The sequence below is a fragment of the Candidatus Zixiibacteriota bacterium genome (genome assembly GCA_036397555.1).
Taxonomy (GTDB): Bacteria; Zixibacteria; MSB-5A5; order WJJR01; family WJJR01; genus DATKYL01.
In genome coordinates this window covers 1-57,671 of sequence record DASWIS010000025.1, presented here as the reverse complement: position 1 = coordinate 57,671, position 57,671 = coordinate 1, and the positions used below count along the sequence as shown (strand labels likewise).

Genomic DNA, 57,671 nt, shown 5'->3' with positions numbered 1-57,671 from the left:
CCTGTTGCTGACCAGTGTGGGCGCGGTCTCCTGCGGCGGCAGCAAGCCGCCCCCCCTCGGCTCGGCCGATGAAACCTATGCCCGCGCGCAAGAGCACTATGCCAGGCGCAAGTGGGAGAAGGCGCGCGTTGCCTACGAACAGTTCGTGTTCAATTTCCCCGGTGCGGCGCGAGTCGATTCCGCGCAATTCATGCTGGGAATGTGCTACTTCAATTTGGAAGACTTCATCTCCGCGCGCGATGAATTCGAGCGGCTGCGGCGGCGCTACCCGTCCAGCACGCTGGTCGAAGACGCCGATCTGTTGCAGTGCCGTTCCCTGATGAGCGTCGCGCCGGAGAATCCATCATTGGATCAGCAACGAACCGAGGATGCCATCCGGCAGTTGAGATTGTTTAAGGATCTGCATCCGTTGTCAGCGCACGTGCGTACCGCCGATTCGCTGTTGGCGGTGGCCGACGGACGACTGTCCCAGCGTGATTTCAAGGCCGGACGCCTGTACCATCGCATGGGCCGCTTTGGAGCCGCGCGCGTGTACATGCAGGAGGTCATCGACAAGTACCCCGGTTCGCCGCTCATTCCCGAAGCGGTCTACTACATCGCCGAGGGGTATCGTAAACAGGATTCCCTGAGTCGTTCCATCGAGTATTTCGAAAAACTGATCTATTTGTACCCCGAACACGAACGCACGAAGTCCGCCCGCCGGCGTGTCGCCGATCTGGCGCGGCGTCGTGATCAGCGACAGGCGCTGGACGGTGACGGGCACTGATCGGCGCGAAGGCGGCTCTCTGATGCCGACGGCAGAACGCATTGGAATCCTCGGCGGTTCATTTGATCCCGTTCATCACGGACACCTGATCGCCGCGCAATGCGCGTGCGAGCAGTTGCCGTGCGATCGCTTGCTGCTGGTCCCGAACAACCACTCGCCCTTGAAGCAGACGCCGCCGCATGCGTCCTTCGATCACCGCTTGGCCATGCTGCGGCTGGCGGTGGAACATTCGCCTGCCCTGAAGGTCTCCGACATTGAAGGGCAGCGTACGGGACCGTCGTTTACTGTAGACACTCTCGACGCCCTGCATGAGCGGATGCCGCGGGCTGAACTGCTCTTGGTACTCGGCGATGATGCGCTTGCTGATTTCCCGTCGTGGAAGGACTCGGCGCGCGTGCGCAAACTGGCACGGATTGCCGGCATGACGCGAATGGGAGAAGGCGACGCTTTAGCGCGGCATGCCGATTTGACCGTCGCGATGCCGCGTGTGGATATTTCCTCGACGATCATTCGCGAACGCATCGCATCGGGGCTGTCAATAGACTTCCTCACGCCGCCCGTCGTGGCCGCCTACATTCGATTGCACTGCCTCTACCGGTCGTCACAAGATTAGTCCGGGTTTGCTTGAATTGCCCGTGGGTGCGTGTTATACTCGCCGCCAGGCAGACTCATGCGTGGTCGCAGCGTTATCATCATCCAGGTACGCAACCCCGTCGGCAAAGAGGAGCCGTTGCCGGTCTTGCGCGTCTTCGATGACGTCAAGATGCTCAAGCTGAAACGCGCATTTTTCACCGACACGCTGGCGCAAGTGGCGGCGGTCGAATTCGCTGACGTCAAGGTGGCCATCGCACCCAGGGAGCGCGCGATCTGGGCCCGGGACGCGGCGGCGCTGTTGCGTGAGCATTATCCGCAACGGCGCGGTGTGGAGACTTTGGCGTCGCGTATGGAAGTTCTGCCGCAGTCGGTCGCGCCGATCGGCGAACGCACGACCGAGAATCTCCGGCATTGCCTGAGTGCCGGTTACCAGTACATCATCACCATGGGTGGATACCTCCCGACGATGCCGCCCGAACTCATCGTCGGCGCGCTGGAGCACTTGCGCGATCATCCCTTGATCCTGGGCCCGACCATCGAGGGGGGCTGCTACTTATTCGGAATGCGCTCCGATTGCCCCGAGGCGGCGGGACTGGTGACCATCGGCAGCGATCAGGCATACCGTGATTCCACTGGGGCGCTTGAGAGGGCCGGACTCACGTGGCAAGAAATCGACCTCAACTATGATGTCAGCCACCAGGAAGATTTGGAATTCATCGTGCGCGAAATCAATTTCTGTCGGATTAACGGCGACGAAGACACCGGACGCTGCACAGAAGACGTACTCGCAGAGTACATCAAGGAGAGCCCCGCCGAGCCATAATCCGGGATCGGATCGACGCGATCATCAGGCCGGTGCACGTGGTGTCGCCGGCCCGTTGTGTTTGAAGCGCATAGCAAGGAGAGGCGATGCCTACATATTGGGAAAACTTGAATTGGGCGGAATTCCAGGAGGCGGTTCCCGCCGCTTACCGGACAGCCATGATGGCCATCGGTACGCTTGAAGGGCACGGTGTCGGTCCATTGGGCACCGACAACATCATCCCCATCGACCTTGTCGATCAGATCGCCGACGATCTGCACGCGCTGGTGTGTCCCCCCATTCATTACGGCCAAGTCAAAGGACTGGCGGCGTATCCCGGCGCCGTGCCGGTCGATGAGGAGATTTTCGCGGATTACTGCGCGTCCGTTTTCAGCGGTATCGCATCGTGGGGCTTCGATTCGCTGATCGTCATCAACGGCCATGGAGGCAACACGCAAACGCTGAAGGCAGCGTCATGGGAAGCCCACCGCCGCACCGGAATGAAGATCCTCGTCGTCGATTGGTGGCTCTTGGCCGCGCCCGTCTGTGAGGAAGTGTATGGACAGGCCGGCGGGCACGCGGGCACTGATGAGAATGGCTATGTCCTCGCGATCCGCCCCGATACCATTCACGCCGATGCGTACTCCGAACGGATGATCTATCAGTTCGCGCCGGGAGTCACGGTGTACCCGTATCCCGGGCCGATCCTGACGACGAAGGCGGGCGAGGGCGCGCCCGATTTTGATGTCGAGAAGGCAAAGCGCTATCGGCAGGGCGCCATCGCAACGGTCCGCGATTTCTGCCGATCGACGCTGGATGGCTGGGACGCGATGGGATTATAGCCGATAAACTCGAAACGTATCTTGCGTATCTCAGATCCGATATCCGAACGTCAGGAATAAGCGCCGCGTCTTGTAATCGGCGAAATAGAATCCGGGACTGGCATCGCGCAGTTCATACCCGCCGTGCACATAGGCGATGTCCAGCGTCATCACCCGGTCGATGAGGAATCCCAGCCCGGCCGTGATGTACTGCCGGTCCGATGCGACATACCGCGACTCCAGGGGCAACGGGTCGAAAAAGTATCCCGCCCGTACCGACATTCCCTGTTGCGGCAAAATCAACTCGCCGCCCAGGTGAATGCTCACGACCTCGGTCAGATAGTCGTCGATGAACAGAAGGGCCGCGGTTTCGTCCGGTTCCAATATCGGGTCGTCGTAGTCGATATCCAATTGCGACCAGTCGGTGTAGCGGATGTCGCCGACTAAGTTGATCTGATCGAATTGGGCGCCCAGTCCGAAGCCGAATACGAATGGCTTGGTCAGATTGTAGTCCGCGAAGGAGGGACCGTACTCCCATATGTAGTCGGAGAATGCCGTGTCGTGCACCAGAAACGCCGTTTCCTCCGCCGCAATGAAGGTCGGGGTCTCGATGACAATCCCGGCAGTCACGTTCGGCGACGCGGCATAGCTGAGTCCGCCGGTCGCGCTGATACCCACGTAGTCGACATCGATCGACTGATCCAGCGAGATGACGTTCGGCGAACGGTCATCGGTTTCCATGTAGCGATATTCATCTTTCCCGGTCAACAGATGCAGGGAAAGGCCGGCCGACACGCGCGGTGATATGTCGACGGCGCCTGCCGCGGTCCACTTCCACATCCCGCCGGTCTCATGCTCGCGCGCACTGATTCCTTCGACCGCAGCGGACAGAGTATTTGAGGCAAGGTATTGCACACCGAATGCGCGATCGAAACTGTTGACTCGGTTCAGACCGAATCCAAACACCAGTGACCCGCGATATGTGGGCACCGGGGCTGTCAAGGTGATCGAGTTGATACGCGTTTTTGTGATGTCCTGTCCATCGGGAAGCGATGAGGCGCCGTCGAAAAAGCTTGTCTCGTTGTCGAGCTTTTGGTGCGACAGCCCGGCGCGCAGCTCGATGCGTTTGATGCGCGCCAGATTCGCGGGATTGTAGATCATCGCCGAACCATCGTGTCCCAACGCGATCCCCGTGTTGCCCATCGCCAGGGCCCGCGCGTCCACACCAAAGAAATCAGAGGACAGCGTCTCTTGACAGAGCGCGACGGTGTCGCACACTTGTGCCCTCGAGGCCGACGGAACCGATACCGCCCAGAGACCCAGGACAACGGCCATGCGTGCCGGATGCGTCACCAGTCGCCGGAACACGCCCGACGTTGAAGCTTTCTGTGTTGCAAATGGAGTCTGTTTTCGGCAAGCAATCGCTGTCATTCTCATGGCTACCTGGGTGTGCCGCCGCCACGACGCGGCGCCTTCTGTTGATCGGTCTGTTTGACTGTCCCATTTGAATCCGAACCGTCCGGCGACTCCGCCGGCACAACGACGCGCGTCTTGACCCGTCCATCGCGAATCACTGTTCCGGCCGTCCCGGTTTCCGTTCCACCCTTGGGAGGAGGCGTGCCGGCTCCAGATGAGCTCCCTCGCGCGCCCAGTCCGCCGGTATTGGTTGCCGGTGCGCCGTGGATGTACGGCGGCAGCATTCCGCCCCGTCGAGGCGCCATCGGACCCTGCTCACCATCCACCGATTCGTCAGGCGAATCGCCGTACCAGTAGTGATCCCACCACCACGGATACGCGTAGTAGTGCCCCCAGCGCGGATACTCGAAATAGTGCTCCGGGTACTCGCCATAGAAGTACCCGTACGGGTACTCGTTGTAATCGGCGTGGCAATCGACGCAATTCTGGCGGTAGTACTCCTGCGGATGCGGAGAGCGCTCCGGTCCCTCCTGCGCCGTGATCGGGTGTTTGAGGACCGTGTAACACCCGAACAAGCCGAACACCGCAACCAGTGTCAGCGGCGCGGCGCACAGCCGCAACCACCGACGACCGCTCATTATGGGTTGGGGACGCATCATTTGTGTTCGTCGACAATACTCGCTCTGCCCAAAAAGCGGGCCGCCTACTCATCAAACCCCCATGGACAGAAGGGGTTCCCTCCCAACCGCCCCCATGCCTGCAAAGAATGTGCCCGTCGGAAAGAACCGAGATCGCCGACGGGCACAAAAGTACGGAATACACGCACTCGATCAAAAGGCTTCCACGTAGATAATGCGCAGTTCCCGGCCGATTGTTTTGGTGTCTTTGCGATTGGAGAGGAGATCCTTCAGATGCCCCTCCATGAAAATGCGATTGAGCACAGTCCAGCGCACTCCCGCATTGAGGTAGCCGTACCCTTCGCCGAGCGATAACGGTTCCTTGTCGTCGTTGAGGGCCATGTCGTACTCGGCCACGAAGCCGAAATTGTTCTCAAATCGCATGTCGGCGCCGAAGAAAAAGTTCACATCCTTGTCCTTGTCGTCGTACTCGCGGGAATAATTGACACCCCCGTGGATCGAGGAGATGAATCCGCGGCTGATGTATCCCTTCGACACAACCGCGAAGAATCCCTTCGATTTGTTCTCATAACGGTCCAGCGAATCGACCCACGCCCCAAACCCCTGCTCCTCGAATCCGACGGCAATGGCGGGCATCATATCGGTTTCGCCAAGCAACTGTAGTTTGGTCAGAAAGTTCATGCGGGGATTCCAATTCGGATCGTTCGCGGAGATGATTTGCGTCCCGCCATATCCCAGACCGATCATCCATTGATTGGTCAGCCCGACCTGCAGCACCCCCAGCATGCCGCCCCCGGGAAATGCCCGCAGCTCGGTATCGAAGGTTCCCTTCAATAGCGTTCCCGCCGTCGGCGCATCAACCATTCGGCGCGGCGGCTGATATGGCGCGCTGCCCGCTTCGTATGATCCGGGTCCCCGACGCTGCGCCTGCGCGTCGGTCGCCAGGCACACCAGGAGGGTACCTACGAAGACACCTATCCCTTGCCCCAAGAATCTCTTTGTAATCATTGGCCTACCCCTCTCGGATTTAGACTCCCCGCCAACTAAAACATCCGGGCGGCTTCAGAGTCTGTCAACAGCGAAATCGATGGCCCTAAAACGCCGATGGGATGCGCCGAATCTCCGCTGAAACCAAGCGGCTGTATCGTGCTTGCAGTGTTCCCAGTAGCCGGAGGGCAGAACGTGTTGGCCGACAACGGATATCACCGATTTGTCCCACCAAGGAGAGACTCCGTAGTGTCGAGGTCAGGAAGACCCCGTCAGAGGCGAGGAACCGTCGCCAAGTGATCGGTGCCTCGCGTGGATTGAGTCCCAATTCTCTTGCCAGGGTGAGGACCAAGCCGCGCGTGACACCCGGCAGAGCCCCCTCGCCCAGCGAAGGTGTCACGATGCGGTCTTTTTCGATGATGAAAACCGAAGATGTAGCGGCATCGGCGAGGCGATCCTGTGTGTTGAGGAGGATGGCGGTGTCGTAGCCCTCCCGCCAGGCGCACGAGAGCGCAAACATGTTTGGGAAGTACGCCATTGTCTTGACGCCGACTCCCGGTGACGTCGGCTCCACGCGCCACGGCGCGACCCAGACACGCAATGGACGGCGGTGGATACGCGGCCTCGGACGAATGCAGACAATTCGACTTGACGCGATTGTTCCCGGTGCACCCAGCGTCCAGTATAGGTTGATGGCCCCCTCTGAGAGTTGTGAGCGACGAATTGTTCGCTCGACGTCTTGTCGCCAGGAGTCCGGGGCGACGCCCCCCGGGAGGCGCAATGCGGCCGCCGTGGATTCCATCCGTTCCAGGTGTCGATCCAGAAACAGCGCCCGCCTGCGATGAAGACGGATAGTCTCGAAGACGCCCCACCCATACAGGAAGCCCCAGTCGTCGACGGGAATGAGTGCCGATCGGGAAGAAACGATTCGGCCGTTGATGCAGGCCGCCGCACAATCGCTATGGGGTCGTCGCCGCGGCGTTCGCCAGGTTGGCTCTGCGCGCAGTCGCCTCGTCGTCATCGTTGAGCAAAGCATCCATCATCGGGGCGATCTTGACAAGTGATTCGTCGTATTCATCGTCGGGGTCCGAATCAGCGACGATCCCACCGCCGCCGAAAATCCGTACCGTGCGGCCGATTTTCACCGCCGTGCGTATCGCCAGTGCGAATTCGGCATTGCCTCCGGCATCGACCCATCCCAGGGCGCCACAATAGACCCCGCGTGGCACTGGCTCCAATCGATCGAGAATCTCCATCGCACGCCGTTTGGGAGCGCCGGTCACCGATCCTCCGGGGAAGAGCGCACGCATCGCGTGGGTCCAGTTCAGGGACGGTCGCATGGTTCCTCTCACGACCGATTCCAAATGCCACACTGCCGCCGTCGCCCGCGGCCGGCATAGCGCAATCGTGTCGACGGAACCCACTTCGGCGATCTGTCCGACATCGTTGCGCTCCAGATCGGTGATCATCAGCAGCTCGGCGCGGTTTTTGTCGCTGGCGAGCAATCGACGCAGCCGGCAACGGTCTTCCTGTTCGTCCGCGCCACGAGCGATTGTCCCCTTGATCGGGCGCGTCTCGATCCGGCCGCTCCGCAGGCGAAAGAACAACTCGGGTGAGACGGAGTGCACAGAGAGTGCGGGGTATTCCTTCGCTCCCATTCGCGTCGGCCGCAGCACCACTCTCGGATAGCTCACGTGGATTCCGTACGGGCTGGGGGAGCGATCCGCAAACCGTTCCGCAATCTGAACCGCGGTCAGATCGGTCGTGACGTCGAATGCCTGCGTGTAATTCGCCTGGTAGATATCACCTTCGGCGATGTGATCGCTGATCCTGCGAATGGCGGCTTTGTACTGGGCGCGTGTCTGCCGGGGCGCGATCCGCCGATGCGAGAACACAGAATCCCAGTCGAACAAATCGTACCGTTGGCCAAGCCGCTTTCCCGCACGGACCGGGACCGTAACCGGTTCTGAATGCTCGAACGCGAAAAACTGCATCAGGGGGTATCCCAGCGCCGACGGTTTCTCCGATTTAAGTCCTATCCAGGCGTAACCCATTTCGTAGGCGACATATCCGATGAGGATCGCCTCCGGGGCTCTGGTCTTGATCTGCTCATGCCACGAGGCGAGCGCGGTCAGCGAGTCGCCCTGGCCCGAGATATTCGCCGAGCCGGCGAGATCGTCGATTTGCCAGTGCGCACAGTCAGCCGCAAATCTGCCAAGCACGCCCTCGCCGCGAAACGACTCATGAAGCAGCCCGGGGCGCGGCAGAAAATTGCAACACTCCGCAGTTGCTTCCATGCACTCGGGCTTGATCACGGCCTCGAAGGTGGTATTCATTGGCGACCAACTCAATGCCCAACTCGTCCCCTTATTGTGCGTGTCCTTTTCCCGGCTGCACCGAACTCGAGCCGGCAACGGGTACTCCGTTGCAGTATTTGTCGTTCAAGCAGCGCGCTAATCAAACGGAGCCATACTCGTAACATATTGTACCACTGTTAGTTACATTTTATTCGAGACGTGCGAACCTTTGGTAGTGGTCACTCCGTAGCAGATTTCAGGAACGGCACGGGGCTTGCCCGTGTATATCTTGGGAGCACGAGGATCAGACCGGTACTCCTAAAGGAGACAAAATGGAGACAGCCAAGGCGATAGACCACGGTTTGATGCGTCGCATCCAAAAGGATGACTTCGACGCGTTCGAAACACTCGTCGACCGTTACAAAACGCGGCTGGTCAATGTCATTTACCGCATGCTCGGTGACCAAAACGAAGCCGAAGATCTCGTACAGGAGACCTTCTTGCGTGTCTGGACACATCGACAGGACTACGACTTCTCATACTGCCTCTCGACGTGGGTCTACACCATCGCGTTGAATCTGGCGAAGAATGAATTGCGCAAGCGCCGTAAGGTGAAATTCTTCAACATCGGTGAACTGGCCGAAAAAGGGATTGATCTGCCCGATCCCAAAATGGGGCCGTCGGCGCTCGGCCACTTGCTGCAGGGCGCAATCACGAAGCTGCCGACAAAATACAAGACGGCATTCCTGCTGCGGGATGTCGAGCAATTGCCGTACGAAGATGTGGCCCAGATTCTGGGCGTGCCATTGGGTACAGTCAAATCACGCGTCAACCGGGCGCGGGCCGTGCTGAAAAACGATCTCAAACCGAAACTGGAGCAAAGCCGTGCGTTGTCGGAAGGCTCGCTGGTACCTGTGCGCTCGATGTGACGAGACGCTCTCGGAGCGTCAGCGCAAGCGTCTCAACGCGCATTTGGAGCTGTGCTCCGAGTGCCGCCGTGAGTCGTTCTATTTCGCCGAATTGACCGCGACCGCCTCGCGCATGGAACCCGTGTCGGTGCGTCCCGATTTTAACCTCCGATTGCGGTCGGCCATCCAGCGTGCGGAACCGGTCCCGTCTCCAGTTGTGCGTCGCGGATGGTTCGCGGCTGTGCCGCGACTGCAGTGGCGTCCGGCGTATGCCTTCGCGATGGCCGCCGCACTGGTCCTGATCGCGTTTGGATCGTTCCAGTACTCGAGCTATCGCGACCGTCAGGCAGTGGCGGCGGAGAATGCCCGGATCGGGCAGGATGGCGAGTTGGCCCGCGACGCCGCGTTGGGACTCGGCGACAACCAATCGGTCGTGCCGCCGCAGTGGTCGCCGGTCGATGGCCTCTCGCCGGAAATGCGCCGTTTGCAGGAACAGTACCTCGCCGATCACAAACTGCCGCGGAACTACATCCTCGGCGGCGACGAGATCGCCGACACAGCAATGGCGGCACCGGGTACCGAATACGTGATGCCGGTCGTCCGTTCCGATCAAATGATGCAACAGGTCAGTTATTGAAAGCTTCCCACTGATCGCTCTGAAACGGCCCCTGTGGGGCCGTTTTGCTGTCGTGAACTTTCTGTCACAATGCCAAGATCGTGGGGACCCTTGGGAGTCGTCGGGGTACAAGTACTGGAATGGGATCTCAGAACGCCGATGAATAGAAATCACGTTGATTGGAGGCGAATGACGATTTGCGAACGGTGACCCTACAATTGAAGAGCGCTTGGTCGATCAACGACGTATTGATGCCGGTCTTGGTGTGTTTGCTCACGGCGCTCACGCTCCCTGCCGCTGCCCAGGGCCAGAGTGTCCTGGCCACATTGGAGCGGGAACTCCGCGCGATCGCCGAGAGTGTCACGCCGTCGGTCGTCACCGTACGCGGAATACCCCGCGCGCCGGCCTCGGATGTTTCATCGGATCGTTCGATGTCGGTCGGGTCAGGGATTATCACCGACAGCGAAGGGACGATCATCACCACGGCCCGCGTGGTTGCCGATGCCGATGACTTCTGGGTCGAGTTGTGGGATGGACGGCTCCTGCGAGCGGCGCTGGTCGGGACCGACCGGCAGGTGGCCGTGCTCCAGATCAACGCGAACGGATTGCAGCCCGCCAGTCTGGGGGATGCCGCGTCATTGGGTGTGGGATCGATCGTCTCCGCCATCGGCAATTCGTATGGCTTTTCCGGCGCCATGACCTGGGGAATTGTCAACGGATTCCGCCCCGATGGCACGATTCAATTGACGATGGGCATCTCGGCCGGCAACTCGGGAGGTGCGTTAGTCGACAGCGAAGGGCGCGTGGTCGGAATTGTCAAAGCCAAGATATCCGAACCGTACTATGTCGACCCGTTGCGCCTTCCCGGTGGCGAGAATCAGGTGTCGCTGACCATCCCCGGCCGACGGCTTGAATTGCCGACCTCTTCAGTTTCGCTGGCGATTCCCATCGGCGATGCCGTGCGTTCGTTGGCACGCATCGTCAATTCGGGTGAGAACGCCCCGGCCTATGTCGGTGTGTATGTCGAGGACCTCACCGGCTGGCACGTTGCGCACTTCAAAACCCAACACGGCGTCCTGGTGACCGGCGTCGTCGATCAGACGCCTGCGTCGCGTTACGGCATGAAGTTGGGTGATGTGATCACCGCCATCGACCGCCAGGACGTGCCGACGGTACAAAGATTCCGGCAACTGGTGGCCCAGGCCATTCCCGGCCAGCGCCTGCTTTTTGACGTGCTCCGTGGCGGACTGCCGTTGAAGATCGTTGTGCAGACCGGTCGCGCGGATATTCCCAATGTTTATCAGCCGACGGCATCACTCACAGCGGCCCCGGCGGGCTCCGCATCAGGCCGACCGCGCTCCACGTCGGACCTACCGTCAAACCAGCCGATGGCGTCGCAGCACGGTCTGGCTGTACCTCCCATTCCCTCCTCGGGACTGCAGGATTCCCTTGTCATGCGCGATCCGAGAGGACGGATGGAGCAGATGCACGAAACTCTCGATTCCATTCGGCGCGAAATCGACAAGGTTCCGGATTCACCCACGACTCCGTAACGCGTCCCCCGCCCACGCCGCGTCAGAGCTTCGCTTGCTCCGGAGGCGGGCGCATCCTATCCTCTTGCAACGGCTCACAACGTTGTGCATGGAATCGTATGCCTAATCGATGAGCAAATTCTTCAAAATCCTGCTGATCATCGTCTTGGTCTTTGTCGGGCTGGTCATTACCGGTGTCATAGTTCTGACACAGACTTCGTTGCTGAAAAACAGGGCCAGCGCGCTGCTGAACGAGCGGCTGGGTTCCTCCACTCGGCTTCAGATCAGGATCGGCGATCTGTCGGGATCCTATCTCGATGGGATCGCCGCCGACTCGGTTGTGCTCACGACCGACGGCGACGGCGCCCTCGATACCGTCGCGGTGGTCGGCCGGGTCGAGGCGAGGTACAGTGCCTCGAACATTCTGGGCGGGCAGTTTCGCATTCGCCGCCTGGCCATCACGAATCCGCGCATCTTTGTGCCGCGCGATTCGGTCATTGCTTACCTGCAATCGCTATTCACCGACACCGGCTCGGCTGCAGCGGGGCGTCCGCCATCGGCATTCGAGATCGACACGCTCGTCATCACCAACGGCGCGATCCTTCACGCCGACGACTCCAGCATCGTCGCCGAGGCGATCAACCTGTTGCTGGAGATTCGTCAGAGTGGCACGGGCGCTCATGCCGTTGTGCATTCCGGCACCGCGCAGGTCGAGCGGCTCGGCACGGTGACGGCACGCGCCGACCTGCATTACGTCGATCGCCAAGTGTCGTTCGATTCGGTTGCCATCCGCACCAATCGCTCCAACATCTGGCTGTCAGGGACATCACAGCATTTCACGATCAAAACCACTCCAATCGATCTGGCGGAGGTCGAGTTGTTTCGGCCGATCGGCGTTGGCGGACTACTGCGATTCGATGGCGCAATCGCGTCCGATTCCACACGAGATGTCTGGACCCTTGTCGGTACGGTTTCGGGTCGTCTGGACCGCTACGAATTGGAAGATGTCCGGGTTCGGCTGAGTGTCGACAGCACCGGCGTTGTAGTCGATTCGGTTGCGGGACACATCTCGGGGGCTCGCTGGCGTGGATCGGGCCTCTTGGACTGGCGCTTGGTGCCGATGGCGTGGTCGTACGAGGGCGCAGTCTCGAACTTCGATCTGCAGCGGTACGTTCCCAACGCAGTGCGCACCAACATATCAGGCAACGTGTCTGTCGCCGGCCACGGATCAACGGAACAGGACTTCGTGGCGCGGTGTGATGTGCGACTCGGCGCCGGCGCGATCGCCATGATCGATATGGACGCTGCCATCGGATTGTTGACCGCCTGCGCGGAGTCGTTGGTTGTCGACGGCGGCTTTATCGTCGAACTGAATGCGACACGTCTCTCCGTGTCGGGGCGTGTGGATTACAACGATTCTCTGGACGTGGTGGCGGATTTCGAGTGCAGCGATCTGACCGCGTGGCGCGAATATCTTCCGGTCGAATCGTTATCCGGAGCAGGCGGCGGCTTCGTTTATTTCTCGGGACCGACCGATGATCCGGATTTGTCCGGTGTCATCGAGTCCGACTCGCTGCGGCTATTTGATCTTGTCACCTCCAGCTTTCACGGGCGGTTCCATGTGCCGCGATTTCTGTCCGATCCGTCCGGAAGCCTGGAAGCGCACCTCGGGAGCTCCGACGTCTGGGGGATCGCGACCGACTCGATCACTCTTTCGGCCGCGGTTGCGGGGCACCAGATCACGCTTGACTGGATTGACTGGAGTACGCCAGGGCACCACCTGGAAGGAGCCGGCGTGCTCGACATCGCAGGCGATTCCATTCCGTTGTCGCTGTACCCGCTGTCCATCGACTGGGATGGCCGCCGATACTCAGCCGGGGACAGTCTGCGTTTTGTTTTTACTCCCGTCGGTATCGACGTCAGGTCGCTGCAATTCGAAGGGCCGCTGGGAATTCTGACCGCGAACGGCCGCTACGACTACGATGCCGGGATGTCTTTCGTGTTCTCGGTCGACCATTTCCGTCTCGATGCCGTCCGCCGCTGGTTTCTTCCCCATCGGCCGATGGACGGCCTTATGGTGATCAGTGGGCGCATCGCCGGAACGGTGCAGAGCCCGACGTTTGCGATCGACGGCACAATCTCCGACGTCGAGTATGACCAACGCCCCTACGGCGACGTCACACTGGCGGTCTCCTACGCAGACCGTCGTCTCGATGTCGCCAATCTGCATCTGCAGAATGACGATTTCACAGTCGACATCGCCGGTTCGTTTCCGATTGATCTGAGCCCTACGCCGGTCGGCAGCCGCATACTCGATGAGCCGATGCGCGGGCGCCTGATCGCCTCGGGCGAGGTTCTCGACCGACTGGCAGTCTTACAGGATCAGACGCTCGAGTCGATCCAGGGGCCGTTTGCCATATCCGCCATCGTCGAGGGGACCCCCCATGCGCCCCGCCTGTCGGGGGATGCGCATCTGCGTGGCGGGCACATCAAGCTCCTGGACTTTGTCGATCCGTTGGATAATGCGCAGGTCGATCTGATATTGAGGCAGGATACGATCATCATCGAACGCGCCGAGATGGTGGTTGGTGAAGGAAAAGACAAGGGGCGGGTGGACGCTTCCGGTTCGGTGCGAATTGTAACGTACGACGACCTCGATTATAACGTTCGCGTGAAAGGCCATAAAGTCCCGGCCCGGTTCGAATTTGTCGACTGGGTGGCCCAGGCCGACTTTGATCTGACTGTGCGCGGCTCCGCGCCCCCGTTTATGTCCGGGACGATCCGCCCGCAACGGTTTGTCGACCGCGAACCATTCGACGACGACGACGCACCGCGCGCCGAGGACACGACTCTCTGGGATTGGGATTTGACCGTCGATGTTCCGGGCAACTATTGGATCCACAACGATCAAATCGAAGCCGAGATGTCGGCCCAGATGCGGATTCTCCGACAACGAGGGCTGATCAACTTCGTGGGCGAAGCGGAAGTTGTGCGCGGCAAGGTCAATTTCTTTGATCGCGTCGGACGAATCGAGAGGGGCGTGTTGACCTTTGATGATCCCAACACACCGGACCCGGCCCTGGACATCGATGTCGTCTTCCGCATCCAGCAGCCCCGAGTCGAAGCCGCCGGTCCCGGCGCGACCAGCGAAGTCGTCGATCTGCGCATGCATGTCGGCGGACGCGCATCGGAGCCGTTGATTCAACCCGAGCCGCCGTATACTGAGGAGGACGTCCTCCTGCTGTTGGCCGCCAATGCCACCTCCGCGACATCCGGCGATCCGTTCGCGGATCGCCTCCGATTCGCCGCGACCGGATTGGTGTTTTCCGAAGTCCAACGAGCCGCCGCGCGTCGTCTGGGACTGGAAACTTTCGAGATCGAATCGGGTGGCAGCGCCTCGGATACACGGATCACCATCGGGCGATACCTGTCGCCACAATTCTATTTGTACGGAGCCAGTCCGGTGGCCTCCGGCTCTGGTCAGGAGGTCGGATTCGAGTACCGCTTCAGTCGTCGCCTGTACCTGGAAGGCAACCGCGACCGCGACAACAACTACCGTCTCAATCTGCACATCAATTGGGACTACTAAGCTATCGTCGCCGTCTGCGATCCACACGAGCGCTCTGCGGCGTTGTGCTCATCGTCTCGGCGATGGCGCCGGTTGCACCGGCACAGGACGACCTGAGCATGTGGCGTCGCCGACGGCCCCAAGTGGGGCGCATCGATATCGCCGGCAATGAATCGGTGTCGTCCGGGACGATCCGTCGGGCTATGCAGATTTCGACCGCCGGTTTCTGGGCCAAGCTGGGGCTGCGTGAACGCCCGCGTCTGTTGGTCGGGGCCGAGACCCGCGATGAAGCTGCCGTCCGGTTTGCTTACCGTCGGCACGGTTTCTGGGATGCCCAGGCCGCAATCAGCGCCGTCCCGGATCCACATAGTGAGAAGGCGGTTGTCACAGTCTTTGTCGAAGAAGGGCAGCTCTATCGATGGGGAAATGTGTCGTTGTCCGGCGACCACGAAGATATCCAACAACGCGCTGCCCGCGTGTTGCGCCAGTTGGGCCGCGGTCAGCCCGCCGATTCACTGGAATTGGCGCTCGCAGTGACGCGGATTCAGACGATTGCCGCCAACTACGGTCATCCCCGAAGTCGCTTGCGTCTGACAGTCACGCCGCGCGGCGATTCGCTGGACGTGGTGATGGATCTGAATGCCGGTCGCGAAGTGCGGCTCGGGGAGCTGGAAGTCGAAGGTGCGACACGAACACGCGAGTCGTACATCCGCAAGGAGGTCAACTGGCGGCCGGGCGCGTTGTATTCCCAGCAACGGCTCAACTGGCGCAAGCAGGATGTTTACAATACGGGGCTTTTTAGCTTCGTGCGGTTGGAACCGGCCGGGCCCGACTCTCTCCAGGCGCCGGATACGAACGCCGTCGCGCCGGTGACGGCGGACACATCCGACTTCCGCCTGCGTGTCGTCGAGCGCAAGCCGTCGTTCATCGGGTTTCGCACCGGCGCGGGACAAGATCCCCAGCGTGATCTGACTTGGGACTACGCATTCGAATGGGGATCGCGCAACTGGTTCGGCACCGGACGCAAGTGGCTGCTCACCGCTCAATCGGGATTCGTCGTCATTACCGACTGGCGGGTCATCCATCATCGATTCGCCGCCTCCTACACGGAGCCCTGGATATTCAATGTTCGCCTGCCCACCACGGTCACGCTGGCATTCGAGCCCGGCGTCAAATCGGCCGTTCAGGATTACAGCGTCGAACGCATCTCCGGCGAATTGAATGTGACCCGCCGGATCAAGCGCATTAGCCGTATCTGGTCGTCGCTTGTTTACGAACGTGTCAACATCTACGGCATTCCCGAGGAACGAGAAGACCAATTTATCGAAGAGGAAGGGATTAGTCTCAAACGGCGCTGGATTTTTGCCTATGAACGCGATAGCCGTCCCAGCGTCTTCCTGCCGACGGCCGGATCACGCAGCCGCATCGATCTCGAGTATGTCGGCGGTATCCTCGGAGGAGCCAACGACTTCTATAAAGTCGATGTCTCGTGGGCGCGGTATCAGCGCGTCAGTCCGACCTCGATTCTCGCAACCCGGTTTCGATTGGCTTGGGCGAAAACTCTTGCGGGTGGGACTTTCGTGCCGACCATCGACCGATACTATCTGGGAGGCGCGAACTCGATCCGCGGGTATTCGGAAAACTCGATTGGTCCGGTCGATTCGACCGGCGCCCCCAACGGCGGACTGGTTGTCGTGCTGGCCAACATGGAGCTGCGCACGCCCGTAATCTGGAAGTTCTGGTTCACATTCTTCGGAGACGCAGGGAACAACTGGGGACGGTTCCGTGACGTGCGCTTAGACGAGTTTCTCGTCTCCGTCGGGCTGGGTTGGCAGTACATGGCCCCGGTCGGGCCGATCCGGCTGGACTATGCACGGCGCGTTGTGCATCCGACATACCCGGCATCGGATCGGCTCCACCTTTCGATCCTCTTTGCGTTCTGAGTTTGTATCTTGGTTTCGGAGCCCGAGAGCCACCTGCGGTGGAGACGTGACCCCTGATGAATAAACCAGAGACCAAAAGGCCGCTCATTTGCCTGACAGTTCGGGGGAAGCCGTTTGACGCCGAACGGCACGAGCCAACGACGGCTCCGTTTGAGTGGATCACGAACGCTTACTCGGCCCTCGTCTCGCATTGCGGCGGCGTGCCGTTGTTGCTGTCAAACGAATGCCCGCCCGCCGATGTTGCGCGAATCGTCGGCCTGACTCATGGCCTGCTGTTGACCGGGGGAGAGGATATGGCGCCCAGGTACTTCGGCGAAAAAGCAACCGTCGATAATCTGACCATCAACGAGGCGAGGGATGCCGTCGAGTTGTCCGCCATCGCTGCCGCTGATGCCGTCGGTATGCCGATCTTCGGCATCTGCCGCGGAGCACAAGTTCTCAACATCGCGCGTGGCGGATCGGTCTATCAGGACCTGGCCCAAACTCATCCGACGCCGGTGCGCGATCATTCGCGTGGGCCGAGCCGCACCGAGGTCGGCACGCATCGTGTCGAGTTGGAGGCCGACAGCCATCTCCGTCGCGTCATGGGCCATGATCGCGTCGACGGTGCCAGCGATCACCATCAAGCGATCAACAAGCTGGGACGCGGTTTGTGGTGCGTGGCGCGTTCCCCTGAAGACGGCGTCATCGAGGCCGTCGAAGAGCGCGGCGAACGGTTTGTCGTCGGAGTCCAATGGCACCCGGAAGCGCGTCCCAACGACGACGCGTCGCAGAGGATCTTCGACGCGTTCGTCGATGCGGCACGCACCTTCGCCCAACAATCAACTGTGCGTAATCCGGCTCAGATGCCCTGAGAGCGATCATGTCCCGCACGATCTATTGCGATCACAACAGCACGACGCCTCTGGATGCCCGCGTCGCACAGGCGGTGCACGATGCAGCCGTCGCAGACGGATACAATCCGTCGTCGTCGCACCGCCTCGGCCAGCGCGCGCGGGCGCGCCTGGTGGACGCGCGCGAGCGGATTGCCGAATTCATCGGTGCACAGCCGGCGGAGATCGTCCTGTGCGGATCCGGGAGCGAAGCCGACAATCTGGCGGTATTCGGCTCATTGTACTCACCCGACGCCCGCGGGCGGCATTTTGTAACGGTCGCGACCGAGCATCATGCGTTGACCGAATCGGCGGCCTGGGCTCAGCAGCAGGGATTCGACGTTACAATTCTCCCGGTCGACGGCGCGGGTCGGATCGATGCCGATGAGTTCTCCGACGCGCTGCGCGATGACACGCAAATTGCGTCGGTGATGCTGGCCAACAATGAAATCGGAACGCTACTGCCGATCGCGCAATTGGCCAACATCGCCCGCCGACGCGGCGTCGTATTCCATACCGATGCCGTGCAGGCACTCGGAAAGGTGAGCGTGAATGTCGATTCGCTCAGTGTCGATATGCTCTCGTTGTCGTCGCACAAGTTTTATGGACCCAAGGGCGTCGGCTTGCTGTATGTCCGTCAGGGCATCCGCCTGGCGCCGATCATTCACGGCGGCGGACAAGAGATGCGTCGCCGCGCGGGGACTGAGAATCTGTCCGGTGCAGTCGGCACCGCCGCCGCGATGCATTTGCTCGCCGCCGACCCTGACGAACCGGCACGCATCGGGCAACTGGCCGAGCAGTTTCGATTGCGGCTCGGCGAACAGGTGGACGACATCGTGTTTTTCGGCGATCCGGATCACTGTCTGCCGAATACGGTCAGCGTCGGATTCGGCGGCGTCGACGGCGAATCGCTGGCGATTGCGCTCGATCTGAAAGGCATTTGTGTTTCAACCGGTTCGGCCTGTACATCCGGCGCCAGGGAGCCATCGCACATCCTGCAGGCCATGAATGTCCCGTTGCACTATGCCAACGGCTCGATTCGCTTCTCTTTCGGTCGCTTAAGTCATCAAGATGATCCGATGCGCATCACGGAGACCGTGGTCTCCGAAGTCAACCGATTGCGGGCCATGTCTCCACTGGCGACGCGCCGCTGAGAACCGTGTGTTGGATCATAATCCCGCCCGGCCCACGACTGTTGATCCGGAAGCATTGATCGACCCGCGCTGGCGCCGCCGACGTGTCGCGGTGGCCATGTCGGGCGGAGTCGACTCATCGGTCGCCGCGGTCATCTGCCATCTGGCCGGATGTGACGTTGTCGGCGTGACGATGAAGCTGTGGGAGTATGACTCCGTCGGCGGCGATCACATCCGCGACGGTCGCTGCTGTACCGTCGAGGCGTTTGACCGGTGCCGCCAGGTCGCAGCACAGTTCGGATTCCCACATTATCTGTTCGACTTCACCGAAGACTTCGAGCGCACGGTGATCTGCGACTTTCTCACTGAGTATCGATCGGGGCGCACGCCCAATCCATGCATGTTATGCAATCGCGCCATCAAGTGGGGCGTGCTGTGGGAGAAGGCGACGCAGCTCGGATGCGAGGCGCTGGTGACCGGTCACTATGCGCAATGTCACGTCGGAGCGGACGGCGATTTGGAACTGCGCCGCGGCGCGGATCGAACCCGCGATCAATCGTACTTTCTCTGGCGCGTCCCGCCCGATCGACTCGCCCGCACCATTTTTCCACTGGGGGGGCTGGCGAAGTCGGACGTACGCGCGCTCGCCGAATCCTGGAGTCTGCCGACTGCGGAGACGCCGGAAAGCCGCGACTTGTGCTTCGTAGAAGATGGTGATTTGCATCGGTTTTTCGACGAGCGCAACACCGCCGCCGACCGCAAGCCCCTGACCGGCGCCATCGTCGACCAGAATGGCGAACATCTCGGTCATCACGCGGGATTTGACCGGTATACAATCGGGCAGAGACGCGGGCTGGGTGTTGCGCTCGGACGGCCTCAGTATGTCACCGCTATCGACCCCGAAACCGCGACGATCACTGTCGGCGATGAGTCCGAATTGTGGGCACGGACTCTCGAGACCGAATCGGGGCATTGGCTCGCGACGATCCCCGAATCACCCTTCCATGCCGACGTTCAGATTCGCTATCGGCACGATGCCGCTCCCGCCGTCGTGGTCGACTCAAATCGGGAGCACGCGCGAATCACGTTTCTGTCCCCCCAACGGGCGATCACACCGGGACAGTCGGCCGTCATATACAACGGCGACAGAGTGCTTGGGGGCGGGATCATCGCCACCGTCTCGCGCGAGTCGTAACACTCGACCGGGAAGAAATATAAGTAGAGAATCCGAGAGGCAGTCGCCTGCGTTAGGCGCCGCCCTGATAGAAATAATCCGATAGTGCCGCCAATCCAAGTGCCTCCCGAGAGATCGGCTCGAATGTATCCCCCCGCCAAATGAGCAGACAGCGACCGCAGACGGCGCGGTCCCGATACGGAACCAGCGGCGTTTGGCAGCGGGGGCAATTGCGAAGTTTGGCTCTGTTCTTTTTCATCAAAGTGTCCTATCGCGAGCGAATCAGCGCGACCGCCCCGGTCGCGGCGACTAATGCCGTAAACGTTTTGCTCGGATCCCAGCCCGGCAGCAGCATGATGACCGCCACGGTCAATCCGACTGACGGCAAGAGCACGTAGCGTGTGACATCCAACGCCAGGCGTGCTGCCTTGCTGGCGCAATACAGAAGCAGCAACCCCAGACACCCCCACAACGCCCACTGCCCCCACGGTCCGAACGTGGCGAGTGCCCATGCGTTGACCGATTGCCAGTGTTCACCGGCGCTCTCTATGAGCCGTTGGAATGTCATCAGAACCTGCGCCAGTAGTCCGTATGCCATCGCCCCGCCTCAGGCGATCTATGCCATCTCCGGTTCGTCGACCGGCTCGATGGTCAACGAGGATTCGCCGACTTCAGAAAGCCCATCCATGCGGGAGGTGAGGAAGTTGCGCGAAGTAATCCATTTCTGCGAAAACCCCATGACTTGGTCGCGACTGGCATCTTCCTGCCAGTCGAGCGTCACGCTCTCGACACGTTCGCCGGACACAGTGAGGTCTTCCATAGTCAGGATGTATCGCACCCGCATCGCAGCCCTCCCGATCGGCCGGACTAACTGCAGTCCGGCGGTCGGTGAGAACGCAACGACAGTGCCAGAACAGAATGGCAGCCGATAGTCGGTGCAAGCTAAGGGGGGGCAGTGGGTTAGGGATTGATCGCTATCATGGGGTTGGCCGGGGCCCCTTTGTGGTTCAAGGGACTTCTCCTTGAATGTGGTTGAAACCCAATAGTTCGGACAAGTCTACGTCGATTGTGGACTTTCGAATTTAACGACCCGCATCGCGTGACCGAAACAGCGGGAGTAGTCGCACCACTTCACCATGCAGCGCGGCTCGATAACGCAGCCCGCCGCTCGGTGATTCGTTCATCAGACGGTCGAATCCAATGAACTCATCCGGCCTGGCCCAGCGTGCTTCACGGATTTCACGATGGTCGGTGTGCGCCAACACGCCCCCCGACGTCGTGGCCGAAAAGACATGCGTTGTCCATCGCAGATTCTCGGTGTCGTGCTCAAAGACGACCTCCGCGCACAGGATATAGCTCGTCAATTCAATCGACAGTCCGGTTTCCTCGATGGCTTCACGCCGCGCACCCTGTTCCAGCGTCTCTCCCGCGTGCAGTCCGCCGGAGGGAGCACGGTACAGCCCCGGCGGGTAGTCGTGTTTGGCAGTGACCGCAATTCGCCCCGCATTTTCGATGTACAGCGTGATGTCGTGCGCGCGGCCGTCGATTTGAGAGCTGCGGATCATCCTCAGTTCCGGAGCAGCAACCGGCTGCACGTGCTGCCATCGTGCCGGGCGTCCGTACTGCAATTTCCATCGCGGTCTTTCAAATTCCGGGATGAAGGACATTGAACTGATGGTGATGGCGTTGTGACGATCAGCGCGGCTTGTGCATCGGTGGTGTCGTTGCGGGGCTCGGAATATTCAGCATGGAGAATATCCCGGTGGCTGCCAGATCATTCCCGCGCGAGTCGTACACGTCCACATGCGCAATCGAAACCCGGCGGCCCGCCCGCACGACATGTGCCCTGGCGATCGCTCGCCCCGTGCGCACGGCTGACAAAAAGTTGATCTTAAATTCAATCGTGACCAGATCCATGCCATCGGGCAGCACCGTCAGCGCCGCGAAGGTCGCAGCCGTGTCGGCCAACGATGCCAGCGCGCCGCCGTGGACAACACCCTGGTACTGTTTCAGCGCCGGCCCGGCGGCCATGCTCATTTCGACCGTGCCCGCCTGCATTCGTACCAATCTGATCCCGAGTGCGTTCGGAAATGGCACTGACGCGATACGATCTTTCAGCAGCCGCCGACGCGCCGGAGTCAGGCGTGCCGTCGCTTTCTGTCGTCCCGCCATCGATGCCATGTCACTTCAACAGCGCGATCATTCCGCTTTGAACCGGTTGTGTTGTCACAGAGACTCCATCGGGCTCGATCAGGCAATCGATCTCCGTCCGTACGCCGAACTCCGGAAGATAGATGCCCGGCTCAATCGAAAAGCACATCCCAGGGCGCAGCAGACGCGGATCCCGCGTCTCATAGTTATCGATGTTCGGCCCGATGCCGTGAACGTCCCGTCCGATGGAGTGCCCCGTGCGATGGATGAAATACGCTCCATATCCCGCCTTTGAGATGTACCCGCGCACCACATCATCGACCTGCCACCCGGCAACCGGTGACTGCGACGCCGTTTCCTTTCGCAAGAAAGCCACGCCCGCATCGCGCGCACCGGCGGCAACGCCGAATACGGCCGACTGCCTGTCGGGAATCGACTCCGCCGTATATCCCATCCATGTCATGTCGGCGAACACCGCATCAGGTTTGTCCCAGCGCGCCCACAAATCGATAAGCACGGTCTGGTCGCGGCCGATCGGTGCGCGGTCCTGCTCTGTCGGCTCATAGTGCGGGTTGGATGCATTCGCATCGACTGCGCAGATCGGCCCGCCTTGCGGCAGCAGGCCGCGCCGGTCAAACTGCGTCCGGATATACGATGCCACATCGTATTCGTTGAGCGTCGCTCCGTTCCGTACCGCCTCGGCGATCAAGGCGAATGCCGCGTCTTTGATTTCGTTGAGCGCTGCCGCCGCGCTGCGGTGCATCGCAATCTGCTCAGATGTCCAGCATGCCAGCAGTCCGGAAACCAGATCGCCCGACGACACCACGTCCACGCCGGCGCTGCGCACCAATTCGATCGTTCCCGCATCCACCCGGGCGATGTACGGGATCGCATTGTTGGGGGAGTACTCCATGGCGACGCGGGTGGCGCCCTGCAGCATGATGCGCAGACCACTCGACAACTCGCCGTGTGTGCCGTATGTCTTGTATTCGCCGGGGAGATTCGAAAACGAGTTTCTTTCGATGGCATTCACCAGTCCGCGCGGCTCTCCGGCGCGTGGAATGAAAACGAACCAACGCCGCGTGACCAGCCCCGTCGGGCGCACCGTATCATAGGCGATCGGATTGAGCCCGTGAAAATCGTAGAGCAGCCACCCGTCGCAATCAGCCGATGCCAGCCCCGCTTGTATGCGCGCCACGTCCATGACGTCTGCGTCCCGTCGAATGAATGCACTCCGTCCGCGGCAGACAAGCGCCTTGGCGGCGCAGCTCAGATCGTGATTGACTGACTGCGTCCCAGGCCGTATTTCTGCGTGGGGACGTGGGTCACGAGCAGCGGCATGGCGATCACGCGCGAAGAACTGATCAAAGTCGCACGGCTGGCACGGTTGCGGCTCAGCGAGTCAGAGTTGTTCGCATTGGCATCTGATCTTGAGCGGATTACTCAGTATGTCGGCCAGCTTGCCGAAGTTCCGGTCAGTGACGGACAATACAGACCGGTGCTGCCGCTGATCCGGACACATGACGGCATGCGTGAAGACTCGGTACGACGTTGGTTTTCAGCAAATCGGGCGACGGCCGGCGCTTTCGAATCGAAGGATGGATACTTCCGCGTTCCGCCGGTGATCGATAAGACCCTCGGCTCCCGTGATGGCGCATCACCGTCAGCGTGATCGAATCTCCGTTCTTTCACTTGCTCGCCTCAATGTCCGCGCGCCGCCGCATCCGTCCCGAAGACATCGTGGGGATCATCCCCGCGCGCTGGGAGGCGAGTCGGTATCCCGGAAAGCCGATGGCCATCATCAACGGCCGACCGTTGATCGAACGGGTTGTTGCCGGATGCCGTCGCTCAAAACGCGTTCGGCGCTGGATCGTCGCCACCGACAATGCACGGATCGCAGCAGCAGCGTCGCTGGCCGGAGCCGAAGTGGCTCTGACACCATCAAACCTGAAGAGCGGCTCCGACCGCGTTGCCTACGTCGCCAGAAAGATGAAGGAGCGCTGGGTTCTCAATTGGCAGGGCGATGAGTGGCCGGCCGACGGACGCCCGATTGATTTGTTGATCGAATCGCTCGAAGTCGATGCGACGGCTAAGGTTGGCACGCTGGCGCGACCTCTCGATTCGCGCGAGGCAAATAACCCCAATCGCGTCAAAGTTGTTGTTTCGCGTTCCGGGCGCGCGCTGTATTTTTCACGGGCACAGATTCCACATCGCCAAGGGGGGGAGCCCACGTTATTGCACTTGGGCGCGTATCTCTTTGAACGCACGGTGTTGTTGCAGTTTGCCCGTTGGAGGGCCACGCCACTGGAACAATGCGAACGACTCGAGCAGTTACGAATGTTGGAGCATGATGTGCCGATCCATGTGGCCGTGAGCCGGTCCCGCACGTTTGCGGTCGACAGCCCGGCGGACGCACGGGCGCTGGGCCGGCATCTGACGCAGAAGAATCGGTCGATAAGATAGACAAGGGGGAGAGCCATGAGCGCAGCAGAGGCCAGAGCGCCCAGACACGTGTTCATTACCGGCGGCGTGGTATCGTCACTGGGCAAGGGCGTCGCCGCCGGATCGCTGGGATATCTTCTGCGACAGCGTGGCTTGAAGGTTGGTCTCCAGAAGTTCGACCCCTATATCAATGTCGATCCCGGCACGATGAACCCCTACCAGCACGGAGAAGTGTTTGTGCTCGACGATGGCGCCGAGACCGATCTCGACTTGGGGCACTACGAGCGCTTCCTCGGCCAAAGTCTCTCACGCAACAGCAATGTCACGACCGGCCAAATTTATGAGACCGTGATCTCACGCGAGCGTCGCGGCGATTATCTCGGCGCCACTGTTCAGGTGATTCCGCATGTCACCGACGAGATCAAGTCGCGGATTCGGCGCATGGAACAAAGCAACGGTTCGGCCGATGTCATCATCACCGAGATCGGCGGCACGGTCGGTGACATCGAGTCGCTGCCCTTCCTCGAAGCGATTCGTCAGATGGGGCTGGAAGGCGAACGCGGGCAGACGCTCTATATTCACCTGACGCTCGTGCCCTATGTCGCCACTGCGGGGGAGCCGAAAACGAAGCCGACCCAGCACTCGGTCAAGGCGTTGCGTGAAATCGGAATACAGCCCGACATCCTCTTGTGCCGCACCGCGAACGCGCTGTCGGAATCGATTCGTGCCAAGATCGGATTGTTCTGCAATATGCCGGCCAGTTCGGTGTTCTCCGCGGTCGATGTCGAGTGCCTCTATGAAATACCGCTGCTGTTCCACGAACAGGGACTTGACGACTTGGTTTGCCGTTCGCTGGCGCTCGACACTCCCACACCGGCGCTCGAAGATTGGCGGTCGATGGTCGACCGCATGAAGAATCCCAGCGGCAGTGTCCGCATCGCCATCTGCGGCAAATACGTCTCGTTGAAAGATGCATACAAATCGATCATCGAAGCGTTCGCGCACGCCGGCAGCATCCACGACACCCGTGTCGAACTGGTCTGGGTTTCCTCTGAGAACATCAAGAAGCAGGGGGCCGCGAAATTTTTGGACAACGTCGACGGGCTGCTCATACCGGGCGGTTTCGGCGAACGCGGGGTCGAAGGCAAGATCGAGGCGATCCGTTTCGTCCGCGAAAACAACATCCCCTTTTTGGGCATTTGCCTGGGAATGCACTGCGCGGTGATCGAATTCGCGCGGCATGTATGCGATTTGGAGGGTGCGCAGTCGACTGAGTTCAATCGCGAGGCCGAGCATCAGGTCATCACCCTGATGTCGGAACAGCACGAAGTCACCAACATGGGTGGAACGATGCGACTGGGCTCATACCCGTGCGTGCTCGCCGAGGGCTCGAAGTCGCATCGGGCCTACGGGTCGCTCGAGATTTCCGAACGGCACCGGCACCGCTACGAATTCAACAATCAATACCGCGAGACGATCTTCAGCGCCGGGCTGATCCCGGCCGGCCTGTCACCCGACGGAAAACTGGTGGAAATCATCGAATTGCCGAGCCATCCCTGGTTCGTTGCCGGTCAGTTCCACCCCGAACTCAGATCGCGCCCGACCGCGCCGCATCCACTCTTCCGCGATTTCGTCGGCGCGGCCGTCAGATTCCGTGCCTCGCGTCGCACGGAGGAAGTCATGCAGGGCAAAACGACAGGATCGCGAGCCGAGTGAACCGGCGCGTCGCCGGCATCCTCTGCTGTCCCTGATCTTTAGCCCATTGAGTCGGGCCTTCCCGATTGCGTATATTTCCCGCTTGCTGCAGATGATTGGTCCGGGGTATCAGTTACTATGAGCCGCGAAATCGTCACGACCGTGCGTCCAATCAGGATCGGCCCCTACACTGTGGGAGCGGGCGGGCTGTTATGGATTCTCGGTCCGTGTGTCATCGAATCCGAGGAGATGGCATTACGTGTGGCCGAGCGGCTGTCGCGATTCGCCATTGACGGCGGCCATGCCATCGTGTTCAAGGCGTCCTGCCTGAAGGCCAACCGCCTGCGCGGCGAATCCTACACCGGTCCCGGCTTGCCGGATGGGCTGCGGATTCTCGAGAAGGTCAGAGATCGAAGCGGACTGCCGATCACGACCGATGTTCATTCCGAGTCAGATGCGCGCGCCGCGGGCGACGTGGTCGATCTGATCCAGATTCCGGCGTTTCTGTGTCGCCAGACCGATCTGATCGTTGCCGCTGCCCAGACCGGACGGCCACTCAACATCAAGAAAGGGCAGTTTGTCGCCCCGGAAGACATGGAGCACATTGCCGGTAAAGCAGTCGCCGCGGGCAACTCCCGGCTCATGCTCACCGAGCGCGGCACGACACACGGATACCGTGATCTTGTTGTCGACTTTCGCTCACTGGTCATCATGCGCACTCAGGGGTTTCCGGTCTGTTTCGATGCCTCGCACTCCGTGCAGACGCCGGGGAGCGCATCGGGATCGTCCGGGGGGCGTCGCGAATTCATCCTGCCGCTCCTGCGGGCGGCGCTGGCGGTCGGTGTCGATGCCGTTTTCTGCGAAGTGCACCCCGATCCGACACACGCCAGGAGCGATGCGATGACGCAGTGGCCATTGGAGCGCTTGAACGAGTTGTTCGAAACCTCTGCTGAGATTATCGAACGCACAGCAGCGGCGGGACCGCATGTCTGAGAAGCCCCGTCCAAGCGACGAGCGATTGGCAACGGTAAAGCTGGTGATATTCGACTTCGACGGCATCCTCACCGACAACCGGGTCTCTGTCTCCGAAAGCGGCGAGCGCACCAAGTGTTTCTGGGTGCCCGACGGAGTCGGAATCTTCATGGGCCACAAGGCAGGGCTGAAATTCGCGATCATCACCGGCAACGATGACGGCGCGACACGACACCGTGCCGAGTTCCTGCGCATCGACGATTTGAACCAGGGCGTCCGTGACAAGAAATCGACCTACGAAGAAGTTAAATCACGCCACCTTGTTTCCGACGCGGAGTGCCTCTTCATCGGCGACGATCTGCCCGACTTGGGCGTGTTTCGGAGGGCGGGAATCACGCTGGCCCCTGCCGATGCGCATCCGCGCATTCTGGAAGCGGCGCAGTGGGTCGGACGATCGCGCGGAGGAGGCGGCATCGTGCGCGAGGCAATCGATGCGCTTCTGGAAGCGCGCGGGTACGAATGGCCCGACTGAGTCGGTGCGGCCCGAATGTTACGGAAAACGACCATGAGCCCTTTCACAAAGACGGTCCCCCCTACACATCCATCGCGCGATGTTGTCTCGCGCGCGGATCGCCTGTTGCGCATCGCACACGATGTCATCGCCGGCGAAGCGGATGCGCTAACCGGGCTGTTGCCGAAACTCGATCTCCGTTTTGCCGAGGCGATCGATCTCCTGCTAAGGGTCAAGGGACGCGTCATCGTGACGGGCATGGGGAAATCGGGTCTCATCGGTCAGAAGATCGCCGCAACACTCTCATCGACCGGAACACCCGCGCAGTTCCTGCACCCTGCCGAGGCGGGACATGGCGATCTGGGAATTGTCGGCGCCGATGATGCGATGCTGGTCATCTCCAAGTCGGCCGCATCCGATGAAATCGGCGACTTGTTGCCCGCCATCAAGCGTCTCGGTGTTCCGATCATTCTCATCACCGGGAACACGATGGGTGATTTGGCGCGCCGCGCCGACGTGATTCTCGATGTGTCGGTCGCCGGAGAAGCCGAACCCAATGGCCTGGTGCCGACCAACTCCACCACCGCCGCGCTGGCAATGGGCGATGCACTGGCGGTGACGCTATTGTCTGAACGCGGATTCACACCTGAGCAGTTTGCGATGCTGCACCCCAAGGGCGCGCTGGGACGCCGCCTGCTGTTGACCGTCGCCGACCTCATGCACACCGGCGACCGGGTCCCGCGAGTGGCAACGTCCGCTACATTTCAGGAGTTGCTTGTCGAGATGACACGCAAACGGATGGGCGCATCGGCCGTCATCGATTCCGACGGATGTCTGATCGGAATCTTCACCGACGGTGACTTGCGCCGTCGGTTGGAGCAGCGCAGCAACCTCTATGACTTCGCGGCGGGCGATCTGATGACGGCCAATCCCAAGACGATCGACTCCGGCGAACTGGCGGTCGCGGCATTGGCGTTTATGGAAGAGCACAAGATCACCTGCCTGTTGATCGTCGACCCCGATCATCGTCCGGTCGGCATCCTTCACATGCACGACATCCTCTCCGCCGGAGTGGTATAAGCCATGCGCCGCTTGATGATTCTGGGCGCTCTCGTACTGTTTTCCTGCGTCGAGTCCGGGCAGGATGCGCCGCCGACAACGCAGTCCTACCCCACCTCTGAAGCGACCAACGCGACCACGGTATTCCTCACCGGCGCGGTTGTAACCACGCGCATCGTCAGCAACCGGATTATCAGCTACTCCGACCGAGACTCGGCGTGGGCGTACACGTTGCAGGTCGACTTCTTCGATGAGGAAGGCGTCCACACCTCGACACTCACCGCCGACTCAGCGCTCGTCCGCGAACGGGAACGGTTTTTTGAAGTGTACGGGAAAGTCAGGATCGTCACCGATGACGGACGCACGCTCGACACGGACCGTCTCGCCTGGGACGACGAGAAGCGTCTGATTCGCACAGAAAGCTATGTCGAGATCCGGCGCGACGAGGACTTGATGGCGGGTTGGGGCTTTGAATCCGACCACGAACTGACCCGCATCAAACTGCGCCGGCAAGTCAGCGGTACGCTCAAAGACACCAGAGCGCTGGAAGACACTCTATAGTCTCCTCGCCACCGCCTGCGCGACCTCAAGAGTCGTGCTCGACCCGCCCATGTCGTAGGTGCGGACCTCGCCTTCCCGGATGATAGTGGCAATCGCCGTCTCCAGACGCGACGCCTGAGCGGTCTCACCAAGCCAGTCAAGCATGAGCTTGACGGTCAGCAGCATCGCCATCGGATTGACCTTGTGCTGCCCCGCGTACTTCGGCGCGGAGCCATGAGTCGGCTCGAAGACCGCGTAGTCATCACCGATGTTCCCCGAAGATGCGAATCCCAGCCCGCCGACCAGTTGCGCGCACAGATCGGAAATGATGTCGCCGAACATGTTGGAGGCGACCAGGACGCCGTAATTCTGTGGATTCTTCACCAGCCACATGCACATCGCGTCGATATTGGTTTCGATCAGCTCGATGCCCTGATATTTTTTGGCGACTTCGCGCGCGGCGCGCACGAACAATCCCGATGTCTCACGCAGCACATTGGGTTTCTCGACGACTGTGACCGACTTGTACCCATACCTTTTCGCATACTCAAATGCCGCTGTGACAATCGACTCGCTGGCGGCACGTGAGATGACCCGGCAGGAGATGGCCAGATCTTTGGCGGCGACATTGTCGAACTTCTTCATCGCTTTATTGTGTTCAGATAGCGTGGCTCTGACAGGATCGGGGACAGGATGGAATTCGACCCCCGAATACAGGTCCTCCGTGTTCTCGCGAAACACCACCAGATCGATGTCGTCCCGGTAATTAAGCGGGTTGCCCGCGTACGCTTTGCACGGCCGCAGATTGGTTTTCAGGTTCAACGCCTGCCGCAGCCCGACAATCGGCGAACGGTACTGCAATCCCTTGCCCTTGAGCGCCGGTGCCAGCTCGGCTTCGGCCTCTTCCTTCGGCTTGGAGGTAATCGCGCCGAAGAGCGCACAATCGGTTTCGCGCAGCGTCCGAAGCGTCCGTTCGGGCAGTGGATTGCCCTCTTGGCACCAGAACTCCCAGCCGATGTCAGCGGGGATGTATTCGGCGTCGAGCTGGAGTGCATCCAACACAATGCGCGCCGCTTCCATCACATCGTGCCCGACACCGTCTCCGGGCATCCAGGCGATTTTGTACTTGGGCATTATGAAAGTCTCCCTGAGAACAATTGGCTCCGTTAACGCCCCTGGTCAGAGTGAGTCCATGTTCGTGGAGGGCGAGGCGCCTGCTTGTTCCGAGCGAGGCCGAGGGGCCATGTCTTCAATTACAACTGCGAGCGCACGAGATTCTCTGCTCCTCCAGCGACAACCAATGCCTGCGCGACGGTTGACAAGGGAGAGAACGGGAATGACTGGCCATCGAGCGAGAGAACCGATGCCTGATAGTCGATATCAATCGTTGTGCCGACCACCGTCTTGCCGCTTTGGCCCTTGTACTTCTCACGCAGATACTCGACCAGTTCCGGACACTCGAAGACCACAAAACCATTGTTGAACGCATTGCGCTTATAGGTTTCCGAAAAAGAATACGCAATGACGCAGGGGATGCCGCGATACAGCAGGCAGGTCGCCGCTTGTTCGCGCGACGAGCCGGTGCCGAAGTTTTGCCCGGCGACCACGACATCGCCCTTCTGCCCGATGGTTTTGAAGTCGGGATCATAGTTTTCAAATGATGCCATCGCCATTTCGTCCTTGGTGACATCGTCTCGGTAGGTCAGCTTACCGGAGTAGATACCGTCGGTGTTGAGATTATCGACCGGCAACCAAAGCAGTCGTCCGCTGACCTTGTCGGGAAATCCCGCCACAATCTCGGAGCTTTCGGCTGCGCGCTGGGCGCGCCCGTGTTTGATAATCTCGACTCGCGCATCGACATTCTCAAACTTTGTCGGCGATGCGATGTAGCCGGCCGCTGCCGATGCCGCCACGACAGCGGGACTGCCGAGGTAGACAATCGCGTCACGGTGCCCCATTCGTCCCTGAAAATTACGGTTGGTGGCGCTGATGCCGACCTCGCCTGCTTCCAACGTGCCTTGCCCCAGACCGATGCACGGCCCGCACCCCGAGGGCAATGTGACCGCGCCGGCATCGACCAGCGTCTTCCAGTATCCGAGTTCTTCGGCCCGTCGCTGCACATTCGCCGATGCCGCCGCGACATAGAACGTCACGCCTTCGGCGACTGTGCGCCCGCGCATGATCCTGGCCGCTTCGGCGAGATCTTCCAGACGCGCATTCACGCAACTGAGCAGATACGCCTTGTTGATGCGCACACGTTCTTTCTCAATCTCCGGCAGCGCCCGCATGACTTTCACGTGATTGGGTCCCGACACATGGGGTATCACACCGGCGAGGTGCAATGTCAATTCGATGTCATAGTGCGAATCGTCGTCCGGTGACAGCCGCTGGGCGTACCAAGTGTCCACCGCATCGCGCGTGATCCGAGCACTGCCATTGGCTTTGGCGCTGAGGTAGTCGGCACGCCCGTAGAGATAGTCGCGCAAGACTTCATCAAATGGGAAAACCCCGGCCAACGCGCCCCATTCGGTGGTCATGTTGGCGATGCTCAGGCGTTGATCCATCGACAATGGCGCCACGCCCTCGCCGACAAACTCGACCGCCATGTTCAGCACTTCATCGTGATTAAACAGCCCGCATAAGGCGATGATGATGTCCTTGCCGACAACACCCGGCTGCAGGTGTCCCTTCAGATTGACCTTGGCGACCGGCGGCACCTGCCACCATGTGGTCCCTGTGGCCCAGATCGATGCGGCATCGGTGCGCACCACCGGTGTCCCCAATGCGGCGACCGCGCCATAGAGATTGGAGTGCGAATCGCTGCCCACCACCAGCCGCCCGGGCGTGGCGTATCCTTCCTCGACCATGACCTGATGACTGATCCCGGTCCCGGCGGGGTAGAAGTCGATCCCGTGTACTCTGGCGAATGACTCTATCTTGGCATACTTGGCGAGGTTCGACTCGTCTTTGTTTTGAATGTCGTGGTCGATCGCAAAGACCGGCTGTTTGGGATCGGCAATCCGGGCGGCTCCGATGGACATGAATTTGGAGATGACCGCCGAGGTGTTGTCGTGGGTCATGATGTGTTTGGGACGGATGCGAATGAAGTCGCCCGCGTAGACCCTCTGACCCGGCTTCAGCCCGACCGCGTGCGCGGTGGCGATCTTTTCGACGACTGTTTGTCCCATACGGATTCCCGATTGCGGTGGAAGATATAAAGGAGTCCCCCACACAACGCAAGGGCCTCAGGGTGAGCGTCTTGTTCGCACCGTCAATTCATCGATCCCGACAAACCGATCTTCGCTCCATTCGTACCATGCAGCGCCCAGGGGAATTCCGGTCGTGTCGGCGTTGATGTTTCCAAACTCATAGACATCGCCGACATACCCCGACTTCCAACGGACCGCTTCCACGAGGCCGATGGAGAACACCATCGCCCCGGCCCGCATCTGCGGGACATCGGCGAACACGACCGCCCGGTCAGCGGACAAAACTTCGCGGATATCGGCGGCCTGAGTCAGTACCTGTTCGGCCAGGCGCCCCGCCCGTCGCCAAACAGCGACCTGATCGACCAGCGCGACAGACATGATCGCGATCCACAGCCACAGCAGTCGACGTCGCCACTGATCGGCGGCATCGGCCGCGATCAGTCCCGCCACCGCCAGGGCCAATCCCACGGACGGGAGATAGAGCAAACGCATTCCCGTGCGGTTCAGAGTCACGACCGGAATGGCTGTCACCAAAGCAAGCAGAAGTCCGGTGCGCACCGGCTGCGGCAGCTTCTTCCAGACTCTAAATCCAACCATAACGACTCCTATAGCGGCGGCGGCTACGACTGCGAGATATGCGGCCGAGTCGGGCACAACCGGCAGCGCATCGCGCAACCGCTGGTAGTTTTCGTAGCCGATTGCATGGAAGATGCTGCGGATCGGCAGAAGGAAGTGCGCGAGGTAGAATAGCGCGTTGCGGACCCAGCCCAGTGGGTTCAACGTCAACGTATCCGACAAGTACTCTGTCCGCACACCGATGGCGAGCCGCCACGCCCACACGACCGCACCGATCGCGACCATCCCCGCGATAGGCATCTTCGCCCTGCGTGCGTTTGTCCGCTGACGGCTGATCATCCATGCTGCCAACGGCAGTGTGACAAAGATTTCGGAAAAGCCCGCCGAGAGTATCGTGCCGATCATCGACCACAATGCCCATTTCATCTCCCCATTCTTGCGGAAACGATCGAGGCAATGCAGCGTTCCCAGGTAGAATGTCGCTCCGCCCAGGCCGCTGATGTTCGATGCGAACACGACCGCTTCGGCATGTGTCGCATGAACTGCGAACACGGTCGCGCAGGCGGCGGCGACGATTTTAGTCCCTGCAACCGACTTCGCCAACCGATACAGAAAGCACGTTGCCGCCACGTGCAGCAGGAGGTTTAACAGGTGAAAGACCCACGCGCGCGGGCCAAAAAGCGCCATCAACACTCGCTGGGTCGTGTGCGCCAATGGGCGAAAATATTGCGAGGCGTTGGGGTCGGGCGCCGTGAAGAAGCCGACAATCGAATCGCCGAGCGGCACCTGCAGGCGGGGCATCTGCTGGAAATCGTCAGCATGAAACCGCGCATCCAGAGCGAGAACGATACTGACGCTGAGACAGGCCGCCACGATCATCAGAACGACCAGTCCCAATCGACCGTGGCGTGTCTTCAGCTCACTTAGCACGGGCAAGCGGCTCGTTGCGACGGGCTCAGCCGCCGACGAGCTCAAAATCGATAAAGTCGGCGTGATGGAAGACAATGCATTCCGGCGAGCGGCGGCCGTCGGTTGCTTCTTTCGAGTGCATCGCGATGACGTGCAGAACCGACTCGGGAAGTCCCTGCTCCCAGGCGATGCCGACGCCCGTGAACGGGTGACGCAGCAGCTTGCCCTTGTCGCTTTTGACAAATTGGCCGTTCACGCGCGTAATCTCGTGCACCTTGCCGACATCCGCCAGCATCGCACCGGCGATCAAGACATCACGGTCGACCGTCAAGCGGCTGCCGTAGGCGTCGTGCAGCACATCCCAGCAGGCCATGCACATGCGGCAAACAGTCCGCACGTGTTCGACAAACGTCACGTTCACATCGGATACCAGCAGCGTGAACGGCATCTGACGCAAGTCATCGAGCGTCAAATCGCTGACTTCCATCGCGCGCACCCAGCTCGCGACTGTCTTCTCGCGCAGTGAGGCGTCTTTGATTTCGTTGATTTCCGGGAAAACCTTTCGGATTTCATCGCGCATCGCTTCACCCTCGGAAATTCGATCTCGTGGGCACGGCACGCCGCTTGTCCTGTGCGAAGCGAACGGGTGTCCCTGCCCGCGGCCTGTGTCTGATCAAAGATGACGTTCCGGCGCACCGTCGTACACCGCGCTGCCCGGATCGATTCTGCGCATCGGCTTCTGCCGTGTCTTCTCCTCGTGTGCCTGGGCGACCAGTCCCGGCACGCGCGCGATCATGAAGAACGCATTCGCAAGACCGGGCGCGATCCCCAGGTCGATCAGCACCGCCGCAATTGCGCCATCGACATTGAGCGGCAGCGGTTTTCCCGATTTGGCAAACGCTTCCTCAAACGCGCGCGCCATCCGGACGCCGTCGCCGGCCTTTCCCGCCTCATCGCACATCGACAACAGCCGCGTCGTACGGGGGTCCTGGGTGTGCAAACGGTGCCCGAATCCCGACACTCGGTGTCCCTTGGCGTTAAACGCATCGATGATCGTTGTAGCGGAGTTGGCAAACGACGCATTTTTGTGACGCGCGTGCTCCATGGCGTGCTCCAATGTCTTCATGCAGTCTTCGATTGCGCCGCCATGAAACTTCGAGATGGCCAGGATGCCGGCGGCAACCGCCGATCCCAATGGCGCGCCGGTCGATGCCACCAGACGCGCGGTTTGCACCGACGGCGGCGACGGGCCATGGTCGATGGACGAGACAAAGATCGCGTTGGCGAGCATTGCCGTGGCCGCATCGGGCATCTCGCCGGTCAGCGCCAATAGGATCGCTTCGGCAAATCCCACCTTTCCCATCAGCTCCTCGACCGGATAGCCGCGCAAACGGATCGTGTTCGGTGCGATCTGACTGACGGACGTGTTCCAACCCTGCTCGCTCATAATCAGTCCTTGCTCAGTTCGGAATCGGGATCTTCGCCGTGTCCAACGGCTGAATCACCGATTTGACCGCATCGGCAATGTCGCCGAAGTTATCGACCAGCGTCGCGCCAACCTCGCGCAGCCGCTTGACCTTGCCCTCATGGGTGCCGCGATCCCCTTCGATGATCGCCCCGGCGTGCGAGAACCGCGTGCCCGACTGCGCGGCACGTCCGCCGATGTAGGCAACCAATGGTTTGGTAAACCGTTTCCGCTCGATCAAGTCGGCAACCCGTTCTTCCTGCGAGGTGCCGATCTCGCCGAACATGACGACAGCGTCGGTGTCGGGGTCGGCTTCAAAGAGCTCCATCACGGCCGGGTGGTCGGTGCCGACAATCGCATCGCCGCCGACATGGATGATCGTCGAGAGCCCGATTCCTGCACGCGACAAGTAGTATGCAATCGACGATGTGATTCCACCCGAACGCGAAGAGACGCCGACCCGCCCGGGCAGGAACCAGTCTTTCGCCGATGCCGCCGAACCGCCGATCATGCCGAATACTGCTTTGCCCGGAGACAAGAGCCCCAACGTGTTCGGACCGACAAATCTCGCACCGCTCTCTTTGGCGGCGGCGGCAATCTCCATGACATCATAGATGGGCACCCGGTCAGGAACGATCACGAGGAGTTTGATTCCGGCGGCAATCGCCTCCAGAGCCGCCTCTTTCACGAGGGGCGCCGGTACGAAGATGACCGCCACATCCAGTCCGTCGTGCTTCTCAGATGCTTCGGCGACCGTGTCGTATACCGGCACCCCCAGGACGTCCTGCCCGCCCTTGCCGGGTGTGCACCCAGCGACCACCCGGGTCCCGTAACGTTGCATGAGCTTGGTGCGCGCCATGCCCTCGCGCCCGGTAATCCCCTGCACGACGACTTTTTTCTCCTGATCGACAAGGATGCTCATGCCGTCGCTGCCTTTGCGCCGCTGCGATACTCATCCAGCCCCGGAATCGGCAGCATCACCCGTCCGCCGCCCTTGCCGCCGACACGGCATTCCACTTCACACGCGAGACACTCGGTACACTGGCCGCCCTTGGCGTCTTCGCGCGAGATCTTCAACACCGGCTTGCCGTCTTCCAGCTTGAGAATCTGTGGCACACAGGTCTCAACGCAAATCTTCGATTCACAGTCACGGCAAACTTTATGGTCGTAAACAATGGTCCCGGTTGGCGTGTCGAACGTGTATGGGTCCTTGGCCTCGAACACCGGCACCGACGGTACGATTGGTTTACGCGGCTGCGCGTTCGCCTTGTTCGCTCCGACTAAGAGCTGCATCCGCTCGGCGCAGAAGTCGGCGGTGTCGTCCTTTTTATATCCCTCAACCGGGGCAGGCAGGTTCCTGGTGAATTCGGTCAGGATGCGAACGGCCTGATCCTCGGCATTGCCGCCAAGACGAATCACGGCCGGGATCGAGAGGTTTTCCTCCCAAAACGCCTTCACCAGCCCGCGCGCCGAATGAAACTGTTCCTGTGATGCGACTCCCGACCCCGAACCGAAGTAGCCGTCGATATTCGGCTGCGAGAGGATGATCTTCGCGGCGCGGTACACCTTCGACGCCGGGGGATTGCCGGAGGTGTCGGTGAAGTTGGCAATCTTGTAGCCGCGCTGGATCAACGCGTCCATCGACATCATCGAGCCGCCGCCCCCGGCGCCGTGGAAGCCGATGTATCCCGCGCCGCGCTTGTAGCCGCGCGCCATTTCGATAAAGTAGAATGTGCCGCGATAGTCATCCTTCTCGACCGTCCACGCGATCTTGTCCAGTTCAGTTGGTGGCCGTCCGAATTCGCGTGCAATCTCGATTTCCAACTCTGGATGGCGAAAGACGGCGTTATCGTCGACCGTCATCCGACAGTCGCAAGCCACCAGCTTGCCGTCGGTGGTCTGTACCAGCGGGTTGATCTCCAGGGAACGGCACTCCCAATGGCGTGCGACTTTGTACAGCCCCACTAACGCAGCGGCCAGCTCCGATTGTAGCTGCCCTGTGACTCCGGCACGGCGCACCGTATCCCGTGCCTCGAATCCGCGCAGTCCAACACGAATGTCGACCGGGGTTTTGGCCACATTCTTCGGATGTTTCCGGGACAACTCCTCGATTCCGGTTCCTCCGACGGAAGAAAAGATTACCAGCGGTGTACGGTTGGCATCATCGACGATCACCCCGGCGTAGAATTCCCGCGTGATATCCAGCTTCTGTTCAATGAGGATCTCAGTGACATCGAACCCGCCCAGTTTCAGGGACAACATCCTGGCGACTGCTGTGGCGGCTTCATGGTGATCGTCAGCGAAGGCGATCGCCCCCTGCGACGCTCGTGACGTGGTCCACGCCTGCGCTTTAACCACTACCGGCAGGCCGATTTTGGGAATCGCCGCGCCGACTTCGGAGGGATGGCGTACGACCTGCCCCCTTGGAACCGAAAATCCGGCCTCCGACAGGAGAGCTTTGCTTTTGTATTCGTGGAGACGCGCCATAGGGAGAGCGGTCCGCAGCAGCGGCCGGGAGAATATCACCGCGACCTCAGACCAAGTCAATCACTGCCGCCGACAATCGTCCAATGCGACTTGTTGACCGGAATTCGTTGTCTTTCGTCCTTTGAACGCCTACGCTCGGTCTGCCGCATCTCTGACTGAGTGTTGGTGTCGGCTCGATATGCCCGGATTCGGTCTTGCAGCGGACCGCAATGGTCTGGATCAGCAACTTGCCACCCGCATTGCGCGCGCATCTGCGTCGATGTGTCACGATGCGCGTTATGCCGTCCGGGAAGTCGCGTCATCAGCGCATGTCCACTTGTCATTTGTGGCCTACCCCGAATACCCGGTTCAGGTCGAAGTCCAGGATGCAACGACTCTACTGATCGAAGGGATGGTCTATTCGCAACCTCCGCCGATTGTGCCTGACCTCTGTCGGTTGCTGAGCGAGTCGGCTACTCCCGAAGCGACGGCCGCGGCGATCTCCGACATTGCCGCTGCATCGGACGGTGACTTTGTCATTGTCGCGATCACTGCGCCCCCGCATCACGCAGTGTTCATTTCCTCTGATGTGCTGGGCCGATTGCCGGTCTTCTGGTCGTTTGATTCCGGCCGCCTTCTCGTATCGCGTGAGCCGAAGTTCATTCGGGTCTTATGTGGTGGAAAGCGCCCCGATCGTTTGGGCGTCGCGCAAAGTCTTGTCTTCGGGTTTCCGTGGGGAGATCGAACAACCTCGGAGGGGGTTTTTCGCCTGCCGCCGGGTGCTGTCCTGTGCTGGAAGATTGACGGGGACCTGCCCCCCCAAGTCCTCAATCAGAGGCCGTGGGCGGCAGACAAGCGCGAATGGACCGGCGGATTCCAGGAATGCACCGCACGTCTCTCAACCGAGCTGATCGCATCAACAGCGCGTCGTGCGGCGCTGACCGGTGACCGCAATGTCGTTTCTCTGTCAGGAGGGATGGACTCGCGTGCGGTGGCCGGATCGCTTCATCGCGCCGGCATCAGGGTGGTCGCCCGGACTTTCGTCTACGGCCGGCAGCATGGTGACCGCGAAGCGGGCATTGCCGCCCGGATCGCGGAACTCTGCGGCTTCCCCCACGCGGTCGTTCGGCTCAGCGAACCGCCCCTTGCCACGGCCAATCGGCTCATCAGGATGACCGATGGTCGCAATTCCGGGGCCATGGCTTACGCCGACGAGTACCTCTCCGAAATCGTATCCGAGCATGGATCCGGAGCGGTTCTTTGGACCGGAGAAGGGGGCGATTTGGTGATGCCGGAACGCCGGCCCCATCAGAGAATTGGATCAGACGATAATCTGATCGGGCTGATGTTCGACCGCGCCGCCGCCTTCACATCCGAACAAATCGGCGCCATCTTCGGCTTCAGTCCGGGTTTCATGGCGGAACAGTTGCGGCATTTCGTCGACACGTTCCCCGAATCGGATCAAACCGACCGATATCTGCGGATGGTCTGGGAATATCAGCGTCAGGCGTATTTTGACGGCGAAGATCGCAATCGCTGCTACTTGTGGGTGGTCGCGCCCTTTTATGGACGACCCTGCTTTGAGCTCGCCCTTGGGGCGCCCAGCACGTGGAAAAAACGACGGCGTCTGTATGGGCACTTGATTCGTCGAATTCATGAGCGCCTGGTTGATGTCCCAGTCTCGAATACGGGCCTGCGCATTGGGACTCGGTATGACCGTGCCCGGCAGCATCTGCGCGACTTAGTCCAGGGACACCGATGGCTGGAGACCTTACATACCCGATGGCGTGGTGCGGTGCAGCGGCGTTCTCGACGTCCGGGGGAGGAGTTGACGTCCGCCCTGACCCGACTGCTTGAGGATTCGTCCGCAGTCAGCGCAATGGTCAGCATCAAGGCATCGAAAGCCCTTGTCTCCAATGGGCTTTCGGCGTCGCAGAGTTGGCTGCTTTATACACTCTTACTGAACGCATCCGAAACCGCGCCAGAGGTCTCCCCGGGAACCTGAAAACGTTTGTGGGGTTGGTGCACAGCAACGTATATTTGCGGTTCGACATTCTTGATGGAGCGTTATGATGAAAGAAGGCATTCACCCGCAATACTTTGACACCGTGATCCATTGCGCGTGCGGCAATCAGATTCCGACGCGCTCGACGGTCAAAGACCTCGCGGTCGATATCTGTTCGGCCTGCCATCCCTTCTTTACCGGAAAACAGAAGTTGGTCGACACCGCCGGTCGCGTCGAAAAGTTCCTCCGCAAGTATGGTTTGGAGGACAAATCCGCCGCGAAGTCGCCCGCCTCCGGCAGTTAGCGACTCCATCGTCCCGCCCCGCGGGGCCGATCCTTGGCGTCTCTGATGGGGACGCCACTGCTGGTCACAGTGCGTCGGAGTGACGGTATTCGATGAACCCAGACAAACCCACCGATGAGTTGTTGGAGTTGATCGAAGGGATGGCGCGACGCTTTCGCGATATCGAGCAGTCCATGAGCGATCCCGTAACGGTCAGGGACGCGCGCCGGATGCGCGCGCTGGGCCGCGAGCATCGGCACTTGTCCGAGACTCTGGCGCTCGGGGAGCAATACCGTGTCCTGATCGGCGAAATCGCCGATGCGGAAGCGATCGTGGACGAGGATGCAGATCCGGAATTGACGGAAATGGCACAAGACGATTTGGTTCGTTTGCATAGCGAGCGCAAGGCGCTGGCTCAGCGGCTCGAAGATGCGCTGACGCCGAGCGACCCGAATGACGCCAGGCCGGCGATCGTCGAAATCCGTGCCGGAACCGGCGGGGAAGAGGCGGCCCTCTTTGCCGCCGACTTGATGCGAATGTATACGCGCTTCGTCGAACGCAAGGGATGGAGAATCGAGATGCTGGGCTCCAGCGAAACCGGCGTTGGCGGGTTCAAGGAAGTCGCCTTTGCCGTCAACGGCGACGGCGCCTATGGCACGCTCAAATTCGAATCGGGCGTTCACCGCGTCCAAAGGGTCCCGGTGACCGAGGCCGCGGGACGCATCCATACGTCTGCCGCCACCGTGGCGGTGCTCCCCGAAGCCGACGAAGTCGAAATCGAGATTCGCCCCGAGGACTTGCGCATTGATGTCTTTCGTTCCAGCGGGCCCGGCGGGCAGTCGGTCAATACGACCGACTCGGCCGTGCGTGTCACCCATCTTCCGACTGGAACCGTCGTCTCCTGTCAGGATGAAAAGTCGCAACTGAAAAACAAGAACAAGGCACTGAAGGTGCTGCGTGCCCGTCTGTTCGCGGTGGCCGAGGCCGAACGCGATGCCAAACTCGCGGCCGAACGCAAACAAATGGTTTCCACCGGCGATCGCTCCGCCAAGATTCGCACATACAACTTTCCGCAGAATCGCGTCACGGATCACCGCATCGGACTGACGCTGCAAAACCTCGATTCCGTCATCGAAGGTGACTTGGAAGAAATCATCGAGGCGCTGCGCGCCGATGATCGACGTAAGCGACTGGGACAACAAGCCACCGCCCGCGCATTGGCCTGATGATCTCCCTCTGAGCCAGCTTATGTCTTCCCCGTTCGATGGCTCGCCGATCACGATCGCCGCAATGCGACGGCAGTTGGTCCGGATTCTCCGCACCGTCGCCGAAGAGACCGCCGCCACCGAAGCCGACCGATTGCTCGGAGAAATCGTCGGCGCGCGTCCGACCGAGTTGACGCTTCGCCACAGTGAGGAACTGTCTCCCGAGCGGTTGCGGCGTCTGGAATCACTGGCCAACGACCGACTGACCGGCCGACCGCTGGCCCACGTGTTGGGGCACGTTGAGTTTTATGGACTGGACATGTTGTGTGATGCGCGCGTCCTCATTCCACGGCCGGAGACCGAAACCGTTGTCGATGTCGCCCTCAGGCACCTTCCACCCAGGCAGGCCGGACATCGACTCCGTGTCGTTGATGTCGGAACCGGGTCGGGAAACATCGCCGTGGCGCTGGCACACGCGCGCAGCGACATTACCGTCACGGCGATAGACTCACAACCGGACGCACTTGAAATCGCGCAGGCCAATTCAAGCCGATACGATCTCGATTCGCGCATCGAGTTCATCGTCGGAAACGGACTTGACCCGGTCTGCGAGGATCATACGGTCGACCTGATCGTCAGCAATCCCCCCTACATCGCCTGCGGCGACACAGCGATCGAGCGGTCGGTCGTCGACTACGAGCCGCACACGGCACTGTTCGCAGGGGAATCGGGCACCGAGATCATTGAATGGTTGCTTCGATCTGCGCCGGGCCGACTGCGACTGGCCGGTGCCTTCATCTGTGAAATCGGATTCGATCAGGCCGGGACGGTTGCGGAGATCGTCGCCGCCAGCCGCGAATGGGGTGTCCCGGGATTCCATAAAGACCTCGCCGGGATCGACCGTGTTCTCTCGGTGCAACGCCGCGGCTGATCCATCGCCCTACCCGACAATCCGTTAGACTTGCGACCAGCAGCACCGGTATATTGGCCGCCGATTTCCATGGTCAAGACAATGGAGCGTCAGGCGCTGGGACTGATCGAATGTGTGGGGCTGATCGGCGCCATTGAAGCGGCCGATGCGGCCGCCAAAGCCGCCGCCGTCAGGATCGTCAAAACCGAACGCACCGATCCGGCATTGATAACCATTCATATAGAAGGGGAGCTTGGCGCGGTCCAGGCGGCAGTCGATGCCGGTGTGGCGGCCGGCAACAAGATCGGCAAGGTGTTGACTTCCGTCGTCATCCCACGCCCCGACGAGGGACTCGGCGTGATCCTCGAAACGCCCTCCAACATCGTCGCCAAGCCGACCACTCCGCGATCAAACCGTTCCCCTTCACAATCGCGCCCCGTACCCGGGCGACAGCCCGCTCGTCCGATGACTGAGCTCCCGGATACGGGTTCAACGACCGGCTATGCGTCGATGACCGTCGTAGCGCTGCGCCGTCTGGCGCGACGGCGCGGCGATCTGCCGATCAGCGGACGCGAGATTGCCCGTGCCGACAAAGTTCTCCTGCTGCGCCTGCTGCTCGAGGCGGACCGACGCAGGGGACAATAGGGGCTCGCGCGTGTTTATCGGGACAGTGATCGGACAACTCTGGTCGACGAAGAAGGTCGCCAATCTTCAGTCGCTGCGGTTTCTCCTGGTGCGGCCACAGGGTTTGAACAGGGCCCCCAACACCGATGTCGTGGTCGCCGCCGATGTGCTGGGGGCCGGCGTCGGCGAGAAGGTCATGGTCGCCTATGGACGCGCGGCGCGACTGGCGGTCGGCGATGAGAATTGCTCCATCGAGGCGGCGGTGGTCGGCATCATCGACAACATCGACGCGCGCGGCCCAGACGACACGGCGCCGACCTGAGGAAATCCGGATGCCGCTGTCCGACGAAGACATACGACGAGTTTCCGCCGCTGCCGTGACCCAACTGGGCGATCGCGCCGATCGCGCTACGGTCGAAGCGGCAATCCGCGCACTGGATCGGGAACGTGACAAGACGCCGCCGGCATCCGACGCCGACAGCGAAGCCGAGATGACTGACCGCGCCCACACGCTTGTGGGGAACAGTTCCGACACGTCCCGACCGTCGGGCGAAGCACACCCGGAGGATTCTGCGGATGGTCAGGACGGCAATCGCATCATCGTCGCTTCGTTCGGACGCAATCGTCCCGGTGTCGCCGCCGCCCTGACCGCGGTCATGGCCGAATGCGGCGCCGACATCGCCGACATCACCCAGAAGATTCTTCAGGAATTCTTCTCGATGATTATGATCGTGGACTTGTCGAAGGCGTCGGTCGATTTCGCCGCCCTCCAAAGCAAGCTGTCCGAGGTCGAATCGCGTCTCGGCATCACGGTCGTCGCTCAGCATCAGGACGTCTTCCGGGCCATGCACAGAATCTAACCGCACGCACCGTCGTACCCCTCATGCCCCTGGATCAGCGCGAAATCATCGAAACGATCCGCATGACGACCGCGGAGCACCTGGACATCCGCACCGTCACCGTCGGCATCTCGCTGCGCGATTGCCGATGCGACAGCGCCGCGGCCACCGGCGAGAAAATGGCGGCCAAGATCCGTCGCGTGGCATCAGGGATGGTGAGCGCGGCGCATCAGGTGGCCTCCGAATATGGCACCCCGATCGCCAACACGCGTGTCGCCATCACCCCCCTGGCCATCGTCGCGGATGGATTCAGCGCGTCCGAGATGGTCGGCATCGGACGAGACCTCGATGCCGCCGCCGCCCAGATCGGCGTCGATTATTTGGGTGGGTTCTCCGCGCTCGTACAGAAGGGTTCGACGATTGGCGATCGCGCCCTCATGGAGGCGATCCCCGAACTGCTCTCGACGACACAGCGCGTTTGTTCATCGGTCAATGTTGCGTCCACCAAGGCCGGCATCAACATGGATGCCGTCAATGTCATGGGCCACGCCATCCACGCCACCGCCGAGAAGACCGCCGCCGCCAACGGCGTGGGGTGCGCCAAACTCGTGGTCTTTTGCAATGTCCCCGAAGACAACCCCTTTGTCGCCGGAGCATTCCACGGTGTCTCAGAACCGGAAACGACGATCAATGTCGGGATCTCCGGGCCGGGGGTCATCCTCGAAGCGGTGCGGACCGCCGGCGACTGTGATCTCGGCGATCTCGCCGAGACGATCAAGCGAACCGCCTTCAAGATCACCCGAATGGGGGAGATGGTCGGCCGGTTGATGAGCCGACGGCTCGGGGTTCCGTTCGGAATCGTGGACATTTCGCTGGCGCCCACCCCGGTTGAGGGGGACTCCGTCGCACAGGTGATCGAGGCCATGGGGATTTCGCGCTTCGGTGCGCCCGGATCGACAGCGGCCCTGTATCTGCTCAACGATGCCGTCAAGAAAGGGGGACTGATGGCGTCCTCCTATGTGGGTGGGATGAGCGGCGCATTCATCCCGGTGGCCGAAGATGCCGGCATGACCGCCGCCATCGAGGCCGGCGCGCTCTCGATCGAGAAGCTCGAGGCCCTGACCGCTGTCTGTTCCGTTGGCCTGGATATGCTGGCGATACCCGGCGCCACGACTCCACAGACCATCGCCGCGATTATCGCCGATGAGATGGCCATCGGCGTGGCCAACAATAAGACCACCGCCGTGCGGGTCATCCCCGTCCCCAATCGGTCGCCCGGCGACCGTGTCGAGTTCGGCGGCCTGCTCGGTTCGGCCACCGTCATGCCGGTCCCCCGGTTTGTCTCCGATGAATTCGTATCGCGCGGCGGTCGCATACCCGCCCCTGCTACAGCCCTGACTAATTGACGCATCAGCGTGTCCACCGAGCAGTAACTCGTTGCCGGTGAATGGACTGTGGCCATCGGGTGATCGGGATCACAATCCCGAACACGGAAAGAGGACGTCAGACCCAAAGAACCCTCCTGTCAAAAATTGCGCCCATCGCGGCAGTCCGCGAAAAGGCCGACAGGACGCGCAGAAAGTGGGTTGACAGATTACTGGACTCGGTCTATATTCTCAACGCCGACCGCCATTTACCACAAACGAGTTGGCATTGTGTACACAGTTGTTCTTTACGGATCTGAGGAACGCAACACGCGTGACAAAGCTTGCCCCGTGATGTCGCAGACTGTTCGCGGAATGGTCGCACACGGCTGAGTTACGGGACGGCACCACCAGTCGGTAGTTGATGACGCACCGAACCTGAAGCGGCAATCGTCGCCGGTGCGTGAATCGAGAATGGGGGGCGCACTCGCAGCTCGCAGTGTCTGTATGTGTCGCGTGTCCATGAATGCGTTGTCGGGTCGCCGATCGAGGTTGAACGCAACCAGTCAACACGGGCCGTTCGCAAGGGCCCTCGCGCAGTTTACCATGAGTTTATCTGACGCTAACATGCGGGCCGTACCGGAGTCGCAGCGGGGCGCGAATCGACGAGGCCGCGCCGGCTGGTCCGGGTCGTGTCCGTTTTAAGATCGGGAAGCAGAACAAGCAGTACAGACCGTTAACCCCAATTCAGTGTCATGGCGAGAGGAGGTGTTGCGGACGAAGAGTCAGCCTTTGAACGCTCACTCCAATTCAGTAGTCAGTCAACCAATCACTCACAGGTCCTGTGGAGGTGAGGTTTAAAGGAAAGTTGAGATAATGAGGCACGCAGCGAATGCTTGGCACAGTAATCAGGGGGACTTGCTAACGCGTGTGTTCCTCGTGCGAACGTGCCTATCGACGAGGAACTCGAGACAGCAACTTAGAAGTCTGTTAAGGAGATTCATAATGAAGCGAATTGGAATGACCATTTGCCTGGCAGCTTGTTTGGTCTTCCTCCTGAGCGCCCCGGCCCTTGCGCTGAACGCTGCGTCTGGTGAGAACAAAGCCGTGGGTGCTGCGACGACGGGGATAACCGCCGGTGTTTTCTTCGAGAACGATGTTGAGCTCTCGGCTGCGGTGTTTCCGCTCGAACTGCGAACGAGCACTAACGGCGCTTACATCGCCGTGGCTCCGTCATTTACGGTCACGGTTCAGGGCCGACTTGTCGGCAGCGTGCTGACGGCCGCAGGCGGAGGTTTCCAGACAGTCAACTACCAGAACACGCCAGGCGCACAAGTCTGTTCGGGTCCGACATCCAGCACGTATGCGGGTTTCAGCGGTGCTCCGAACTCGGATGGCATCAGCCCGGATGGGTACCTGTTCAGCGGCGTTGCCGGCGGGGTGACCTTTTTCCCGATCGGATCTGACGGCGGGACGCCTTCCCTGCTGTTCACCTTCGACGGCAACGGCCTCGTCGGTGACTTCGTGATCGACACCGCCTGCTTTGCGCCCGGAAGCCACCTGAACTACGCCAACAACGTTGGCGCTCCGGTCGCGGTGTCTTGGACCGCGGGGACCATCACCCTGTTGGCCGATCTGTGCCCGACAGAGCCGACCTTTACCGACGCCGTCATCAATGTGACGGTTGGGCAGCAAGCCCAGAACCAGGCCAGTTCCAGCGACCCGGATAACACCGGTGGTCTGGGGTTCTGCGAAGTCGGGAACGGTATCGGTGACGTCAGTGCGAGCGGCCTGTGGACCTACACGGCGGACTGTGCCGATGTCGGTCAACATCAAGTGACAGTCGGCGTCGGCGACAACGCCAACGCTTGTCCTTGCGACCAGGCCTCGTTTACGGTCAACGTAAACGCGACCCCGTTGGTTGTCAGTTGCACCGACGAGACGGTTCACTGGAATCCGGGCACCGCGTCGAAAGACGTTGAGAACTCGGTTTCCGGCGGCTGCGATCCGTACAGCTACGTGCTGCTGACGCCTGAGGGATCGCTCACCGGTTCGGTTTGGGATTACGACGGTGATTGCGGCGACGCATTCACGGTCCAAATCGAAGTGACGGATGACGCCGGTCAGGTCGAGATTTGCGAGTTCGACTACACGGCGACCAACACCGCTCCGAGCTGTGAGAACCTTGCTCCGACACTCACCCCGCAGGGGGCACCGGTTGTGATTCCCTTTGCGGCCAGTGATGCCGATGGCGATGCTCTCACCTACAGCAAGACCAGCGGTCCGGCATGGGCCGACTTCAACGGCAACAACCTTGAAGCGACTCGTCCCGGCGGCGAGACCAATGCCGAAACAGTCGAGTACTGGTTGTCGGACGGCTGCGACTCGGTATTGTGCTCGCATGACCTCATCTTCGAGAACCCCTGCATTTCGGTTCAGGATGAGGCCGGCAACGCGTACACCGAGGTGCTCAACGGCATGAACGCCACGATTTGCATCGTGGCCGAGCATGGCGCAGTGCCCGATGACGCGGGCGGTTTCGATCTGCTGGTCTGCTACGATCAGAGCGCACTGTCCTTCCTGGGTGCGTCGCAGCCCTCGCTGGCTGACGGCGGTCCGGGTTGGGAGTACTTCACGTGGCGTACAGGCATGTTCGGTGGTAATTGCGGCGGCGGCTGCCCGGATGGATTCATCCGTCTGGTCGGCATTGCCGACATGAACAATGGTGTCGCGCTGGATCCCCTGCTGTTCAACCTCGATGGCGACATCCTGGCGTGTCTGACGTTCTTCGTGACGGCGGACCGCAATTTCATCAACACCTGCCCGCACGTCGGGTTCTGCTCGTATGACTGCGGAGACAACACCATCTCCAGCAGGTCGGGCGATACGCTCTGGGTGCCGCGCTTTGACGGCGGCGTCGCGTTCGGCCCCAACTACGAGTGCCCGGAAGATCCGAAGTATGAATTCGTCCGCGAGATTTCGTTCTGCGGCGGCGCGATTTGCATCATCGAGCCCCCGGACGATCGCGGCGATCTGAACCTCAACGGTATCGCCAACGAGATCGGCGACGCGGTCCTCTATGCCAGATACTTCATCTATGGCGGCACGGTCTGGAATCCCGACGCCACATTGGCGCAGGTCCAGATTCTGGCCTCCGACATCAATGATGACGGCATCGTGCTCACCGTGGCCGACCTGATCTACCTCATTCGCATTCTGACCGGTGACGAACAGCCGTTCCCGGCCCAGCCGAAACTCTCGCCGTATGCCAACTCTCTGGACGTCATCACCGACCGTGTCAACAACGCGGTCACCGTCCGGACCGTCGGCAGTGTCGAGCTCGGCGGCGCCGTGTTCGTCTATCGCTATGCCGGTCTTGAGGTTGGCGAACCCGAACTCACCAGCGGCGAAGGCATGACGATCCGTTCCGCGGCCCGCAATGGCGAGCTGCGAATCCTCGTCGCGCCCGATCCGGAAAACCCGACCCACCTGGTCGCGGGCGCGCACAACCTCGTGCGCATCCCGGTCAGCGGTGACGGTTCGATGGAGTTGGTGGAAGTCCAGGCCTCGGATAGAAGCGGCGCGCTGTTGAGCGTCAATTCGGCCAGCGTGCTCCGTCCAACGGAGTACTCGCTGCACCAGAACTATCCGAACCCGTTCAACGCCGGTACAGTGATCAAAGTCGACCTGAAAGAACAGAGCGACTGGTCGCTGACCATTTACAACGTCGCCGGTCAGTCGGTCCGCTCATTCAGCGGCGCCAATGACATCGGCGTCTCTGTAACGTGGGACGGCACGGACGAAAGCCATTCGCCGGTTGCCAGCGGTATGTACTTCTATCGCTTGAGTGCCGGTGAGTTCACGGCTACAAAGAAGATGGTCCTGTTGAAGTAACAGGCATCGACGCCCACCCCGGGGGGTGCGATCCCCCCGGGGACGGGTTAACCGGAAACGAAGCGACGACCCCCAACAGGGGACCCAAGGTGAAAGGAGGCAGAGCGAAACCAGAGAGCGAACGAGTGAAGTAGACGTTCAATACGGAACTGACATAGGACACTGACTGTGATCTCGGCTGCCACACCTGTCAACGCGCGATGCGACAAGAAGCCGGGGTTTTTTGTGGATGGACGTAAGGGAGACAGAGAGCAGTGACCATGGAGGAAACCATGAATCGCATCACACTTGCCGTAGGGATTGCGGCAGCTCTGCTGTGCGCGACGTCAGCTTGGGCCGCGAATTCGGTCGTTGTAGAGCCAAGAACAGTGTCGCCTGGAGCGACAGATATCTCTGTGGGGATTTATTTCTCAAATGATATTGACGTTGAGAGCATTGAAGCACCCTTCGAGATCAGAACACTGACGGGGGGATCGTATTGGACATCGTATGCAGGCTATACTGTCCAATCCCGTCTCTCTAGCTCATTTCAGTTTTACGTAGTTAACACGCGGCCTACACCGGCTGTCCAGTCCTGTAGTGGCCCAGTATCGAGCACATGGACAGGCAATAGTGCCCCTGACTATATTAGCCCCGACGGTGCTCGCTTGTTGGCCGCCATTGGGTGCATGACTGCTGGCTCCGATGGATCCCCAGGTGCCGGCACACCGTCGCTCGTCTTAACATTTGATGTCAATTGTGCCCCGGGGACGTTTGAGATCGACACATGCTGTTTCACGCCCGGGCAACATCTTCGCTATTACCAATGCGGAACTGCGACACCATACACTCCCAGTTTTACTAAGAGTGTCATAACAATAGACCCGGCGGCGGACGTTTGCGTTTGTAACGACCGCCCCGCTGACGTCAATTGCGACGGAGTCGTAAACGTGTTTGATGTTACTATCGTGGTCGACGTCGCGTTCCGGAGTGCGCCGGAACCCGACCCATGCTGCGCTGATGGGCCATAATGATTTATATGAGCATTTGACGTTCTGTGTCGACGGGAGGTGGCGATACCTCCTCCCCGAGCACAGTGAGTCGAGACCCCTTCGCAAAGAGACACGACGAAAGGAGCCCAACTCGGACGCGCGAGTCACCCGTCAGGCCCCACCCCCACAAACCGGGCGCTGACATGCAGGTTGAGACGGACTTTGACCTCGCTTACCTCGCTGCAAATGATCTGACCCCACCGTGATCGGTGCCGCGACCGTGCCCCTGCCCCAGGCGGGCGGGCACTATGTTTGCGGCCAGACAAAGCGGAAGACATGTCGCCACGAGCCGGACACGCTCGGTGCGGCATGTCGCCGATTGTCGAAAGAGATTGTCCGCCAACGGCCTGACGCTGGTATCCCATCGGATTGGGACAACGAGTCAGACTACGGCGGCCGCGCCGGAGCCGATCCGGCGAAGCACCGATCAGGGAATGTATGCAGGACTTTTCACATCATCGCGGCACGATCGATTGGGGCCACTACGTCGCCCGCCGATCGCCTCATGCCAAACACCGGGGAAAGAATCGCAGTCCGATGAAGGGGTCAGGAATATGAAGCCAACTCAGGTCAATCACGGGCGTTTGGACGGCCATCGTTACGCGGGCCTTACGGCCCTGGCGGCGTTATCGGCGCTGGCGGCGCTGTTGCTGTCTCCGGCCGATGCCGAAGGACAGACGCCGTCGACACTCGACACGCTGCGGATCGTCAATATCGCGAATGTCTCGCCAGGCGATACGTTTGACATTGAGATCTATCTCCGACACGTAGACACTATCGGAGCGTTCAATCTCAGATTCTCTTTCGACTCAACACGAATAGAGCCGTTATATGCCCCTGAGGGTCCGCCAGATCTTGACTGGACGCGGCTGCTCGGCCCGACAACAGAGGAGATAGCGGGGGAGGCCCAACCCCCTTACTTCGGATTTGGCGTCACAAGGCCTGCTGACGGCTCGATCGTCCTGGGCTCATTCCTGCTGTATCCGAACCCGAATGGCAATCCGAGTATGGTAGTGCCGCCGAGCGCCGGCGTGGCCTACCGCATACGGTGGGAAGTAAAGTCTACGGCACCGCTTGGCACCACATCGCTTACATTCGTGAATGACCCGGTTTTTCCAAGCTCTTTCAATACCATTGCGTCTGCCAATGGGTTCTTCTTTAAGCGCCCTGTCCTCACAAACGGGGTCGTCGTCATCGGTGAGCCTGATGATGACACCACAGATACGCCGGTGAATGATCCGCCCGTCATTCCAGCGCTGGCGTCGCCGCTTTCGGTCAACCAGGGAGATCTGCTCACGTTTGCGGTCACGGCAACGGACCCGGACGGTGACAGTCTTACGCTGACGGCTTCCAATCTGCCGACTGGTGCGCAATTCACACCGAACAATCCGATAGGCGGACGCATACAGGTCGCGGGAACATTCCGCTGGACTCCGACCTTCGCGCAAACCGGCTCATACGTGGTCAGTTTTCAGGCGATCGACTCGGCTGGGCTGTCGAGCACCATCCGCAATGTGACAATCGATGTGATTGAAGTGCCGACCGACTTGTTGTTTACCACCTCGGTGTCTGGGCAGGATCCGCAGGGAGGGATTCCGGGCGCCCCGGATGTCGTCGTCCCCATCGATTTGCAGTCGATTCAGTCGAACTACGGCGTGCAGTTTGATTTTGTCTACGACCCCACGGTCTTCATCGTCACGCAATTGCAATCGACCGACCGATTACCGGGGTTCAGCATATACGACAACGTGGGCGAGACGCCGGGACGGCTGCGGGTCATAGCATTCTCGCTGACGGGCGATCCGATTGCGGCCGGATCGTCGCCGGTGATCTTCAATGTCATCGGCGACATTGCACCGGGAGCGCTGCCCGGCGCGTATGACATTGTCTTCGAAAACTCCTGGGAATCGATCAATCCCGATCCCAACGTGGCGTCGGTCCCGTTGACGACGACCGACGGCCAGATTTTCGTCGATAATCTCGGTGATGCCAACGTCGACACGCGCGTCGACGTCGGCGACGTCGTGGCGGTCGTCGGGTATATCCTCGGCGATTTCACCTTCAACACGCGGCAGTTCCGCGCCGGCGACGTCATTGACAACGACACGCTCGACGTGTTCGATTTGGTGGAGATCATCAATCTGATCTTCGGCGTGCCTCTGGGCGCGCCGCAGTCGCTGGCGACGGGCGCCCCGGCAACGGTCGACTTCGTGTATGTCCCCGATCAGCGTTCTTACATCCTGAGTGCCGATTCGCCGACCGACATCGCGGGCGCGCAGTTTGAGATCGTCTACGACCCGAGCGCCGTGTCACTCGGCATGCCGTTGCGGCTCGACGGCTCAAACGGAGTCGATTTCCAGTACCGCAATCGCCCCGACGGCCGGATGGTCGGATTGTTTACCTACGATCCGCGCACCGATGTCATGCTCCAGCCGGGACGCCGCGAGCTGCTGCGCATCCCGTTGCTCTATGCGGCCTCGGATGAGTCGCCGGTGCAACTACGCGAAATCAAGCTCTCCGACCCGTACGCGCAGCCGATCGAGGTGGCGGGATTCGGCGGCGTGCCGCGCAGCTTCATCCTCGATCAGAACTACCCGAATCCGTTCAACGCCGGAACGACGATCGGTCTCCGCATCGACGGCGCCGGCGTCAACGGGCGCATCGACACGCGGCTTGAGATTTACAACGTTCTCGGACAGAAAGTGCGCACGCTCTTCAGCGGTGAGCTTTCGCCGGGACGGCATGTCATGGAATGGGACGGCCGGGATGATTCGGACCGCGCCGCGGCCAGCGGGCTGTACTTCTACCGGCTTGTTTCCGGAAAACAGTCCGAAACACGGAAGATGGTGCTGTTGAAGTAGGACCCTAATCCCGACGATGAAACGGCGATACATGAAGAAACCAACCGCGGCATTCCTCATTACGGTGGCGATGTCCGCCCTGACGGGCTGGACGGATGCCGCCGCGCAGGGATCGATCACGCCGATCTTTTCCCTCTCCAACACGCAGCAGAGCACCACGTCAGCGACGCTGCAAAACAGCGACGTGGTCATCACGGCCGCGAATCTTCAAAACGGGCAGCAATACCTGATCCTCTACTCGGCGGCATACGGGGGCAGCGGCGGGGCCACCGTGCCGGAAGTCGTGGTCGGCTACGGCGGCACAACGATCGCCGCCGGGTCCGATGAGGGCTCCTCCAACGGCACGCCCGAGGCAATGCGCGACGGCTCGCTGCACGGCTACTACATTTTGACAGGCGACGGCGTCTCCGACCTGCGTATCCAATGGCGCACGACAAACGGGGGCACCGCCTACATTACCGGAAAATCGCTGATCGCCATCCCGCTGGCGTTTCTGGGCCAGAACGACGACTACTGGTTCGCCCAGCAAAACGGCGATGCCGCGGAAGTCTCGACCACCGCCGCGTTTACCGACCTCATTTCGACGACGGTAAACCTGCCGCAGGCCGGCGATTATCTCGTCCTCGTCAGCGCCGAAGGATGGACGCCAGCGGGCAGCTCCGGCAACGGCGAAGCATTTCGCACGGTCATCAACAGCGTGACTCAAAAAGCAGCGATGACCAAGGAGTGGGAAGACAATAATGCCCGCCGGTCGTTCTCATACGCGCGCATTCACTCCCTGGCCGGCGGCAATAACACGATCACGGTGCAGGGCGGATCGGGGCAGGGCACAGCGTCCAAATCGTTCCGGCGCGGACGGATCGTGGTCATTCGCGCTTCGTCCTTCGACCAGCTCACGTCGACGAGCAATAACAGCGACGTAACCACGACGGCGAATCATCCGACATTCGACAACTTCATCACGCATGCCTATACGCCCAATCAGCAGGAGTACGTCGTCGTTCTCGGCAATACCTGGGGATTTCAGGGCACCAACCTCCGCAGCATTATCGCACGTCTGCAGAATCAAACCGACGCCGTCACGTTCTCCGATTTTATTTCCGACGACGCAAAAGACATCACGTTCGACCGTGCAATGCTCTCTGTCTTCGGAACCGAGCAGATTTCGACGACGAAAACTTATGCCCTGCAGGTATCCGGCGAGTCGGCGTACTCCACGGCGCACCATTTCCAGTATGGCGACCTGATCGTCTGGAGCATGACGACGGCCAGCGACGCCCCGGTCCTCAGCTTTATCGGGCCACAAATCGTCGATATCAATGACACATTGAGTTTCACGGCCACCGCGACGGATCCCAACGGCACCACACCGTTGCTGTCGGCGGAGAATCTCCCGGCCAATGCGACGTTTTTCGATAATGCAGACGGCACCGGCGACTTCGACTTTAGTCCGGTTGCCGGCCAGCAGGGCGTCTACAATGTAACCTTCATCGCGTCCGATGGCGCGCTGGCCGACACGGAGATCGTCGAAATCACCGTCACGGTGCCGGGGCAGTTCACGCCGGTCGCGCGCGTCGGGGCCTGGACGAGTGGGCTGACCCACACCGCCGGAGCCGGCTCCGATCGCCTGCTGGTTTTCGCGTTCGGATATGAAAACGACGGCGAGCGTCCGGTCACCGGTGTCACCTATGGTGGCGTCGCGATGACGCCCGCGGTGACGCGCGTCAGCGGCACAACGGGATTCGTGGCGCATGCGTCGCTCTGGTATTTGGACGAAGCCGGAATCGTCGCAGCAACCGACAATACATTCAATGTCACAGTCGGCGGAACGGCCGTGGCATACGATCCGGCCTATGCCGCCGCGACATTCGAGAATGTCGAACAGACCGTGCCGATTGTCGATGCGGACAGCAACTCGACCACCGGCAGCACGCCCAATCCATTGACGATCCCGTTGTCGGTCATCGACGGCGCCATGTCGATCGGCGCGTTCGACGCGGGAAATACCGGCTCGTACACATGGAACAACGGCTGGACTGAGGGCGCCGATATCAGCGCCACCAGCAGCACGATGTCGACCGGCGAGAACGCCGAGACAGCCGATGGGACATCGACTGCCAGCGCAACCCACTCCGGGCCGAATCGTCAAAGCGCCGTGGCGATTGCGCTGCGTCCCGCGCCCTCCCCCAACCAGGCGCCGGTGGTGTCGGACATCCCGGATCAAACCATTGCCGAGGGCTCTTCATTCGCGACGATCAATCTCGACGACTACGTCAGCGATATTGACAATCTCGATTCAGAGATCAACTGGACCTACTCCGGCAATATCGAGCTGCTCGTTGATATCACCGCCCGTGTGGCGACGATCACGACCCCGAGTGCGGAGTGGAACGGCTCGGAGACGATTACGTTCACGGCGACCGATCCGACGCTGCTGTCAGATTCCGACCCCGCCACCTTCACAGTCACAGGCGTCAATGATGCTCCGGTCGTGGGGGATATACCCAGCCAGACGATAGTCGAGGGTGGCAGCTTCGCGACACTCAATCTTGATGACTATGTCAGCGACATTGACAATCTCGATTCAGAGATCAACTGGACATACTCCGGCAACACCGAGTTGACGGTCGATATCGCGGCCCGCGTGGCGACGATCACGACCCCGACAGCGGACTGGAACGGTTCCGAGACGATCACGTTCACAGCGACCGATCCGGGCCTGCTGAACGATTCCGATCCGGCGACGTTTACGGTCACGGCAGTGAATGATGCGCCAGTGGTTGTGGACATCCCGAATCAGACCGTGGCTGAGGGATCGGCCTTCACCACGATCACGCTTGACGACTATGTCAGTGACGTGGACAATCTGGACAGCGAGATCAGTTGGACCCACGCGGGCAACACTGAGTTGACGGTCGATATCACCGCCCGTGTGGCGACGATCACGATCCCGGATATCGAGTGGAGCGGCTCGGAGACGATCACGTTCACGGCGACCGATCCGGGCCTGCTGTTTGACTCCGACCCGGCGACGTTCACGGTGACCGCGGTCAATGATGCTCCGGTCGTATCCGACATTCCGAATCAAACCGTACCTGAGGGCTCGACTTTCACCACGATCACGCTCGATGACTATGTGAGTGACGTGGATAACCTCGATTCAGAGATCAGTTGGACCTACGCGGGCAACACCGAATTGCTCGTTGACATCACCGCCCGTGTGGTGACGATTACGACCCCGACACCGGACTGGAACGGCTCGGAGACGATCACGTTTACGGCGACCGATCCGGGTCTGTTGAACGATTTCGACCCCGCCACCTTCACGGTCACAGGTGTTAATGATGCTCCGGTCGTATCCGACATTCCGAATCAATCCGTAGCTGAGGGATCGGCCTTCACGACGATTACGCTCGATGACTATGTGAGTGACGTGGATAATCTCGATTCAGAGATCGGTTGGACCTACGCGGGCAACATCGAACTGACAGTCAGTATCGTCAGCCGTGTGGCGACGATCACGATTCCGGACATCGAGTGGAACGGCTCGGAGACGATCACGTTCACGGCGACCGATCCGGGCCTGCTGTTTGACTCCGACCCGGCGACGTTCACGGTGACCGCGGTCAATGATGCGCCGGTGGTATCGGACATCCCCGGCGAGACGATTGTCGAGGGTGGCAGCTTCGCGACAATCAATCTTGATGACTATGCCAGCGACATTGACAACCTGGACAGTGAGATCAACTGGACATACTCCGGCAACACCGAGTTGACAGTCAGTATCGTCAACCGTGTGGCGACGATCACGATCCCGAGTGTGGACTGGAACGGCTCGGAGACGATCACGTTTACGGCGACCGATCCGGGCCTGCTGAACGATTCCGATCCGGCGACGTTCACGGTGACCGCGGTCAACGATGCGCCGGTGGTTGCGGACATCCCGAATCAAACCATTGTCGAGGGCTCTTCATTCACGACGATCAATCTCGACGACTACGTCAGCGATATTGACAATCTCGATTCAGAGATCAACTGGACATACTCCGGCAACACCGAGCTGCTCGTTGACATCACGGCCCGTGTGGCGACGATCACGACACCCAATCCGGACTGGAACGGTTCGGAGACGATCACGTTCACGGCGACCGATCCCGGCCTGCTGTTTGACTCCGACCCGGCGACGTTCACGGTAACTGCCGTCAACGATGCGCCGGTCGTGTCCGACATTCCGAATCAAACCATTGCCGAGGGTTCTTCATTCACGACGATCACACTCGACGACTATGTCAGCGACGTGGACAATCTGGACAGTGATATCAGTTGGACATACGCGGGCAACACCGAGTTGACGGTCGATATCACGGCACGTGTGGCGACGATCACGATTCCGGACATCGAGTGGAGCGGTTCGGAGACGATCACGTTCACGGCGACCGATCCGGACCTGCTGTTTGACTCCGACCCGGCGACGTTCACGGTGACCGCGGTCAACGATGCGCCGGTGGTATCGGACATCCCCGGCGAGACGATTGTCGAGGGTGGCAGCTTCGCGACGATCAATCTCGACGACTACGTCAGCGATATTGACAA

Annotated in this window: 47 protein-coding genes (1 of these 47 running past the window's edge); 30 read left to right on the top strand and 17 right to left on the bottom strand. The window is 60.6% G+C overall.

The annotated features are described in order from the left end of the window. From bamD to VGB22_07850, 4 genes are all read left to right on the top strand, one after another. On the top strand, positions 1-766 hold the 3' portion of the coding sequence (bamD, locus tag VGB22_07865) for an outer membrane protein assembly factor BamD (protein ID HEX9751181.1). Its footprint begins 68 nt before the window's first position; the window shows 766 of its 834 coding nt (coding positions 69-834); its start codon lies beyond the left edge, outside the window; it ends in the stop codon at positions 764-766. 22 nt (positions 767-788) lie between these two features. Beyond that, on the top strand, positions 789-1,379 hold the full coding sequence (gene nadD / locus VGB22_07860) for a nicotinate (nicotinamide) nucleotide adenylyltransferase (GenBank protein ID HEX9751180.1): 591 nt from the start codon (positions 789-791) through the stop codon (positions 1,377-1,379). Positions 1,380-1,436: 57 nt separating this feature from the next. Continuing rightward, positions 1,437-2,183 (top strand): DUF2064 domain-containing protein, encoded by a 747-nt coding sequence (locus tag VGB22_07855; protein HEX9751179.1) that lies wholly within the window; start codon positions 1,437-1,439, stop codon positions 2,181-2,183. Positions 2,184-2,269: 86 nt separating this feature from the next. Further along, entirely contained in the window at positions 2,270-3,004 is a 735-nt protein-coding gene (locus VGB22_07850) for a creatininase family protein (protein ID HEX9751178.1), read from the top strand. A gap of 30 nt (positions 3,005-3,034) precedes the next feature. Here VGB22_07850 and VGB22_07845 read toward each other — a convergent pair whose 3' ends face one another. The 5 genes from VGB22_07845 to VGB22_07825 form a co-directional block, all read right to left on the bottom strand. Further along, positions 3,035-4,318, bottom strand: coding sequence for a hypothetical protein (locus VGB22_07845; GenBank protein HEX9751177.1), 1,284 nt, complete (start codon positions 4,316-4,318; stop codon positions 3,035-3,037). Between the two features lie 104 nt (positions 4,319-4,422). After that, complete coding sequence (locus VGB22_07840) at positions 4,423-5,037, bottom strand: hypothetical protein (GenBank protein HEX9751176.1); 615 nt, start codon at positions 5,035-5,037, stop codon at positions 4,423-4,425. Between the two features lie 192 nt (positions 5,038-5,229). Beyond that, entirely contained in the window at positions 5,230-6,045 is an 816-nt protein-coding gene (locus tag VGB22_07835) for a hypothetical protein (GenBank protein HEX9751175.1), read from the bottom strand. 85 nt (positions 6,046-6,130) lie between these two features. Further along, a complete protein-coding gene (locus tag VGB22_07830; protein HEX9751174.1) occupies positions 6,131-7,045 on the bottom strand; it encodes an aminotransferase class IV in 915 nt (304 codons plus the stop codon). After that, on the bottom strand, positions 6,984-8,360 hold the full coding sequence (locus tag VGB22_07825; protein ID HEX9751173.1) for an anthranilate synthase component I family protein: 1,377 nt from the start codon (positions 8,358-8,360) through the stop codon (positions 6,984-6,986). The genes VGB22_07830 and VGB22_07825 overlap by 62 nt, the downstream gene beginning before the upstream one ends. Positions 8,361-8,653: 293 nt before the next feature. Between VGB22_07825 and VGB22_07820 the strand changes: the two genes are divergently transcribed. The 8 genes from VGB22_07820 (at position 8,654) to mnmA (ending at position 20,088) form a co-directional block, all read left to right on the top strand. Further along, complete coding sequence (locus VGB22_07820; protein HEX9751172.1) at positions 8,654-9,250, top strand: sigma-70 family RNA polymerase sigma factor; 597 nt, start codon at positions 8,654-8,656, stop codon at positions 9,248-9,250. Beyond that, a complete protein-coding gene (locus tag VGB22_07815; protein ID HEX9751171.1) occupies positions 9,207-9,866 on the top strand; it encodes a zf-HC2 domain-containing protein in 660 nt (219 codons plus the stop codon). Before VGB22_07820 ends, VGB22_07815 begins: the two co-directional genes overlap by 44 nt. Before the next feature lie 185 nt (positions 9,867-10,051). Continuing rightward, positions 10,052-11,398 carry a S1C family serine protease gene (locus VGB22_07810; protein HEX9751170.1) on the top strand — a complete coding sequence of 449 codons (1,347 nt, stop codon included), beginning with the start codon at positions 10,052-10,054 and terminating at the stop codon, positions 11,396-11,398. 109 nt (positions 11,399-11,507) lie between these two features. Continuing rightward, positions 11,508-14,966: a translocation/assembly module TamB domain-containing protein gene (locus VGB22_07805; protein ID HEX9751169.1), complete on the top strand. Its 3,459-nt coding sequence runs from the start codon at positions 11,508-11,510 to the stop codon at positions 14,964-14,966. Positions 14,967-15,010: 44 nt separating this feature from the next. Next, positions 15,011-16,888, top strand: coding sequence for a BamA/TamA family outer membrane protein (locus VGB22_07800; protein ID HEX9751168.1), 1,878 nt, complete (start codon positions 15,011-15,013; stop codon positions 16,886-16,888). 56 nt (positions 16,889-16,944) lie between these two features. After that, positions 16,945-17,742 (top strand): gamma-glutamyl-gamma-aminobutyrate hydrolase family protein, encoded by a 798-nt coding sequence (locus VGB22_07795; GenBank protein ID HEX9751167.1) that lies wholly within the window; start codon positions 16,945-16,947, stop codon positions 17,740-17,742. Between the two features lie 8 nt (positions 17,743-17,750). Beyond that, positions 17,751-18,914 carry a cysteine desulfurase family protein gene (locus VGB22_07790; protein HEX9751166.1) on the top strand — a complete coding sequence of 388 codons (1,164 nt, stop codon included), beginning with the start codon at positions 17,751-17,753 and terminating at the stop codon, positions 18,912-18,914. A 10-nt stretch (positions 18,915-18,924) separates the two neighbouring features. After that, positions 18,925-20,088: a tRNA 2-thiouridine(34) synthase MnmA gene (mnmA, locus tag VGB22_07785; protein ID HEX9751165.1), complete on the top strand. Its 1,164-nt coding sequence runs from the start codon at positions 18,925-18,927 to the stop codon at positions 20,086-20,088. A 247-nt stretch (positions 20,089-20,335) separates the two neighbouring features. Here mnmA and VGB22_07780 read toward each other — a convergent pair whose 3' ends face one another. The 5 genes from VGB22_07780 to VGB22_07760 all read right to left on the bottom strand — a co-directional run bounded on the left by VGB22_07780 (position 20,336) and on the right by VGB22_07760 (position 23,422). Continuing rightward, on the bottom strand, positions 20,336-20,665 hold the full coding sequence (locus tag VGB22_07780) for a hypothetical protein (protein ID HEX9751164.1): 330 nt from the start codon (positions 20,663-20,665) through the stop codon (positions 20,336-20,338). 18 nt (positions 20,666-20,683) lie between these two features. Further along, positions 20,684-20,911 carry a hypothetical protein gene (locus VGB22_07775; GenBank protein ID HEX9751163.1) on the bottom strand — a complete coding sequence of 76 codons (228 nt, stop codon included), beginning with the start codon at positions 20,909-20,911 and terminating at the stop codon, positions 20,684-20,686. Positions 20,912-21,149: 238 nt separating this feature from the next. Beyond that, complete coding sequence (locus VGB22_07770; GenBank protein HEX9751162.1) at positions 21,150-21,632, bottom strand: NUDIX hydrolase; 483 nt, start codon at positions 21,630-21,632, stop codon at positions 21,150-21,152. 130 nt (positions 21,633-21,762) lie between these two features. Further along, entirely contained in the window at positions 21,763-22,248 is a 486-nt protein-coding gene (locus tag VGB22_07765; GenBank protein HEX9751161.1) for a PaaI family thioesterase, read from the bottom strand. A gap of 1 nt (position 22,249) precedes the next feature. Continuing rightward, a complete protein-coding gene (locus tag VGB22_07760) occupies positions 22,250-23,422 on the bottom strand; it encodes a M24 family metallopeptidase (GenBank protein HEX9751160.1) in 1,173 nt (390 codons plus the stop codon). A 135-nt stretch (positions 23,423-23,557) separates the two neighbouring features. On the opposite strand from VGB22_07760, the gene gatC reads away from it, so the two are divergent. The 7 genes from gatC (at position 23,558) to lptC (ending at position 29,458) form a co-directional block, all read left to right on the top strand. Continuing rightward, entirely contained in the window at positions 23,558-23,890 is a 333-nt protein-coding gene (gene gatC / locus VGB22_07755) for an Asp-tRNA(Asn)/Glu-tRNA(Gln) amidotransferase subunit GatC (protein HEX9751159.1), read from the top strand. Further along, positions 23,887-24,681: a 3-deoxy-manno-octulosonate cytidylyltransferase gene (gene kdsB, locus VGB22_07750; GenBank protein ID HEX9751158.1), complete on the top strand. Its 795-nt coding sequence runs from the start codon at positions 23,887-23,889 to the stop codon at positions 24,679-24,681. Before gatC ends, kdsB begins: the two co-directional genes overlap by 4 nt. Positions 24,682-24,696: 15 nt before the next feature. Next, the gene (locus VGB22_07745; protein ID HEX9751157.1) at positions 24,697-26,376 is read left to right on the top strand and encodes a CTP synthase; all 1,680 of its coding nucleotides are present in this window, start codon (positions 24,697-24,699) and stop codon (positions 26,374-26,376) included. Between the two features lie 117 nt (positions 26,377-26,493). Further along, positions 26,494-27,348, top strand: a complete 855-nt coding sequence (kdsA, locus tag VGB22_07740) for a 3-deoxy-8-phosphooctulonate synthase (protein HEX9751156.1) — start codon at positions 26,494-26,496, stop codon at positions 27,346-27,348. After that, positions 27,341-27,859, top strand: a complete 519-nt coding sequence (locus tag VGB22_07735) for an HAD hydrolase family protein (protein HEX9751155.1) — start codon at positions 27,341-27,343, stop codon at positions 27,857-27,859. Before kdsA ends, VGB22_07735 begins: the two co-directional genes overlap by 8 nt. 33 nt (positions 27,860-27,892) lie before the next feature. Next, positions 27,893-28,918: a KpsF/GutQ family sugar-phosphate isomerase gene (locus VGB22_07730; GenBank protein HEX9751154.1), complete on the top strand. Its 1,026-nt coding sequence runs from the start codon at positions 27,893-27,895 to the stop codon at positions 28,916-28,918. Between the two features lie 3 nt (positions 28,919-28,921). Continuing rightward, positions 28,922-29,458, top strand: coding sequence for an LPS export ABC transporter periplasmic protein LptC (lptC, locus tag VGB22_07725; protein HEX9751153.1), 537 nt, complete (start codon positions 28,922-28,924; stop codon positions 29,456-29,458). On the opposite strand, the gene VGB22_07720 is transcribed toward lptC, so the two are convergent. The 7 genes from VGB22_07720 to VGB22_07690 form a co-directional block, all read right to left on the bottom strand. Then, complete coding sequence (locus VGB22_07720; GenBank protein HEX9751152.1) at positions 29,453-30,571, bottom strand: isocitrate/isopropylmalate dehydrogenase family protein; 1,119 nt, start codon at positions 30,569-30,571, stop codon at positions 29,453-29,455. The two genes, lptC and VGB22_07720, sit on opposite strands and share 6 nt — an antisense overlap. A gap of 119 nt (positions 30,572-30,690) precedes the next feature. After that, positions 30,691-32,625, bottom strand: coding sequence for a homoaconitase (gene lysF, locus VGB22_07715; GenBank protein HEX9751151.1), 1,935 nt, complete (start codon positions 32,623-32,625; stop codon positions 30,691-30,693). Positions 32,626-32,682: 57 nt separating this feature from the next. Continuing rightward, the gene (locus VGB22_07710; GenBank protein ID HEX9751150.1) at positions 32,683-34,152 is read right to left on the bottom strand and encodes a glycosyltransferase family 39 protein; all 1,470 of its coding nucleotides are present in this window, start codon (positions 34,150-34,152) and stop codon (positions 32,683-32,685) included. Between the two features lie 25 nt (positions 34,153-34,177). Next, positions 34,178-34,711, bottom strand: coding sequence for a phosphohydrolase (locus VGB22_07705; GenBank protein ID HEX9751149.1), 534 nt, complete (start codon positions 34,709-34,711; stop codon positions 34,178-34,180). A 93-nt stretch (positions 34,712-34,804) separates the two neighbouring features. Continuing rightward, on the bottom strand, positions 34,805-35,578 hold the full coding sequence (locus VGB22_07700) for a citryl-CoA lyase (protein ID HEX9751148.1): 774 nt from the start codon (positions 35,576-35,578) through the stop codon (positions 34,805-34,807). Positions 35,579-35,591: 13 nt separating this feature from the next. After that, on the bottom strand, positions 35,592-36,518 hold the full coding sequence (locus VGB22_07695) for a CoA-binding protein (protein ID HEX9751147.1): 927 nt from the start codon (positions 36,516-36,518) through the stop codon (positions 35,592-35,594). After that, positions 36,515-38,083, bottom strand: coding sequence for an ATP-grasp domain-containing protein (locus tag VGB22_07690; protein ID HEX9751146.1), 1,569 nt, complete (start codon positions 38,081-38,083; stop codon positions 36,515-36,517). Before VGB22_07690 ends, VGB22_07695 begins: the two co-directional genes overlap by 4 nt. A gap of 178 nt (positions 38,084-38,261) precedes the next feature. Here VGB22_07690 and VGB22_07685 point away from each other — a divergent pair, with 178 nt between their 5' ends. The 11 genes from VGB22_07685 to VGB22_07635 form a co-directional block, all read left to right on the top strand. Continuing rightward, the gene (locus tag VGB22_07685) at positions 38,262-40,067 is read left to right on the top strand and encodes an asparagine synthase-related protein (protein HEX9751145.1); all 1,806 of its coding nucleotides are present in this window, start codon (positions 38,262-38,264) and stop codon (positions 40,065-40,067) included. A gap of 67 nt (positions 40,068-40,134) precedes the next feature. Then, positions 40,135-40,371 carry a 50S ribosomal protein L31 gene (gene rpmE, locus VGB22_07680; GenBank protein HEX9751144.1) on the top strand — a complete coding sequence of 79 codons (237 nt, stop codon included), beginning with the start codon at positions 40,135-40,137 and terminating at the stop codon, positions 40,369-40,371. A gap of 92 nt (positions 40,372-40,463) precedes the next feature. Further along, positions 40,464-41,576, top strand: coding sequence for a peptide chain release factor 1 (gene prfA / locus VGB22_07675; GenBank protein ID HEX9751143.1), 1,113 nt, complete (start codon positions 40,464-40,466; stop codon positions 41,574-41,576). A gap of 22 nt (positions 41,577-41,598) precedes the next feature. Continuing rightward, the gene (gene prmC / locus VGB22_07670; GenBank protein ID HEX9751142.1) at positions 41,599-42,486 is read left to right on the top strand and encodes a peptide chain release factor N(5)-glutamine methyltransferase; all 888 of its coding nucleotides are present in this window, start codon (positions 41,599-41,601) and stop codon (positions 42,484-42,486) included. Between the two features lie 69 nt (positions 42,487-42,555). Beyond that, positions 42,556-43,110: a BMC domain-containing protein gene (locus tag VGB22_07665; protein HEX9751141.1), complete on the top strand. Its 555-nt coding sequence runs from the start codon at positions 42,556-42,558 to the stop codon at positions 43,108-43,110. A gap of 10 nt (positions 43,111-43,120) precedes the next feature. Next, positions 43,121-43,411: a EutN/CcmL family microcompartment protein gene (locus VGB22_07660; GenBank protein ID HEX9751140.1), complete on the top strand. Its 291-nt coding sequence runs from the start codon at positions 43,121-43,123 to the stop codon at positions 43,409-43,411. Positions 43,412-43,421: 10 nt separating this feature from the next. Beyond that, positions 43,422-43,949 carry an ACT domain-containing protein gene (locus tag VGB22_07655; GenBank protein HEX9751139.1) on the top strand — a complete coding sequence of 176 codons (528 nt, stop codon included), beginning with the start codon at positions 43,422-43,424 and terminating at the stop codon, positions 43,947-43,949. Between the two features lie 23 nt (positions 43,950-43,972). Continuing rightward, positions 43,973-45,334, top strand: coding sequence for a PFL family protein (locus tag VGB22_07650; protein HEX9751138.1), 1,362 nt, complete (start codon positions 43,973-43,975; stop codon positions 45,332-45,334). A 963-nt stretch (positions 45,335-46,297) separates the two neighbouring features. Beyond that, complete coding sequence (locus VGB22_07645; protein ID HEX9751137.1) at positions 46,298-49,186, top strand: T9SS type A sorting domain-containing protein; 2,889 nt, start codon at positions 46,298-46,300, stop codon at positions 49,184-49,186. 1,585 nt (positions 49,187-50,771) lie between these two features. Beyond that, positions 50,772-53,078 (top strand): cohesin domain-containing protein, encoded by a 2,307-nt coding sequence (locus VGB22_07640; GenBank protein HEX9751136.1) that lies wholly within the window; start codon positions 50,772-50,774, stop codon positions 53,076-53,078. A 31-nt stretch (positions 53,079-53,109) separates the two neighbouring features. Continuing rightward, the coding region (locus VGB22_07635) for an Ig-like domain-containing protein (protein HEX9751135.1) at positions 53,110-57,671 on the top strand (4,562 nt) is incomplete at its 3' end.

Bases quoted from the DNA above. Each gene is read 5' to 3' on its own strand.
- nadD (HEX9751180.1), top strand. From the start codon at position 789: ATGCCGACGGCAGAACGCATTGGAATCCTCGGCGGTTCATTTGATCCC.
- VGB22_07855 (HEX9751179.1), top strand. From the start codon at position 1,437: ATGCGTGGTCGCAGCGTTATCATCATCCAGGTACGCAACCCCGTCGGC.
- VGB22_07850 (HEX9751178.1), top strand. From the start codon at position 2,270: ATGCCTACATATTGGGAAAACTTGAATTGGGCGGAATTCCAGGAGGCG.
- VGB22_07845 (HEX9751177.1), bottom strand. From the start codon at position 4,318: ATGGCCGTTGTCCTGGGTCTCTGGGCGGTATCGGTTCCGTCGGCCTCG.
- VGB22_07840 (HEX9751176.1), bottom strand. From the start codon at position 5,037: ATGAGCGGTCGTCGGTGGTTGCGGCTGTGCGCCGCGCCGCTGACACTG.
- VGB22_07835 (HEX9751175.1), bottom strand. From the start codon at position 6,045: ATGATTACAAAGAGATTCTTGGGGCAAGGGATAGGTGTCTTCGTAGGT.
- VGB22_07830 (HEX9751174.1), bottom strand. From the start codon at position 7,045: ATGACGACGAGGCGACTGCGCGCAGAGCCAACCTGGCGAACGCCGCGG.
- VGB22_07825 (HEX9751173.1), bottom strand. From the start codon at position 8,360: ATGAATACCACCTTCGAGGCCGTGATCAAGCCCGAGTGCATGGAAGCA.
- VGB22_07820 (HEX9751172.1), top strand. From the start codon at position 8,654: ATGGAGACAGCCAAGGCGATAGACCACGGTTTGATGCGTCGCATCCAA.
- VGB22_07805 (HEX9751169.1), top strand. From the start codon at position 11,508: ATGAGCAAATTCTTCAAAATCCTGCTGATCATCGTCTTGGTCTTTGTC.
- VGB22_07795 (HEX9751167.1), top strand. From the start codon at position 16,945: ATGAATAAACCAGAGACCAAAAGGCCGCTCATTTGCCTGACAGTTCGG.
- VGB22_07790 (HEX9751166.1), top strand. From the start codon at position 17,751: ATGTCCCGCACGATCTATTGCGATCACAACAGCACGACGCCTCTGGAT.
- VGB22_07780 (HEX9751164.1), bottom strand. From the start codon at position 20,665: ATGGCATACGGACTACTGGCGCAGGTTCTGATGACATTCCAACGGCTC.
- VGB22_07775 (HEX9751163.1), bottom strand. From the start codon at position 20,911: ATGCGGGTGCGATACATCCTGACTATGGAAGACCTCACTGTGTCCGGC.
- VGB22_07770 (HEX9751162.1), bottom strand. From the start codon at position 21,632: ATGATCCGCAGCTCTCAAATCGACGGCCGCGCGCACGACATCACGCTG.
- VGB22_07765 (HEX9751161.1), bottom strand. From the start codon at position 22,248: ATGGCATCGATGGCGGGACGACAGAAAGCGACGGCACGCCTGACTCCG.
- VGB22_07760 (HEX9751160.1), bottom strand. From the start codon at position 23,422: ATGGACGTGGCGCGCATACAAGCGGGGCTGGCATCGGCTGATTGCGAC.
- gatC (HEX9751159.1), top strand. From the start codon at position 23,558: ATGGCGATCACGCGCGAAGAACTGATCAAAGTCGCACGGCTGGCACGG.
- VGB22_07745 (HEX9751157.1), top strand. From the start codon at position 24,697: ATGAGCGCAGCAGAGGCCAGAGCGCCCAGACACGTGTTCATTACCGGC.
- kdsA (HEX9751156.1), top strand. From the start codon at position 26,494: ATGAGCCGCGAAATCGTCACGACCGTGCGTCCAATCAGGATCGGCCCC.
- VGB22_07735 (HEX9751155.1), top strand. From the start codon at position 27,341: ATGTCTGAGAAGCCCCGTCCAAGCGACGAGCGATTGGCAACGGTAAAG.
- VGB22_07730 (HEX9751154.1), top strand. From the start codon at position 27,893: ATGAGCCCTTTCACAAAGACGGTCCCCCCTACACATCCATCGCGCGAT.
- lptC (HEX9751153.1), top strand. From the start codon at position 28,922: ATGCGCCGCTTGATGATTCTGGGCGCTCTCGTACTGTTTTCCTGCGTC.
- VGB22_07720 (HEX9751152.1), bottom strand. From the start codon at position 30,571: ATGCCCAAGTACAAAATCGCCTGGATGCCCGGAGACGGTGTCGGGCAC.
- lysF (HEX9751151.1), bottom strand. From the start codon at position 32,625: ATGGGACAAACAGTCGTCGAAAAGATCGCCACCGCGCACGCGGTCGGG.
- VGB22_07705 (HEX9751149.1), bottom strand. From the start codon at position 34,711: ATGCGCGATGAAATCCGAAAGGTTTTCCCGGAAATCAACGAAATCAAA.
- VGB22_07700 (HEX9751148.1), bottom strand. From the start codon at position 35,578: ATGAGCGAGCAGGGTTGGAACACGTCCGTCAGTCAGATCGCACCGAAC.
- VGB22_07695 (HEX9751147.1), bottom strand. From the start codon at position 36,518: ATGAGCATCCTTGTCGATCAGGAGAAAAAAGTCGTCGTGCAGGGGATT.
- VGB22_07690 (HEX9751146.1), bottom strand. From the start codon at position 38,083: ATGGCGCGTCTCCACGAATACAAAAGCAAAGCTCTCCTGTCGGAGGCC.
- VGB22_07685 (HEX9751145.1), top strand. From the start codon at position 38,262: ATGCCCGGATTCGGTCTTGCAGCGGACCGCAATGGTCTGGATCAGCAA.
- rpmE (HEX9751144.1), top strand. From the start codon at position 40,135: ATGAAAGAAGGCATTCACCCGCAATACTTTGACACCGTGATCCATTGC.
- prfA (HEX9751143.1), top strand. From the start codon at position 40,464: ATGAACCCAGACAAACCCACCGATGAGTTGTTGGAGTTGATCGAAGGG.
- prmC (HEX9751142.1), top strand. From the start codon at position 41,599: ATGTCTTCCCCGTTCGATGGCTCGCCGATCACGATCGCCGCAATGCGA.
- VGB22_07665 (HEX9751141.1), top strand. From the start codon at position 42,556: ATGGTCAAGACAATGGAGCGTCAGGCGCTGGGACTGATCGAATGTGTG.
- VGB22_07655 (HEX9751139.1), top strand. From the start codon at position 43,422: ATGCCGCTGTCCGACGAAGACATACGACGAGTTTCCGCCGCTGCCGTG.
- VGB22_07650 (HEX9751138.1), top strand. From the start codon at position 43,973: ATGCCCCTGGATCAGCGCGAAATCATCGAAACGATCCGCATGACGACC.
- VGB22_07645 (HEX9751137.1), top strand. From the start codon at position 46,298: ATGAAGCGAATTGGAATGACCATTTGCCTGGCAGCTTGTTTGGTCTTC.
- VGB22_07640 (HEX9751136.1), top strand. From the start codon at position 50,772: ATGAAGCCAACTCAGGTCAATCACGGGCGTTTGGACGGCCATCGTTAC.